Annotated in this window: 45 protein-coding genes (1 of these 45 running past the window's edge); 21 read left to right on the forward strand and 24 right to left on the reverse strand. The window is 72.7% G+C overall.

Features of this window, described 5'->3' with window-relative positions:
- Positions 1 to 130 precede the first annotated feature (130 nt).
- Positions 131 to 1066: a tyrosine-type recombinase/integrase gene (locus ACH4E8_RS19200; protein ID WP_398449653.1), complete on the forward strand. Its 936-nt coding sequence runs from the start codon at positions 131 to 133 to the stop codon at positions 1064 to 1066.
- 147 nt (positions 1067 to 1213) lie between these two features.
- Here ACH4E8_RS19200 and ACH4E8_RS19205 read toward each other — a convergent pair whose 3' ends face one another.
- Positions 1214 to 2551: a class I SAM-dependent RNA methyltransferase gene (locus ACH4E8_RS19205; protein WP_398449655.1), complete on the reverse strand. Its 1338-nt coding sequence runs from the start codon at positions 2549 to 2551 to the stop codon at positions 1214 to 1216.
- Between the two features lie 70 nt (positions 2552 to 2621).
- Positions 2622 to 4670, reverse strand: a complete 2049-nt coding sequence (locus tag ACH4E8_RS19210) for an APC family permease (RefSeq protein WP_398449657.1) — start codon at positions 4668 to 4670, stop codon at positions 2622 to 2624.
- 265 nt (positions 4671 to 4935) lie between these two features.
- Here ACH4E8_RS19210 and ACH4E8_RS19215 point away from each other — a divergent pair, with 265 nt between their 5' ends.
- Together ACH4E8_RS19215 and ACH4E8_RS19220 are read left to right on the forward strand one after the other, a co-directional pair.
- Positions 4936 to 5604 (forward strand): potassium channel family protein, encoded by a 669-nt coding sequence (locus ACH4E8_RS19215; RefSeq protein ID WP_398449659.1) that lies wholly within the window; start codon positions 4936 to 4938, stop codon positions 5602 to 5604.
- Positions 5604 to 6266, forward strand: a complete 663-nt coding sequence (locus ACH4E8_RS19220) for a potassium channel family protein (protein WP_398449661.1) — start codon at positions 5604 to 5606, stop codon at positions 6264 to 6266. The genes ACH4E8_RS19215 and ACH4E8_RS19220 overlap by 1 nt, the downstream gene beginning before the upstream one ends.
- A 92-nt stretch (positions 6267 to 6358) precedes the next feature.
- Here ACH4E8_RS19220 and ACH4E8_RS19225 read toward each other — a convergent pair whose 3' ends face one another.
- The 11 genes from ACH4E8_RS19225 to ACH4E8_RS19275 all read right to left on the reverse strand — a co-directional run bounded on the left by ACH4E8_RS19225 (position 6359) and on the right by ACH4E8_RS19275 (position 21400).
- Positions 6359 to 7408, reverse strand: a complete 1050-nt coding sequence (locus ACH4E8_RS19225) for an ABC transporter ATP-binding protein (protein WP_398449663.1) — start codon at positions 7406 to 7408, stop codon at positions 6359 to 6361.
- Entirely contained in the window at positions 7405 to 10230 is a 2826-nt protein-coding gene (locus ACH4E8_RS19230; protein WP_398449665.1) for an FtsX-like permease family protein, read from the reverse strand. The genes ACH4E8_RS19225 and ACH4E8_RS19230 overlap by 4 nt, the downstream gene beginning before the upstream one ends.
- A complete protein-coding gene (locus ACH4E8_RS19235) occupies positions 10223 to 13606 on the reverse strand; it encodes an FtsX-like permease family protein (RefSeq protein WP_398449667.1) in 3384 nt (1127 codons plus the stop codon). Before ACH4E8_RS19235 ends, ACH4E8_RS19230 begins: the two co-directional genes overlap by 8 nt.
- Positions 13607 to 13800: 194 nt before the next feature.
- A complete protein-coding gene (locus tag ACH4E8_RS19240) occupies positions 13801 to 14568 on the reverse strand; it encodes a DUF3159 domain-containing protein (protein ID WP_398449669.1) in 768 nt (255 codons plus the stop codon).
- A 3-nt stretch (positions 14569 to 14571) separates the two neighbouring features.
- A complete protein-coding gene (locus ACH4E8_RS19245) occupies positions 14572 to 14997 on the reverse strand; it encodes an OB-fold nucleic acid binding domain-containing protein (protein WP_398449670.1) in 426 nt (141 codons plus the stop codon).
- 136 nt (positions 14998 to 15133) lie between these two features.
- Positions 15134 to 15820 carry a response regulator gene (locus ACH4E8_RS19250; protein WP_361544310.1) on the reverse strand — a complete coding sequence of 229 codons (687 nt, stop codon included), beginning with the start codon at positions 15818 to 15820 and terminating at the stop codon, positions 15134 to 15136.
- A gap of 94 nt (positions 15821 to 15914) precedes the next feature.
- Complete coding sequence (locus ACH4E8_RS19255; protein WP_398449671.1) at positions 15915 to 18458, reverse strand: ATP-binding protein; 2544 nt, start codon at positions 18456 to 18458, stop codon at positions 15915 to 15917.
- 155 nt (positions 18459 to 18613) lie between these two features.
- Positions 18614 to 19351 (reverse strand): ABC transporter ATP-binding protein, encoded by a 738-nt coding sequence (locus ACH4E8_RS19260; protein ID WP_398449672.1) that lies wholly within the window; start codon positions 19349 to 19351, stop codon positions 18614 to 18616.
- Between the two features lie 159 nt (positions 19352 to 19510).
- Complete coding sequence (locus ACH4E8_RS19265; protein ID WP_398449673.1) at positions 19511 to 20293, reverse strand: DUF3710 domain-containing protein; 783 nt, start codon at positions 20291 to 20293, stop codon at positions 19511 to 19513.
- A 1-nt stretch (position 20294) separates the two neighbouring features.
- The gene (gene dut, locus ACH4E8_RS19270) at positions 20295 to 20837 is read right to left on the reverse strand and encodes a dUTP diphosphatase (RefSeq protein ID WP_398449674.1); all 543 of its coding nucleotides are present in this window, start codon (positions 20835 to 20837) and stop codon (positions 20295 to 20297) included.
- Positions 20837 to 21400 (reverse strand): PaaI family thioesterase, encoded by a 564-nt coding sequence (locus ACH4E8_RS19275; RefSeq protein ID WP_398449766.1) that lies wholly within the window; start codon positions 21398 to 21400, stop codon positions 20837 to 20839. The genes dut and ACH4E8_RS19275 overlap by 1 nt, the downstream gene beginning before the upstream one ends.
- 269 nt (positions 21401 to 21669) lie before the next feature.
- Between ACH4E8_RS19275 and ACH4E8_RS19280 the strand changes: the two genes are divergently transcribed.
- Complete coding sequence (locus ACH4E8_RS19280; protein ID WP_398449675.1) at positions 21670 to 22128, forward strand: DUF3093 domain-containing protein; 459 nt, start codon at positions 21670 to 21672, stop codon at positions 22126 to 22128.
- A gap of 325 nt (positions 22129 to 22453) precedes the next feature.
- Here ACH4E8_RS19280 and ACH4E8_RS19285 read toward each other — a convergent pair whose 3' ends face one another.
- The 4 genes from ACH4E8_RS19285 to ACH4E8_RS19300 all read right to left on the reverse strand — a co-directional run bounded on the left by ACH4E8_RS19285 (position 22454) and on the right by ACH4E8_RS19300 (position 26066).
- The gene (locus ACH4E8_RS19285; protein WP_398449676.1) at positions 22454 to 23404 is read right to left on the reverse strand and encodes a hypothetical protein; all 951 of its coding nucleotides are present in this window, start codon (positions 23402 to 23404) and stop codon (positions 22454 to 22456) included.
- 13 nt (positions 23405 to 23417) lie between these two features.
- Complete coding sequence (locus ACH4E8_RS19290; RefSeq protein ID WP_361544292.1) at positions 23418 to 23714, reverse strand: DUF4193 domain-containing protein; 297 nt, start codon at positions 23712 to 23714, stop codon at positions 23418 to 23420.
- Between the two features lie 461 nt (positions 23715 to 24175).
- Entirely contained in the window at positions 24176 to 25408 is a 1233-nt protein-coding gene (locus ACH4E8_RS19295; protein ID WP_398449678.1) for a sensor histidine kinase, read from the reverse strand.
- 4 nt (positions 25409 to 25412) lie between these two features.
- Entirely contained in the window at positions 25413 to 26066 is a 654-nt protein-coding gene (locus ACH4E8_RS19300) for a response regulator transcription factor (RefSeq protein ID WP_361544286.1), read from the reverse strand.
- 377 nt (positions 26067 to 26443) lie between these two features.
- Here ACH4E8_RS19300 and ACH4E8_RS19305 point away from each other — a divergent pair, with 377 nt between their 5' ends.
- Positions 26444 to 26611 carry a hypothetical protein gene (locus tag ACH4E8_RS19305; RefSeq protein ID WP_398449680.1) on the forward strand — a complete coding sequence of 56 codons (168 nt, stop codon included), beginning with the start codon at positions 26444 to 26446 and terminating at the stop codon, positions 26609 to 26611.
- A gap of 258 nt (positions 26612 to 26869) precedes the next feature.
- Here ACH4E8_RS19305 and ACH4E8_RS19310 read toward each other — a convergent pair whose 3' ends face one another.
- Positions 26870 to 27679: an inositol monophosphatase family protein gene (locus ACH4E8_RS19310; protein ID WP_398449682.1), complete on the reverse strand. Its 810-nt coding sequence runs from the start codon at positions 27677 to 27679 to the stop codon at positions 26870 to 26872.
- Between the two features lie 82 nt (positions 27680 to 27761).
- A complete protein-coding gene (locus tag ACH4E8_RS19315) occupies positions 27762 to 28889 on the reverse strand; it encodes a ferrochelatase (RefSeq protein ID WP_398449684.1) in 1128 nt (375 codons plus the stop codon).
- Between the two features lie 221 nt (positions 28890 to 29110).
- Between ACH4E8_RS19315 and ACH4E8_RS19320 the strand changes: the two genes are divergently transcribed.
- Positions 29111 to 30361 (forward strand): MFS transporter, encoded by a 1251-nt coding sequence (locus tag ACH4E8_RS19320; protein WP_398449686.1) that lies wholly within the window; start codon positions 29111 to 29113, stop codon positions 30359 to 30361.
- The gene (locus ACH4E8_RS19325) at positions 30315 to 31640 is read left to right on the forward strand and encodes a D-arabinono-1,4-lactone oxidase (RefSeq protein ID WP_398449688.1); all 1326 of its coding nucleotides are present in this window, start codon (positions 30315 to 30317) and stop codon (positions 31638 to 31640) included. The genes ACH4E8_RS19320 and ACH4E8_RS19325 overlap by 47 nt, the downstream gene beginning before the upstream one ends.
- Positions 31641 to 31774: 134 nt before the next feature.
- On the opposite strand, the gene ACH4E8_RS19330 is transcribed toward ACH4E8_RS19325, so the two are convergent.
- Positions 31775 to 32791, reverse strand: a complete 1017-nt coding sequence (locus ACH4E8_RS19330; protein WP_398449690.1) for a hypothetical protein — start codon at positions 32789 to 32791, stop codon at positions 31775 to 31777.
- Between the two features lie 454 nt (positions 32792 to 33245).
- On the opposite strand from ACH4E8_RS19330, the gene sepH reads away from it, so the two are divergent.
- A complete protein-coding gene (gene sepH / locus ACH4E8_RS19335; RefSeq protein WP_398449692.1) occupies positions 33246 to 34343 on the forward strand; it encodes a septation protein SepH in 1098 nt (365 codons plus the stop codon).
- A gap of 246 nt (positions 34344 to 34589) precedes the next feature.
- Here the strand turns inward: sepH and ACH4E8_RS19340 are convergent, their stop codons facing one another.
- The 3 genes from ACH4E8_RS19340 to ACH4E8_RS19350 form a co-directional block, all read right to left on the reverse strand.
- Complete coding sequence (locus ACH4E8_RS19340; protein ID WP_398449768.1) at positions 34590 to 35321, reverse strand: gamma-glutamyl-gamma-aminobutyrate hydrolase family protein; 732 nt, start codon at positions 35319 to 35321, stop codon at positions 34590 to 34592.
- 209 nt (positions 35322 to 35530) lie between these two features.
- Entirely contained in the window at positions 35531 to 36118 is a 588-nt protein-coding gene (locus ACH4E8_RS19345; protein ID WP_398449694.1) for a MarR family winged helix-turn-helix transcriptional regulator, read from the reverse strand.
- A gap of 364 nt (positions 36119 to 36482) precedes the next feature.
- A complete protein-coding gene (locus ACH4E8_RS19350) occupies positions 36483 to 37457 on the reverse strand; it encodes a ParB/RepB/Spo0J family partition protein (protein ID WP_398449696.1) in 975 nt (324 codons plus the stop codon).
- A 151-nt stretch (positions 37458 to 37608) separates the two neighbouring features.
- On the opposite strand from ACH4E8_RS19350, the gene ACH4E8_RS19355 reads away from it, so the two are divergent.
- From ACH4E8_RS19355 to ACH4E8_RS19415, 13 genes are all read left to right on the forward strand, one after another.
- A complete protein-coding gene (locus tag ACH4E8_RS19355; RefSeq protein ID WP_398449698.1) occupies positions 37609 to 41430 on the forward strand; it encodes an AfsR/SARP family transcriptional regulator in 3822 nt (1273 codons plus the stop codon).
- A 213-nt stretch (positions 41431 to 41643) separates the two neighbouring features.
- Positions 41644 to 42057 (forward strand): cell division protein SepF, encoded by a 414-nt coding sequence (locus tag ACH4E8_RS19360; RefSeq protein ID WP_398449700.1) that lies wholly within the window; start codon positions 41644 to 41646, stop codon positions 42055 to 42057.
- A 160-nt stretch (positions 42058 to 42217) separates the two neighbouring features.
- Positions 42218 to 43366 carry an AAA family ATPase gene (locus ACH4E8_RS19365; protein ID WP_398449702.1) on the forward strand — a complete coding sequence of 383 codons (1149 nt, stop codon included), beginning with the start codon at positions 42218 to 42220 and terminating at the stop codon, positions 43364 to 43366.
- Positions 43367 to 43536: 170 nt separating this feature from the next.
- The gene (locus ACH4E8_RS19370) at positions 43537 to 43851 is read left to right on the forward strand and encodes a nucleotide pyrophosphohydrolase (protein ID WP_398449770.1); all 315 of its coding nucleotides are present in this window, start codon (positions 43537 to 43539) and stop codon (positions 43849 to 43851) included.
- 204 nt (positions 43852 to 44055) lie between these two features.
- Positions 44056 to 44946 (forward strand): DUF6099 family protein, encoded by an 891-nt coding sequence (locus tag ACH4E8_RS19375; RefSeq protein WP_398449704.1) that lies wholly within the window; start codon positions 44056 to 44058, stop codon positions 44944 to 44946.
- A 234-nt stretch (positions 44947 to 45180) separates the two neighbouring features.
- Positions 45181 to 46104, forward strand: coding sequence for an LLM class F420-dependent oxidoreductase (locus ACH4E8_RS19380; protein WP_398449705.1), 924 nt, complete (start codon positions 45181 to 45183; stop codon positions 46102 to 46104).
- Positions 46105 to 46109: 5 nt separating this feature from the next.
- Positions 46110 to 47039, forward strand: a complete 930-nt coding sequence (mmuM, locus tag ACH4E8_RS19385) for a homocysteine S-methyltransferase (RefSeq protein ID WP_398449707.1) — start codon at positions 46110 to 46112, stop codon at positions 47037 to 47039.
- Positions 47040 to 47160: 121 nt separating this feature from the next.
- Positions 47161 to 48681 (forward strand): 3' terminal RNA ribose 2'-O-methyltransferase Hen1, encoded by a 1521-nt coding sequence (locus ACH4E8_RS19390; protein ID WP_398449709.1) that lies wholly within the window; start codon positions 47161 to 47163, stop codon positions 48679 to 48681.
- Positions 48682 to 48731: 50 nt separating this feature from the next.
- A complete protein-coding gene (locus ACH4E8_RS19395; protein WP_398449711.1) occupies positions 48732 to 51401 on the forward strand; it encodes a polynucleotide kinase-phosphatase in 2670 nt (889 codons plus the stop codon).
- Between the two features lie 224 nt (positions 51402 to 51625).
- Complete coding sequence (locus ACH4E8_RS19400) at positions 51626 to 52858, forward strand: arginine deiminase (protein ID WP_398449713.1); 1233 nt, start codon at positions 51626 to 51628, stop codon at positions 52856 to 52858.
- A gap of 232 nt (positions 52859 to 53090) precedes the next feature.
- Positions 53091 to 54140: an ornithine carbamoyltransferase gene (argF, locus tag ACH4E8_RS19405; protein WP_398449715.1), complete on the forward strand. Its 1050-nt coding sequence runs from the start codon at positions 53091 to 53093 to the stop codon at positions 54138 to 54140.
- 125 nt (positions 54141 to 54265) lie between these two features.
- The gene (locus tag ACH4E8_RS19410; protein WP_398449717.1) at positions 54266 to 55099 is read left to right on the forward strand and encodes an enoyl-CoA hydratase family protein; all 834 of its coding nucleotides are present in this window, start codon (positions 54266 to 54268) and stop codon (positions 55097 to 55099) included.
- 13 nt (positions 55100 to 55112) lie between these two features.
- On the forward strand, positions 55113 to 57443 hold the full coding sequence (locus ACH4E8_RS19415; RefSeq protein WP_398449719.1) for a bifunctional salicylyl-CoA 5-hydroxylase/oxidoreductase: 2331 nt from the start codon (positions 55113 to 55115) through the stop codon (positions 57441 to 57443).
- A gap of 6 nt (positions 57444 to 57449) precedes the next feature.
- On the opposite strand, the gene ACH4E8_RS19420 is transcribed toward ACH4E8_RS19415, so the two are convergent.
- Positions 57450 to 57671, reverse strand: partial view of a PaaX family transcriptional regulator C-terminal domain-containing protein gene (locus ACH4E8_RS19420; protein WP_398449721.1) — the 3' portion only. It continues 675 nt past the right edge of the window; only the last 222 of its 897 coding nucleotides appear in the window; its start codon lies beyond the right edge, outside the window; its stop codon occupies positions 57450 to 57452.

Genomic DNA, 57671 nt, shown 5'->3' on the forward strand with positions numbered 1-57671 from the left:
CACGGTCCGGAACACCGCGGGTGACCGATTCAGTGAATCGTTTCCCCTGAAAGAGAAGGCCCGCGCCTGGGGCCTTGAAATGGAAACCAAGCTCCGGCGCGGGGCGCTACGCGACCCTCGCGTCGGACGAATGAAGTTCGCCGAGTGGCACCAGAAGTGGTGGAACGCCCGAGTCGTCGAACCGCACACCCTGCGCGGCGACGCCTCCAGCATCAAGAACCACATCACGCCGCACTGGGCCGACTGGGAAATGCGGGCCATCGCCCGCATCGACGTCCAGGGCTGGATCCGCACCCTCGCCGAGAACGGCACAGGCGCCTCGGCGATACAGCGCTCCCACAACCTCATGTCCTCGATCATGCGCGCGGCCGTCGACGACGACATCATCGCGGTCAGCCCCTGCCGCAGCATCGACCTGCCCACCATCGCCACCAAACCCCCGCAGTGGTTCACCCTCGACCAGGCCCAGAGCGTCCTGGACGAACTCCCCGCCGCATGGCGCACCATGTGCCTGCTCGGCTTCTACACCGGCCTTCGCTGGGGCGAACTCACCGGACTCCACCACCACCGCATAGACCGCCGCCGCTCCCGCCTCTTCGTCGTCGAGGTCAACACCAAGAGCGGCATCAAGGAGTACCCCAAGACCTCCAAGAGCCGACGCGAAGTCCCCCTCCCACCCCACGTCCTGGACACCCTCGAACGACACATCCACCGCCTCGAACGCGACGCCGTGATCTTCACCACCATCACCAAAGGACGCGCCGGCCGACTCCTCGACGACGGCAACTGGCGAACCCAGACCTGGTGGCCCGCGGTCAACAACGCCCACCACTTCGACACCGACGGCGACCAACAACCCGTACCCCGCTACCCGCCCCACTCCATGCGCCACACCTGCGCCTCCTGGCTCGTCCCCAAAGGCGTCTCCCTCTACGAGGTCCAGCACCTCCTCGGCCATGAGAGCTTCCAGACGACCCAGCGCTACGCGCACCTCCAGCCCGACGCCCACAAGGCCGTTCTCGGAGCGTGGGAGCGGCTGGAAGCTCCCCTCACCCTCGCCGCCTAGAGCATGCGAACCGGCCCCTTCTTCCCACCCTGGCACGGGAATAAGGGGCCGGTTCGTTGTCCGCTCACTGATGCGGATGGTGCACGGAGAAGCTGTCTCCGAGCGTCATCAGCAACGCTCAGTAACGTATATCGGTAAAACCGCAGGTCAGGAGTGCTTTTCCGCCGGCTCCAGAATCGCCACGCACTCCACGTGGTGCGTCATCGGGAACAGGTCGAACGCCCGCAGCGTCCGCGTGCGGTAGCCCGCCTCCTGGAAGTACTTCAAGTCGCGGGCCAGCGCCGCCGGGTCGCAGGCCACGTAGGCGATGCGGCGGGCGGAGAGGGAGGCGAGGTGGCGGACGGTCTGCTTGCCCGCGCCGGCGCGTGGGGGGTCCAGGACGATCAGGTCGGTTTCGGTGATGCGGGAGCGGGTCAGGACCTGGTCGACCTTGCCGTGTTCGATGCGGACGCGCTCCAGGTCCTGGAGGTTGTGGCGGGCGTCCTCGACCGCGCGCTTGGCGGACTCGATGCCGAGCACCGCGCCCCGCTCGCCCACGCGTTCGGCGATCGCGCCGGCGAAGAGGCCGACGCCGCAGTACAGGTCGAGCGCCGTTTCGCCCTTGCGCGGCATCAGGCCCTGCATCACGGCCTTCACCAGGGTGTCCGCGGCCTCCGGGTGGACCTGCCAGAAGCCGCCGCCTCCGACGCGGTAGGTGCGGCCGTCCGCGCGTTCGCGGACGAAGGCGCGGCCGTGGACGCGGTGGACCGAGCCGTCGCGCTCGTCGACGCGCAGCACGGAGACCGGCTTGTCCAGCTCCACGAGGGGGAGCCGGCCGCCGGGGCGCGGGGTGAGGACCACCTGGCGGTCGTGCGAGCCGGTCGCCGCGATCGCCTCGACCGTCGCCAGCTGCGGCCATTCGCGCTTCTCGACGCCGAGCTCGCTGACGCCCGGCGCGGCGATCATGCAGTGGTCCACCCGCTCCACGTCGTGGGAGCGGTGCCGGCGCAGGCCCGCGTGGCCTTCGGCGTCGACGGCGTACTGCACCCGGGTGCGCCACGCGGGCACCTCGCCCGCCGGCAGCTTGTCGCCGGGTGCCGGGACGACGGTGCCGTCCCAGCCCGCCTCCTCGGGGGTCAGCCCCGCCAGCCGGTGCAGCTGCTCCGCGATCACCTCGCCCTTGAGGCGGCGCTGCGCGCCGGGCTTCACGTGCTGCCAGTCGCAGCCGCCGCACTTGCCGGGGCCGGAGAAGGGGCAAGGCGCCTCGATCCGGTCCTTGGCCGCCTCGACGATCCGTACGGCGTCCGCGCGCAGATAGCGGGAGTCCTCGTCGCCCTCGGTGACCTTGGCGATCACCTTCTCGCCGGGGAGGGTGTGGCGGACGAACAGGACCCGGCCCCCGTCGGTGCGGGCGATGCAGTGGCCGCCGTGGGCGACGGGTCCCACCTCGACCTCGTACTCCTCGCCGATCAGCGAGACGGGAGAGGCGTCGGACGCGTGCGGCATGACCAGTGGCTCCAGGGTGACGAGAGGGGGAAGGGGCGCAGCCCAACAGTCTACGCGCGACGCCGGCCCCTCACTCCCGGCCGCTGCGCTCCTGCGCCCGCTCGTCCACCGGGCCACGTCGTACCGCGCCCGGCGCGCTCCAGTTCTGCCGTCTGCGGGCGCGCTCCCGCGCCACCTCGGAGGACTCCAGTTGGTACGGGACCGAGGTCACCATCACCCCGGGGGTGAACAGCAGCCGTCCCTTGAGCCGCAGCGCGCTCTGGTTGTGCAGCAGGTGCTCGTACCAGTGGCCCACCACGTACTCGGGGATCACCACGCTCACCACGTCCCGCGGGCTCTCCCGGCGCAGCCCCTTCACGTACTCGACCACCGGGCGGGTGATCTCGCGGTACGGCGAGTCGAGGACCTTGAGCGGGATGTTGATGCCGCGGCGCTCCCACTCCTCGCGCAGCGCCCGGGTGTCCGGCGCGTCCACGTTGATGCTGACCGCCTCCAGCTTGTCGACCCGCATCAGCTTGGCGTACGCCAGGGCCCGCAGCGTGGGGCGGTGGACCTTGGAGACCAGCACGATCGCGTGCACCCGGGACGGCCGCACGCTGTCGTCGCTGGGTTCGTCCGCCGCGGCCAGTTCCCGCGACACCCGGTCGTAGTGGCGGCGGATCGCGCTCATGAGGGCGTAGAAGAACACCATGCCCAGCAGCGCCACCCAGGCCCCGTGGGTGAACTTGGTGGCCAGGACCACCACCAGCACCAGACCGGTGAAGAACGCGCCGAACGCGTTGATCGCCCGGGAGCGGATCATGTGGCGGCGCTTCGCCGGGTTCCGCTCGGTGCGCAGATGGCGGTTCCAGTGCCGGACCATGCCGGTCTGGCTGAGCGTGAAGGAGACGAACACGCCGACGATGTAGAGCTGGATGAGCTTCGTCGAGTCCGCCCCGTACACCCACACCAGCAGCGCGGCGGCGCCGGCGAGCAGCACGATGCCGTTGGAGAAGGCCAGCCGGTCGCCACGGGTGTGGAGCTGGCGCGGCAGATAGCGGTCCTGGGCGAGTATCGAGCCCAGCAGCGGGAATCCGTTGTACGCGGTGTTCGCGGCCAGGAACAGCACGAGCGCGGTCGCCGCGGCGAGCAGCACGAAGAAGAACGTGCCGTCGCCGAAGACCGCGGCGGCGACCTGCGAGATCACCGGGTTCTGGACGTAGTCGTCGCCGACCGGGACGCCGTTCCTGAGCAGGTCGTGCGCCGGGTTCTCGGACATCCGCACGTCGGACGCCATGGCCAGCCCGATGATTCCGCAGAACATCGTCACGGCCAGCACGCCCATCAGCGCAAGGGTCGTCGCGGCGTTCTTCGACTTCGGCTTGCGGAATGCCGGAACGCCATTGCTGATCGCCTCCACACCGGTCAGTGCGGCACAGCCGGAGGAGAAGGCCCGCAGCAGCAGAAAGACCATGGCGAATCCCGCGAGGCCGGCTTCCTCCGCCTTGATCTCAAGATCGGCGGTGGGCGCCTTCAAGGTGTCGTCGAGGACGACCCCGCGGTACGCGCCCCAAGCGATCATGAGGAACACGCCGGCGACGAAGACGTACGTCGGGATCGCGAAGAGCTTGCCCGATTCCCGTACGCCGCGCAGATTCATCAGCGTCAACAGGACGATGATCGCGATCGCGCACAGCACCTTGTTCTCGACGACGAAGGGGATCGCCGAGCCGAGGTTCTCCACCCCGGAGGAGATGGAGACCGCGACGGTCAGCACGTAGTCGACCAGCAGGGCGCTGGCGACCGTCAGACCCGCCTTGGGGCCCAGGTTGACGTTGGCGACCTCGTAGTCCCCGCCGCCGCTCGGGTACGCGTGCACGTTCTGTCGGTAGGAGGCGACCACCGTGAACATCAGCACCACGACCGCGAGCGCGATCCACGGGCTGAAGGCGTAGGCCGACACCCCCGCCACCGAGAGCACCAGCAGGACCTCGCCGGGCGCGTACGCGACCGAGGACAGCGGGTCGGAGGCGAAGACGGGCAGCGCGATGCGCTTGGGGAGGAGGGTTTCCCCGAGTCGGTCGCTGCGCAGGGCCCTGCCGATCAGGATGCGTTTGGGCAGGTCGGTCAGTTTGGACACGCTGAGGATCGTAAGCGTTCGATATGACCCCGGCCCACCCGCCGCCCGGGCCAGTAGCGGAATGTCCAACTCCGGCGGTGTCGTCGGGTACCTGGCCTCCCGGCGTCCGCCGTGCGTGTGTAGCTTTGGCCGCGGTCTGAGACCCTTTAATCCCCGGGACCTTTAAGTCTCGGTAAAAACTCGGAGGGCACTCCGGGGGATTGTGCTGCAAAGCACATAAAGTCCAAAAAACGAGTAAAGAATATGAACAGCCGGAAGGACGGTCGTGCACATCGTCATCATGGGTTGCGGGCGAGTGGGAGCCGCTCTCGCGCAGACCCTGGAGCAGCAGGGGCACACGGTCGCGGTCATCGACCGGGACCCCACGGCCTTCCGCCGCCTGGGCTCCGGTTTCGGCGGACGCCGGGTCACCGGCGTCGGGTTCGACCAGGACACCCTGCGTGAGGCGGGGATCGAGGAGGCGGGAGCCTTCGCCGCGGTCAGCAGCGGCGACAACTCCAACATCATCGCGGCCCGGGTCGCGCGCGAGATGTTCGCCATCGAGAACGTCGCGGCCCGCATCTACGACCCCCGGCGCGCCGAGGTGTACCAGCGCCTGGGCATCCCGACCGTGGCGACGGTCCGCTGGACGGCCGACCAGATGCTGCGCCGGCTGCTGCCCTCCGGCGCCGAGCCGCTGTGGCGCGACCCCAGCGGCGGCGTGCAACTCGCCGAGGTGCACACCTCCGCGGCGTGGATCGGTCACAAGATCAGCAGGCTCCAGGACGAGACGGGCGTGCGGGTGGCCTTCTTGACCCGGCTGGGAGAGGCCGTGCTGCCGAGTTCGCAGACCGTGCTGCAGGAGGGCGACCTCGTGCACGTGATGATGCGTACGGACGAGATCGAGAAGGTCGAGGCGGCCTTCGCGGAAGGCCCCGAGGAGGGCGGTCACTGATGCGGGTCGCTATCGCAGGCGCCGGCGCGGTGGGCCGTTCCATCGCCGGCGAGCTGTTGGAGAACGGGCACGAGGTCCTCCTCGTGGACAAGGCGCCCACCGCGATCTCGGTGGAGCGGGTGCCGCAGGCGGAGTGGCTGCTCGCGGACGCCTGCGAGATCACCTCGCTCGACGAGGCCGCGCTCCAGCGCTGCAACGTCGTCATCGCGGCCACCGGCGACGACAAGGTCAACCTCGTCGTCTCGCTGCTGGCGAAGACCGAGTACGGCGTGCCGCGCGTCGTCGCCCGGGTGAACAACCCGAAGAACGAGTGGCTGTTCAACGAGTCCTGGGGGGTGGACGTCGCCGTCTCCACCCCGCGGCTGATGTCGGCGCTGGTGGAGGAGGCGGTGAGCGTCGGCGACCTGGTGCGGCTGCTGCGCTTCAGCCACGGCGACGCGAACCTGGTCGAGCTCACCCTGCCGCCGGAGTCGGCCCTCGCCGGCACCCGGGTCGGGGACGTGGCCTGGCCGGAGGACACCTCGCTGGTCACCATCATCCGCGGCTCGCGGGTGCTGACCCCGAGCCAGGAGGAGACCTTGGAGGCCGGCGACGAGCTGCTGTTCGTCGCGGCGCAGGAGCGCGAGGAGCAGTTGGAGGACCTGCTCTCCGTACGCAACTGAGCCCGAAGCCGCAGACGTACGGGCGGGGCACCTCCAAGGAGCCCCGCCCGTCGTGCGTCAGGAGGTCCCTGCGCCCTGTTGTCCGTCGTACGTCAGCCGTCCTGCGCGCGCTTTCCGTCGTCGTCCGGCCAGATGCCGATGTGGTCCGGCTCCAGCTCCAGCACCACCCGGTCCTGCATGCCCAGCGCCTGCGTGTACTCCTTGGGGAGTTGGAGGCGTCCGGCGCGGTCGAGCATCGCGTACTCCCGCGCCACCACCGACTCCTGACCGGTCGCGCTGTCCACCTCGGTGCGGCGCAGGATCTCCGTGGACGTGCGGCCGTCCCGGATCGCAACGGTCCGCCGCACCTCGGAGGCGACCGCCTGGTCGTGCGTGACGATCACGACCGTGGTGCCCAACTCGTCGTTCGCCCGACGCAGCGCCGCGAAGACCTGCTCGGCCGTGTGGGAGTCCAACTCACCCGTCGGCTCGTCGGCGAGCAGTACCGACGGCTCGTTCGCGAGCGCCACCGCGATGGCGACCCGCTGCTGCTGCCCGCCGGACATCTGGTGGGGCCGCCGGTCGCGGCAGTCCGCCACCTCCAGCAGCGCGAGCAGGGTCTCGATCCGCTCCCGCTTCGCCGCCTGAGCGGACCGCGAGAACCGGCCGCCGCGGGCTTCGCCCCGGCCCCGCAGTTGCATCGGCAGCGCCACGTTCTGCGCCGCCGTCAGATACGGCAGCAGATTGCGCGCGGTCTGCTGCCACACGAAGCCGACCACCTCTCGCCGGTACCGCAGCCGCTCCCGCGCGCCCATCGCCAGCAGGTCGCGTCCGGCCACCGACGCCGCCCCGGCCGTGGGCTCGTCCAGCCCCGCGAGGATGTTCATCAACGTCGACTTGCCGCTGCCGGACGCGCCGACCAGCGCCATCAACTCGCCCTCGCGGACCAGCAGGTCGAGCCCCTGGAGGGCCTGCACCTCCACGCCGTCCGTGGAGAAGATGCGCACCAGCCGATCGCAGGTGATCAGCGCGTCATGGCCGAACCGCGGGCGGTCCCGACGGGCCGCCGCCCGCTCCTCCAACTCCTCCAGCGTCGCCGATTCCAGCGTCGCCGACTCCGGCGTCGCCGAGTCCGCCGCCGTACCCGTCGCGGGCCGTGTCATCGTGTGTCTCCCACTCTGAGTTCGGTCGTCGTCGTCCGTCGGGTGACCGCCCACGCCTGCGCCGCCGCGACGCCCGCGGCCACCAGGACCACCCCCAGCCCCGGCAGCAGCAAGCTGGCCGGGTCCGCGGCGAGTTCCACCCGTACGCCGGTGCTGAGCACCTCGCCCGAGGCGTGCGCCAACCTGGTCAGGTCGATGCCGGGGGAGAGGACCAGGACCACCGCCCAGCCCACCAACACCCCGCCCACCCCGGCGAGCAAGGTCCCCGGCAGGCTCTCCAACACCAGCAGCCGTCGACTCTGGCCCCTGGTCAGCCCCATGGTCCGCAGCCGGGCCAGCAGCGCCGTGCGCTCCGGGGCGGCCCGCAGCAGCGACAGCAGCAGGGCGAGTACGGCGTACCCCGCGGCCGCCGCCGCAGCCACCGCGTACACCCGCTCCGCACCGGTCTGGAGCGGGGAGTCGGCGTACGCCGTGTACTCCTCGGAGCGCAGCGCCACCCGGGCGTCGGTGCCGGCGGCGCGGACCGTGGCCCGCAGTGCGTCGCCCGCCACCGAACCGCCCGTGACCAGCAGCGTCGTCGGCTGCTTCGCCGCCGGCACGCCGGCCGCGTCGACCACGACGAAGTCGCCCAACGGCAGCGCGGGCGTCTCGTCGCGCACCGAAGCCACCGCGATCTGAAGCGGCGCGCTGGGCGGCCCCACGACGACCGGGTCATCGCCCAACCGCTCCGCGACGCCCGGCGAGACGATCGCGGGCAACGGCGCCGCGTCCGCCGACTCCTGGGCGTCCTCGCCGCCCTTCGCCCGTAGCGCACCGGCGTCGAAGGCGCCCACCCCGGTGGACCGGGCGAGCCGGGCGTACGCGTCCGGGTCCACCGCGAGCAGCGTGACCCCGCCCGCCGCGCCGGCCTCGGAACTGCCTTCCGCATGACCCAGATCGAGGTCCAACTCCCGGTACACGGCCACCACACCGCGCACCCCCGGCACCTTCCGCACCGAATCCGCGAGCCCCGCGGGCAGCGCGGTCGCCGCCTCGACCCGGGCGTCCGCGCCCACCGACCGCACCGCCGCCCGCTCCCGGGCACCGTCCACCCCGGCGAGCACCGAACCGCCGAAGGCCGTCGTCGTCAGCGCCAACAACAGCGCCACCAGCGGCAGCGCGGACGTCGCCGGCGCCCGCCCCGCCCGCGCCATTGCCAGGAAGCCGACCGCGCCCCGCCGCCGCGCCAGCGGCCGTGCCGCGATCCGCAGCGGCAGCGGTTGCAGCCGTACGAGCAACAGCGCGGCCACCGCGCCGAGCAGCAGCGGCGCCGCGCTGACCAGGTAGTCCACGCCCTGCGCCGCGCCGTCGTCGGTGCCGCGCCGGCGCAGCGCCACGACGGCGGCCACCGTCAGCGCCAGCAGGGTCAACTCCGCCACGGTCCGCCGACGGGAGGGCCGGGCACCCACGAGGTCGTCCCGGCCGCCGCGCGACCCGGGCCTGCGGTGCACCAGGGCGGCCCGCAGCGGCAGCGCCGCACAGGTGACCAGGGTGACGACGGCCGCCCCGACCACGGCGGGCACCAGCCGTCCCTCGGGCACCAGGAGCACCGCGAGCGCGCATCCCGCGGCCGCGGCCGGCACCACGGGCACCGCGACCTCCGCCAACAGCCGCCCGGCCATCCCGGGCACCGACCCGCCGCGCGAGCGCACCAACGCCAACTCGGCGTGCCGACGGGCCGCGGCCAGCCCGCCGGCCATCAGCAGGACCACCCCGACCACGCCGCCGACCCCGAACGCGGCGACCGCGACCACCGGGGCCACTGCGGAGCGCAACTCCTCGTACCGGGCGAGCAGCGCGTCCACCTCGGTGTCCGCCTCCACCTCCGGCGAGATCGCCTCCCGCAACTCGCTGAGCACCGGCCCGGACTCGACCGTGGAGACCGCTGCCTTCAGCGCCGCGAGGTCCGTCACCCGCAGCCCGCCCGGGTCGAGCGCGAAGCGCCAGTACGACTCGACGTCGGGGCTCACCGACAGCAGCGCGGGCGCCGCCTCGGGCGCGAGCAACAGCGCGCCGTGCCAGTACGGCTCCGGGGGCGGCCCGGGCGCGAACAGGGTCGCGGGCGTGCGCAACAGGGGCCGCACGGACCAGTACGGCTGGTCCGGCCGCAGCGGGTCGATCACGCCGGTGACCGTGACGGCGAGCGGGTCGAGGTCGCCGCGGGGCACCCGGATGACCGTGCCGACCGCGATGTTCAACTCCTTCGCCGTCGCCGCGGTCACCACGGCCTCCACCGCGGTGCTGCCCGGCGTCGCCACCGCCGCCTTCGGCAACCGACCGGAGCGCACCGTGGAGTGCTCGGCCACCCCCGCGCCGGCCGAGAGCGTGAACACCGGGAGCCCGCCGTCCAGTCGGGTCAGCCCCGGGGCGCTGCCCTCCACCGGCCGGCCGGTGAACACGCCGTACGAGGACTGGCCCCGGTCCACGCGCAACGGCTGCGGCAGCGCTGCGAGGATCTTCCGCTGCCGCTCCGCGATCTCCTTCGGGCCCAACCGGGACTGCACGGCCGGGTCCTCGGGGTCGAACGGCTGCACGAGCACATCGCTGACCTGAAGCCCGTTCTGGTCCGCCGGTGCCGCCCGCAGGGCCTGGCGCAGCCCGGAGCCCTCGTACGCGTCGACGGCGCGCGGGAACGACGCCGCGAGGAACGAACTGACCAGGGCGAGCAGCAGCAGCGCCACCGCCGCCCCGGGCGCGGCCCGCAGCCGCGTCCGCACCCAAGGAGCCGTCGCCCGCACCTTCGAACCCGCCCCGACCTCGCGCTCGCTTCCCACCTCAGGCACCCCCGTCACCCCCGCGCCCCCGAAGGGCCGCGCCGGTCGTCTTGTCGCGCCGCAGCGCCAGCGCCGCGACGATCGCCAACGGCACCGCCGCGACCCCCGCGACCACCAGCGCCACCTGCCCCGGCGGCAACTGCACCAGGATGTCCGGAACGGGCCGGGCGGCCTGTCCGGTCAATACGATCAACGGGACGACGGCCCGGGTGAGCACCGCCCCGAGCGCCACCCCCATCACCAGCCCCGCCCCGATCAACACGGACTGCTCGACGGCGAGCAGTCGGGTCAACTGGCGCCGGGGCGCGCCGAGTCCCCGCAGCACCGCGAACTCCACGGTGCGTTCGCGCAGCGCCCCCGCCGTCGCCACCGCGAAGCCGACCGCGGCGAGCAGCGCGGCGGCGACCGCCACCGCGGGCAGCGCCGACCGCGGGCCCGCGCCCACCGGATCGTCGTCCAGGGCCGCGACGACCTCGTCGCGCGACTCCACCATGGCGGGGTCGACCTCCGCGCGGTCCCGCAGCGCCGCCGCGACCTGCGCCGCCGCCCCGGGCTCGGTGAAGAGCCACCACTCCGCCGGCGGCAGAGCTGCGCCGGGCCGCTCGGCGAGCACCCGGTTGACCGCCCGCAGGTCGAGCAGGAGCGCGCCGCCGTCGGCGGGCGGCCGGGCCCCGGCATCCCCCGCGGCCGCGTCGGTCGCGCCCGCAGGGGCCGTGGTGGGCACCGCCCGCAGCACGCCCGTGATCCGCACCTTCACGTCACCGCCCTGCATCGGCACCTGCACGACCGAACCGACCTTCGCCGCACTGGCGTCGAGGAACGTCCGCGTCGCCAGCGCGGTCGGCACGGGGGCCGGCGGCCGCTTCGCGACGATGCGCAGGGTGACCGTGCGGGGCACGCCCCAGGCTTCGTGCTCGGCCGTGCCGGTGTGGTACGCGACGTCGATCGGGCCGGCGGGGGTGGAGCCGACGGAGGTGACGGCCGGCAGGGTGTCCCCGGGGGCCGGGGCGCTCGCGTTGAGCGCGGCCCGCGCCTGCCAGGTCAGCCCCGCGGGCACGGTCACCGGCCGCTCGTCGCCGCCCGCGACCACGGCCCGCATCGCCTTGACGGTCAGCCGCTTGGCCGCGACCCGGTCCGGCGCCCCGGGCTCGTCGACCTCCAGCGCCGTCAGCGCCAACGGACCGGCCGGCCGGCCCGCCGGGGCCTCCGCCGCCTTCGCGAAGTCGACGGTCACGGGGTGCGGTTCGCCGTCCACCGGCACGTCGCCGAGCGGGATCCGGTACGGCACCCCGAAGCGGTCCTCGACCGTCGCGGTGGCGAACAGGCCCCCGTCGCCGCCGTTGGCCTCGGCGAGCCCGGCCGTGCCGGTGGGGCCGTCGTCGGCGGCGCTGAGCGCCACGTCCAGGACCAGGCGTTCGGTGCCGTCGGGCAACGTCACCCCGGCCCGCGCCTCATCGCGCGGCGCCAGCGAGGCGACCAGCCGGCGCGGATCGCCGTCCGCGAGGTCGTCCCGCACCAAGAGGCCGGGCGCGGCGAGCCGGGCGTCGAGCGCCAGCGCCGTCGCCTGCCGGCCCCCGGTGATGCCGTACGTCTTGCGGGCCGCGGGCACCGCCGCGCTCACCCCGGGCACCTGCTCGTACGCCCCGCCGCGTCCGAACGGCTCCGCCGCACCGCCCAGGACCCGTACCGGCGCGCCCGCCCGGAAGTCCGCCTGGTCCTGCTGCGAGCGGTCCCACGAGGCGCCCTGGCCGATCGCCAACACCCCCATCGCCACCGCGAGCACCAGCAGCAACACCGGCCCGGCCCCGCGCATCGGTCGACGGCTGAGCTGCCAGCCCACCAGCGACGCGGTCAGCCCCCGGCCGCGCGCCGCCCGCCGCTCCGCCAACTTGGCCGCGAGCGGCAGCAGCCGCAGCGTGAGGACCGTACCGGCCAGCAGGGCCAGCGCCGGCGCCACCACCAGCAGCGGGTCCACGCCCAACTGCCCCGCCCGGTCGCCGGTGAGCGCACCGCTGCCCGAAGAACGGCGCTCCAACTGCCAGTACGCCACCCCCGCGACCGCGAGCAGCGCGAGGTCGGCACCGGCCCGCAGCGGACCGAGCAGCGCCTTGGCCCGTCCGCGCGGCCTGCGCACCCCGCCCGCCACGACCGGCGCCACCACGGCGGCCGCGCACGCCAGCGCCACCGCAAGACCGGTCAGCCAGGTGGAGAGGGTCGGCGCGGTGTCGAGCCGCAGCCCGATCCGCCCCGTCGCGCCCCGGTCCCCGAGGAAGGCGGTCAGCGGGCCGGCGAGCAGGGGTGCGCACGCCGCCGCCGGCAGCGCCAGCACCAGCGCCTCCAGCGCGGAGAGCCGGACCAGCTTGCCGCGGGACGCCCCGCGGGCCGCCAGGATCCGGCTCTCGGCCGCCCGGTCGGTGTGCAGCAACCGCGCCACCAGCAGCAGCGCGTAGCCGGCGAGCAGGACGAGTTGCAGGGAGACGATCCACACGGTGGCGCGGGACACCAGCAGGGCCCGTTCCAACTGCCCGAGCGCCTGCGGCAGCGCGGTCTTGGCCACCACCCCGGTCGCCAGCCCCGGTTCGGCGCCCACCCGCTCCTGGCTCTGCTCCGCGGCCGACCGCAGCGCGTCGACGTCGTCGGTGCGCAGGGTCGTGAAGTCGGCGGTGGCCAGCCAGGCCCGCGGGCCCGGCGCCACCCGGCCCGATGCGAGGACGCCGGGGTCGGCGAGCAGCGGACCGTACGTGGTGAACATCTCGGTGCGCACCCCGCGCCCGCCGAGTTCGTCCAGCCGCCAGTACGGGGCTTCGCGGTCCAACGGACGGTACGTCCCGGTGATCCGCACCTGGAGCGGCGGCCCGCTCAGCCGGCTGGCGAGGGTGAGCACCCGCGGGCCGGGCGCCAGCGCCAGCCGCTTCGCAGCGGCCTCGGGCAGCGCGACTTCGATCACGCCGCCCGCCGTGCCGCCGGGGGAGGGCCAGCCGCCCGCCACGAGCCGCACCCGGGTCCGCTCCACCGCGGCGAGCATCGTGAGGTCCGGCTTGTCCGAGCGGGCCGCGGGCTGCTGCAACTCGCGCGGCAGGGCGTACGGTGCCGAGCGCTCGAACCCCTCCAGCGCGACCGGCAGCCCGTCGAAGGCCCGCTCGGCGCCGCGGCGTACGCTCCGCTCCATGGCGGCGCGGTCCCCGGTGGCGTTGTCCGCGGTGACGACCAGCGCGGCGTCCGCGGCGTTCCTGGTGCGCAGGGAGTGCCGCAGCCCGGCGTCCTCCACGGCCCCCGCGAAGGCGACGAGCGCGGTCAGCACGGTCGTCGTCAACAGGACCGCGAGCAGGGCGGCGGCCAGCAGCAGCCGGTGCCCCCGCGCCCGGTGGAACACAAAGCCCGTCACCGGTCTCCCCCTCGTACCCGTCCGACCGTCCCCCGAAAGTCTTTTCGGTCACGGATGCTGTCAGACGGGACGAGGGTGAATGAACAGGTCAGCAGGGGACTTGATGAGATCGTGACCGAATTCCGGTGTGCGGACACCGAAATGCGAGCCGAAGGAGAGCAGGCGGTGAGGACGCCGGCAGCGCAGCCCCGGGGCTACTGGCTCTCGGCCGCCTTGGCCTTGCGCTCCTTCTCGGCCTGCTCCTCGGCCTCCATCTCCGCGAACACGTCGATCGGCGGCGGGGCCTTGGCGAGGAAGATCCACGTCAGATAGACCGCCAGCAGGAACGGCGGGATCTTCAGCGCCACCAGCACCCAGCCGAGTTCGGTGGTGTCCGCCCACCAGTACAGCGGGAAGAGGATCGCGCACTTGGCGAGCAGGATCAGGCCCCAGGCCCAACTGGCCTTTGTGTACGCCTTCTTGCGGCCGGGGTTGCGGGTGCGCCAGGAGAGGTTCTCCTTGAAGACCGGCCCCAGCATCAGCCCGATCAGCGGCACTCCGGCGATCGCGGTCGCGATGTACGCCACGGCGAGGCCGAGGGTGTAGAGCATGCCGGGCAGATAGAAGTCCTTGGCATTGCCCGTCATCATCGCGAAGACGACGCCGAAGGCGACCCCGAAGACCCCGCTGAACGCGTGCTTCACGGTGCCCTTGAGCACCAGCCGGGCCGCGACGAGCACCAGCGCGAGCGCGAGCGCGGCGATCGCGGACGCGTGCAGGTCCTTGTTGATCGTGTAGATCGTGACGAAGAGCAGGCCCGGCAGGACCGTCTCCACCATGCCGCGGATGCCGCCGAACGCGTCGAACAGCGCGGCCTCCGTCACCGCCCTGACGTCGGCGCTGTCGACCGCCGCGGCCTGCGCGTCGTGCTGCTGGTCCTGCGGCGTGGGTGGGGTGGTGGTCGGCTTGTCGAAGGACGTCACCGGCTACTCCTGTCCGAGCGGTCGGAGTTCGTATTTGGGGTTGAACAGCACACGTCGGCCGTGGCTCATGGAAATGCGACCGGAGGCTATGAGCCTGCGGCCGGGCTCGATGCCGGCGATCGACCGTCGGCCGAGCCAGACGACGTCCAGCGGCTCCGTACCGTCGAACAACTCCGCCTCCAACGCGGGCACCCCGGCCCGCGGGCGCAGGGTGACCGTCCGCAACGTACCAGTCACTCGGACGATCTGGCGATCGCCGCAGTCGGCGATGCGGGTGCACCCGGACAACTGTGCGTCCTCGCGCAACTCGGCGGACTCCTGGTCCTGCCGGGACGACGACAGCCGGTCGAACATGCGACGGAGCCGGCCCGCGGGTTTGTCCGCGCGGTCGGCCGGCTCCGAACCGCTGCCGGATTGGGGTGCACTCATGCAGCAAGCGTACCGGCCGCCGCCGACAGCGGACCGAGGCCCGTACGGGGTGCCCCGACGCGGCCGGAGGCCCCGCGACCAGCACCGGGCGACGGTGCGACGCCACCCGCGGCCGACACCGTCGGTGGCCGGTCGGCTACCGCTCGAACCGGTAGCCCATGCCCGGTTCGGTGACGAAGTGCTTGGGGTGCGAGGGGTTCGCCTCCAGCTTCCGCCGCAGCTGCGCCATGTACACCCGCAGGTAGTTCGTCTCGGTGCCGTACGACGGCCCCCACACCTCCTGGAGCAACTGCTTCTGGCTGACCAGCCGGCCCGTGTTGCGCACCAGCACCTCCAACAGGTGCCACTCGGTGGGCGTCAGCCGTACGTCACGGCCGTCCCGGTGCACCTTCTTGGCGGCCAGGTCGACGGTGAAGCCCTCCGCCTCCACGACCACGACGTCGTCGTCACCGCCGCCGACCGGCTCCGCCCGGCGCACCGCAGCCCGCAGCCGCGCCAGCAACTCGTCCATGCCGAACGGCTTGGTCACGTAGTCGTCCGCGCCGGCGTCCAGGGCCTCCACCTTCTCGTCGGAGGTGTGCCGGGCGGACAGCACCAGGATCGGCACCCGCGTCCAACCGCGCAGCCCCTTGATCACCTCCACGCCGTCCATGTCCGGCAGACCGAGGTCGAGCACGACGACGTCGGGATGGCGGGCGGCGGCCATCTGGAGCGCGGTCGCCCCGTCGGGAGCCGCGTCCACCTCGTACTTGCGCGCCTTCAGGTTGATCACGAGGGCGCGTACGATCTGCGGCTCGTCGTCGACCACCAGCACCCTGGTCATGCCGGGCCTGCCTTTCTGAACTTCGGTCGTCTCAGCACTTCGGTCCTCCCCGGGTCCCCACGGCCGTCCCCGCTCCGTCTTCGTCCGCGGCGGGTCACGAGGTGACCTGCGCGGGAAGGTCGGGGGCGACCGGCTCCACGCCCGGCGCCCCCTTCAGGGTCAGGACCATGGTCATGCCGCCGCCGGGGGTGTCCTCGGCGCTCAGCGTGCCGCCCATGGCCTCCACGAAGCCGCGGGCCACCGCGAGCCCCAGGCCGACGCCGGCGCCGCGCGGTGCGTCCCCGTACCGCTGGAACGGCTCGAAGATGCGCTCCTTCTCGTCGTCCGGGACCCCGGGGCCGCGGTCGGCGACCCGCAGTTCGACCCGGTCGCCCAGCGCGCTCGCGGCCACCGTCACCGGGGTCGCGTCGGGGCTGTACTTGACGGCGTTCTCCACGATGTTCGCCACCGCCCGCTCCAGCAGCCCGCGGTCCACCGTGACCATGGGGAGCGTCTCGGGGATGTCCAACTCGACGCTGTCGTCGGGGACGGAGACCAGCGCCATCGGCACCACCTCGTCCAGGTCGGTCACCCGCATCAACGGAGTGACCGTACCCGTCTGGAGCCGGGACATGTCCAGGAGGTTGCCCACGAGATGGTCAAGCCTGTCCGCGCCGTCCTCGATGCCGGCCAGCAACTCCGCCTCGTCCTCCGGCGACCAGGCGACGTCGTCCGAGCGCAGCGAGGTCACCGCGGCCTTGATCGCCGCCAGTGGTGTGCGCAGGTCGTGGCTGACGGCCGCGAGCAGCGCGGTGCGGATCCGGTTCCCCTCCGCCAGCCGACGGGCCTCCTCCGCCTCGCCGACCAGCCGCTGCCGGTCCAGGACCACGGCCGCCTGCGCGGCGAACGCGGCGAGCACCCGGCGGTCCTCCGCCGGCAGCACCCGCCCGGACAGCGCCAGCGCCATGTGGTCGCCGACCGGCATGTCCACGTCGGCGTCCTCCGGCCGCACCACCGAACGCGGCCCCACGCTGCCCGCCGTCGTCCACGGGTCGACGTCGCTCTTGCGCTCCAACAGCGCCACCGACTCCATGCCGAAGGTCTCCCGCACCCGCTGCAACAGCGCGTCCAGCGACGTCTCGCCGCGCAGCACGCTCCCCGCGAGGAAGGACAGGATCTCCGACTCGGCCCGCAGCCGCGCCGCCTGGTGGGTGCGGCGGGCCGCCAGGTCCACCACCGACGCCACCGCCACCGCCACCGCGAAGAAGATCACGATGGCGACGATGTTCTTCGGGTCGTACACCGTGAGCGTGTGCAGCGGCGGGGTGAAGTAGTAGTTCAACAGGATCGAGCCGACGGCGGCGGACGCGAGTGCCGGGAGCAGCCCGCCGAGCAGCGCCGCCATCACCGTGGCGAAGAGGAAGAGCAACACGTCGTTGGCGAGCCCCAAGGAGTCGTCCAGCGCGTTCAGCAGCAGCGAGAGCAGGATGGGCGCGGCCACGCCGACCAGCCAGCCGGCGATGATCCGCGAACGGCCCAGCCGCGCGCCGCGGGCCACCGGGAGCCCCCGGCCCTTGCCCGCCTCGTCGTGGGTGACGATGTGCACGTCGAGGTCGGGACCGGACTCGCGGGCGACGGTCGCGCCGACGCCCGGCCCGAAGATGTACTGCCACGTCTTGCGCCGGCTGGAGCCCAGCACGATCTGGGTGGCGTTCACCCCGCGCGCGAACTCCAACAAGGAGGAGGGGATGTCGTCCCCGATCACGTGGTGGAACGTCCCGCCGAGGTCCTCGACGAGGGTGCGTTGGACCGCCAGCTCCTTCGGCGAAGCCGACGTCAGCCCGTCGCTGCGGGCGATGTACACGGCGAGGATCTCGCTGCCGGAACCCTTGGCGGCCATCCGCGCCGCCCGTCGGATCAGGGTGCGGCCCTCCGGCCCGCCCGTCAGCCCGACGACGATCCGCTCGCGCGCCTGCCAGGTCGAGCGGATGTTGTGCTCGCCCCGGTACTGCTGCAAGTACTCGTCCACCCGGTCCGCCACCCACAGCAGCGCCAGCTCGCGCAGCGCGGTCAGGTTCCCCGGCCGGAAGTAGTTCGACAGGGCCGCGTCGACCTTGTCGGACTTGTAGATGTTGCCGTGGGCCATCCGACGGCGCAGCGCCTGCGGTGCCATGTCGACCAGCTCAAGCTGCTCGGCCCGGCGCACCACCTCGTCCGGCACGGTCTCCCGCTGCCGTACGCCGGTGATCGACTCCACGACGTCGCCCAGCGACTCGAAGTGCTGGATGTTCACCGTCGATATCACGTCGATGCCGGCGGCCAGCAGCTCCTCGACGTCCTGCCAGCGCTTGGCGTTGCGGGAGCCGGGCACGTTGGTGTGGGCGAGTTCGTCCACCAGGGCCACCGCGGGCCGGCGGGCGAGCACGGCGTCCACGTCCATCTCCGTGAAGGAGCCGCCGCGGTACTCCAGCTCCCTGCGCTGGACCTGCTCCAGGCCGTGCAGCATGACCTCGGTGCGGGGGCGGTCGTGGTGCTCCACGAAGGCCACGACGCAGTCCGTGCCGCGCTCCACCCGGCGGTGCGCCTCGGACAGCATGGCGTAGGTCTTGCCCACGCCCGGTGCAGCGCCGATGTAGATCCTTAGCTTGCCGCGTGCCATGGCCCCATTGTCATTCAGGAAGTCGTCCTCACGATGCGACGACCATACGGCGGGGGAACCGGGCAAATCGGGTGGGGGCCTGGTGGGACCGGTGGTATTGACACAATTCTGATGGGCGGCGCCCCGCAGCTCAGTGGTCTGCTCGACGGAGCACGTCAGCGCTCGACGATCTCCCCGTCGCTCAGCTCCAGGACCCGGTCGGCGAGATCGAGCAGCTGGGCGTCGTGGGTGGCGACGAAGGCGGTGACGCCCTCCGCGCGGACGATCGCCCGCAGCAGCTCCATCACCGAAAGGCCCGTCTCCGCGTCGAGCTGTCCCGTCGGCTCGTCGGCGATCAGCAGGGCCGGCCGGTTGGCCAGCGCCCGGGCGATGGCGACCCGCTGCTGCTGGCCGCCGGAGAGCTCGGTCGGCCGCTGGGCGGCGTGCTCGGCGAGGCCGACCAGCTCCAGCAGCAGCGCCACCCGCTCCTCGCGCTCCCGGGCCGGGGTCCTGCGCAGCCGCAGCGGTACGCCCACGTTCTCCGCAGCCGTGAGGATGGGGATCAGTCCGAAGGACTGGAAGATGAAGCCGACGCGGTCCCGGCGCAGCTCCAAAAGGCCGCTCTCGTCCAGCCCGCCGATGTCGGTGCCGTCGATGTCGATCCGGCCCCCGTCGGGCGCGTCCAGGCCGCCGACCAGGTTCAGCAGGGTCGTCTTGCCCGAGCCCGACCGGCCCTTGAGCGCCACGAGTTGGCCGCGCGGGACCTCGAAGGAGACGCCGCGCAGGGCGTGCACCGCGCCCGTCCCCGAGCCGTACGACCGGTGCAGGTCCACCGCCCGCACCATCGGCCCCCGCGCCCGGTCGTCGACGACCGCCGCACCGCCGGTGCCCGCTGCTGCCGTGCTGCCGCCCATGGCTGCCCCCTCGTTTCCCGTACGCCGTCCCCGCGTGCGCGTACGTGCGTACATGTGTGCGTGCGGGCACAGTACGGGGTGAAAGCCGTGGGCCGCACCACCCCTCGACGGAGCAGTACGGCCCACACGACGTCCACGGCGGCCTCGCGGGCCCTGCGGTCAGCGCACCTCGGTGATCTCGGGGCCGCGCGCGAGCCGCCCCATGTCGCCGGAGAAGCGGGAGCCCTGCTCCTCCTGCTGGACGCCCTCGGGCACCATCTGCGCGTCCTCGGGCAGCTTCAGCACGATCGGGTCGCGGGGCGCCATCGGGCCGTCACCGCGTACCACCACCGTGTCGCGGAAGATCTGCTCCAGCAGGCCCGCGGCCTCGGGCTGCACCGCGCCCTGCCCGGAGATCACGCCGCGCAGGAACCAGCGGGGCCCGTCGACGCCGATGAACCGCACGAGCTGCACCCCGCCCGTGCCGTCCGGCAGCTGCACGGGCACCTGCGCCCGCAGCTCCCAGCCCAGCGGGCCCTCGACCTCGTCGATCACGCCGCCCTGCTGGGTGATGCCGGAGGCGATCTCCTCGCGGACCTCGCCCCAGATGCCCTCCTTCTTGGGCGCCGCGAACGCCTGGAGCTGCACGGCGCTGTCCCGCAGGACCACGGTCGCGGCGACGATCGCGTCACCGGCGACCTCGACCCGCAGCTCCATGCCCTCGACACCGGGCACGAAGAGTCCGCCGAGGTCCACCCTGCCTTCGGCGGGATTGGAGACCTCGGAGGCGTCCCAGGGGCCGTCGGGCCGGGGCGCCGGAGGAAGGTTCACCCGCCCGCCGGGGCTCTCCTCGACGGCGTCGGACTCGGCCTCTGCCTCGTCGGGTACGTCGACGACCTGCTCGGTCCCGCGCGCTGCGTCCGCGTCCTTCGCGGAACCACTCTTCTTGCGACGTCCGAACACGTCACTGTCCTTCCCGGTCGGATACGACGGAAGCGTATCGATTCCCACCCGTTGAAACGTCCGTTGAGCCGTCCACCGCCGCATGACCGCCGGTGGACCCGAAGCCCCCCTCGGCCCGTGCCGAGCCGGGAAGCTCCGCCACCTCGTGGAAGCGCACCTTCTCGACCTTCTGGACGATGAGCTGGGCAATGCGGTCGAAGCGCTCGAACCGCACGCTCTCGCGCGGGTCGAGATTGACCACGATCACCTTGATTTCCCCACGGTACCCGGCATCAATCGTCCCCGGGGCATTCACGAAGGCTACTCCGCAGCGGGCCGCGAGGCCGGAGCGCGGATGCACGAAGGCGGCGTAGCCGTCCGGGAGGGCGATCGAGACGCCGGTCGGCAGGATCGCGCGCTCGCCGGGCGCCAGCTCGGCGGCCTCGCACGTCACGAGGTCGGCGCCGGCGTCCCCCGGGTGCGCGTACGAGGGCAGCGGCACCTCGGGGTCGACCCGGCGGATCAGCACGTCGAGCGGGTCGAAGGGGCTGGGCGTCGTGGACATCAGGGGTTCACCTCGAAAGCGCGGGCACGGCGGATCTGGTCGGGGTCGGCCATGGCTGCCTGGATCTCCTCGGCGCGGCCGTTGTCGATGAAGTGGTCGACCTTGACTTCGATGAAGAGCGCGTTGGCGCGGACGGCCAGCGGCCCGTCGGGGCCGCCTATCCGGCCCTCCGCCCGCGCGTATATCTTCCGGCCCGCGACCGCGGTCACCACGGCCTGGAGGTGGAGCACGGTGTCCACGGGCACGGGGCGGACGAAGTCGGTCTCCAGCCGGCCCGTGACGGCGATCGTCCGCAGCAGCCAGGTCAGCGAGCCCAGCGCCTCGTCGAGGGCGGTGGCCAGCACTCCGCCGTGGGCGAGGCCCGGGGCGCCCTGATGGACGGGGCGCACGGTGAACTCGGCGGTGATGCTCACGCCCTCGCCGGCGCGGGCCGCCAGGTGCAGCCCGTGGGGCTGTGCCGCGCCGCAGCCGAAGCAGTTCTCGTAGTGCGTGCCGAGCAGCTCACCGGGGGCGGGTGCCTCGGGGTGCCGGACCGGGGGGACGGCGTCGGCCGGCGGCGTCAACGCGGGCGGCCGGGCGGCGGTACGGTCCGGGGTCTCGGGGGTCGACCCCGGTGGATTTGCAGTGCTCACAGGCGCAGACCTTACCCGCGGTTCACCAGGAGGCTCACGTGAGGAGCGGGCGTGCGCCCGCGCGCGCTTGCGCGCCCGTACGCGCGTGCCGGTGCGCGCACGCCACCTGCTCGCGCGTGCCCGCGGCGCCTTTGTGGGGTGTGTACGAGTAGGCCACCCGACCCGATGCCCCGGTGGGGCAGCGTGCCAAGCTTGTCCGCATGCAACCCTCCGCACCGGCCCCGGCGCCGAGCTACGACGAACGCCTGACCGCCCCTCCGCTGTGGTGGGGCATCGCCGCCCTGCTGGGACTGTCGGGCGGACTGGTCACCCTGCCGCTCGGGGTGCTGCCGATGCTGGTCAGCGTGGTGGCGGTGGGCCTGCTCGCGGGCGGCCTCATCAGCTCGTACGGCTCCGCCCGGATCAGGGTGGTGGCGGGCTCCCTGGTGGCGGGAGAGGCGCGCATCCCGCTGACGGCCCTGGGGGAGCCCGAGGTCCTGGAGGCGGAGGAGGCGCGCGCCTGGCGCTCGTACAAGGCCGACCCACGGGCCTTCATGCTGCTGCGCTCGTACGTGCCCACCGCGGTGCGCATCGAGGTCACGGACCCCGAGGACCCCACGCCGTACGTGTACGTCTCCACTCGGGACCCGAAGGCCCTGGCAGCGGCCCTGACCGCCTAGCAGCGCCGGGCCGCCCCGTCGGCCCCGGAGCCGCCTCCGCGGGCCCTGACGGGCTCGGGAGCGGGCCGTGCGGGACTTCCTGGCTCGCTGGCCCCTTCCTGCCCCGGACGACGACGGACCCCCTCTGCGGCACGGACCGGGGGAGAGGTGATCCGAACCGTCGAGGGGGTCAGCGGGCCGTCGGGCCGATCGCGGAGACGGGCCCGCGGGAGTGCGGGAACGCCGATGGTGCAGGTGGCACCGATGGGACGGGGTTCGAAGGCCGGGGGGCCGCCTGGAGAGCGCTCCCGCGAGCGCTCTCGGCATCGGGGGGCGAGCCCCCTGCTCAGCCCTCCAGCTCGCGCGGCCGGTCGAACGGCCGCGGCGTTTCCAGGGGGTGTCTCGGCGCCTCCAGCGGAGGCAGCCCCTCCAGCGCGTCCCACTCCACCTGACGGGCCCGGAGGTCCTTGCGGATGCGGTTGGCGAGCTGTCGGGTGTCGCGGCGGTTGATGACGGCGCCCACGGCGGCGCCGACCATGAAGGGCAGCAGATTCGGGAGGTTCCGGATCATCCGCTTCATGATCTGCTGGCGCAGCTCGCGCTTGAGCCCGCCGCTCAGTGCCACGTTCTTGTACGTCGACGGCTTGGTCACGTCAATGCTGCGCTCTTCCGACCAGGTGGCCAGATAGATGGTGCTGCGCTCCTTGAGCGTGCCCGGCGGCCGAAGGCCGTAGACCTCGTACAGCTCGGCGATGAGCTTCAGCTCTATCGCCGCCACGCCCGAGATCTCCGCCGCCAGCTCGGCCGGCATGGCGGGGGGTGCGGGCAGCATCGCTGCGGCCCCGATGCCCGCGCCCACCGTGGCGGTGCCGTTGGCGGCGCCCGCGACCAGCTTGTCGGCAAGCTGCTCGGGGCTCAGACCGGGGAACTGTCTGCGAAGGGTCGCCAGATCCCGCACCGGGATGCGCGGTGCGTTCTCGATGATCCGGTCGGCGAGGTAGCCGATGGCCGCCTTGGCGTTCTCGCCGCTCTTGCGGACACCTTGGCGCACTCCTGCCAGCCGGCCGGCCCTGGCCGGAGCCGGGACCTCCGCCTGCTCGACGGGGAGGGCTTCGAGCGAGGCCGAGTGGCCCCGCTCAAGGTCTCCCGCACCACGGGGCAGGAGGGCGGCTGAGGGCTCCTGCGGAGGCACGCCGGCCTCCGACGGCTCCGAGCCGCCCCGATACGCCTCCTGATACGTCTCCGACGGCTTCTGCCACCCGAAACGTCGCTTCCTGGACGGTGTCCCGCCTGCCACGGCCGACCGGACCTTACTCGCAGTCGCGGCAGATCGGCTGGCCGTTCTTCTCGCGGGCCAGCTGGCTGCGGTGGTGCACGAGGAAGCAGCTCATGCAGGTGAACTCGTCCGCCTGCTTGGGCAGCACCCGGACGGCCAGCTCCTCATTGGAGAGGTCGGCGCCGGGCAGCTCCATGCCCTCTGCAGCCTCGAACTCGTCGACGTCGACGGTCGAGCTGGACTTGTCGTTCCGGCGGGCCTTCAGTTCCTCAAGGCTGTCCGAATCGACGTCGTCATCGGTCTTGCGTGGGGTGTCGTAATCCGTTGCCATGTCGCTCTCCCCCTCTGGGTGTGATTGCGGTGTCTCCAGCGCACGTAACGCGTGAGAGGCCGGACTTGTGCCCGACCTGAGGCGGAGATTTTGCCTCACATCAAGGTCTGTTACTCAATCGACACCCAACCGGATCCCCCAAGAGTGATCGGGTTGGATGGCGATGGGGACCGTACACGATGCGATCAGCGCAGCTCACGGGCGCCACCCCGGGTACTTCCCGTGATCTCGACCCCCGGAAACCCGGACTTTTCCCGGCTTTTCGGCGGCTGCATGATCACGCAGAGTGGATGGTCCAAAATTCGCCCCTGTGATCGATCACACAGGGCGGGGTGGAGTATACGCCGGAAAAATTCTGCCTAAAGCGAACAAAGTCGACTGCTCGCGAACATCTGTCCTGATCTTGTCCGGATCCCGCGCCGATCGCATCCCGCCTCGCCCTCCCTCGGCATCACGGCACTTCACAGCGGCAGCGTGACGCGCATCACGAGGCCGCCGCCCTCCCTGGGCTCGGCGACGATGCTGCCGCCGTGGGCCCGTGCCACCGAGCGGACGATGGAGAGGCCCAGACCGACGCCCTTGTCGCTGCCCGTGCGCTCCTGCCGCAGCCGCCGGAACGGCTCGAAGATGTTGTCGATCTCGTACGCCGGGACCACCGGGCCGGTGTTCGCCACGACCAGGACGGCGTGGCCGGGCTGGGTCTCCGTGGTCACTTCCACCCAGCCGTCCTCGGGGACGTTGTACCGCACCGCGTTCTGCACCAGATTGAGCGCGATGCGCTCCAAGAGGACCCCGTTGCCCTGGACGACCGCCGGCGCACGCTCCCCGCGGATCTCCACGCCCCGCTCGTCGGCCTCCGCGCGCGTCTGGTCCACCGCACGCGTCGCGACCTCGGCCAGGTCGACCGGTTTGCGCTCCACGATCTGGTTGTCGCTGCGGGCGAGCAGCAGGAGCCCCTCGACCAACTGTTCGCTGCGCTCGTTCGTGGACAGCAGCGTCTTGCCGAGCTGCTGGAGCTCCACCGGGGCGCCCGGGTCGGAGAGGTGGACCTCCAACAGCGTGCGGTTGATCGCCAGCGGCGTGCGCAGCTCGTGGGAGGCGTTGGCGACGAACCGCTGCTGGGCGCTGAACGCCCGCTCCAGCCGCGCCAGCATCTCGTCGAAGGTGTCCGCCAGCTCCTTCAGCTCGTCCTCCGGGCCGTCCAGCTGGATGCGCCGGGACAGGTCCGAGCTCGCCACCTGGCGGGCGGTGCGGGTGATCCGGCCCAGCGGGGACAGCACCCGGCCCGCCATCGCGTAACCGAAGGCGAAGGCGATGATGCTCAGCCCTAGGAGTGCGAAGAGCGAGCGGCGCAACAGGTCGTTCAGGGCCACCTCGCGCTGGTGCGCGAAGCACTGGGCGACCGCGTCGGTGAACTCCGAGCCCGTCCCCTGGCTCGGCAGCTGGCACCAACTGGTGGTCGCCTTCACCTGGCCGGAGACGAACTGGAACGGCAGGCCGTTGCCGTTGTGCAGGGCCTGGGCCGCGAGCAGGTAGATGATCGAAAGCAGCAGGATGCCCGCGATCAGGAACATCCCGCCGTACAGCAGCGTGAGCCGTATCCGGATCGTGGGGCGCAGCAGGGGACGCACCGGGGTGCGCGGGTCCCAGGAGGGCTTCGGCGGCACCTTGGGAGGTGCGGGGACGGTGCCCACCCGATCAGATCCGGTAGCCCGAGCCGGGCACGGTGACGATCACCGGGGGCTCGCCGAGCTTGCGGCGCAGGGTCATCACCGTCACCCGCACCACGTTCGTGAAGGGGTCGGTGTTCTCGTCCCAAGCCTTCTCCAGCAGTTGCTCGGCCGAGACCACCGCGCCCTCGCTGCGCATCAGCACCTCCAGCACCGCGAACTCCTTCGGGGCGAGCTGGATCTCCCGGCCGTCCCGGAACACCTCACGGCGGTTCGGGTCCAGCTTGATGCCGGCGCGCTCCAGCACCGGCGGCAGCGGCACGGTCGTGCGCCGCCCGAGGGCCCGGACGCGGGCCGTGAGCTCGGTGAAGGCGAACGGCTTGGGCAGATAGTCGTCCGCGCCCAGCTCCAGGCCCTCCACGCGGTCCGAGACGTCCCCGGACGCGGTCAGCATCAGCACCCGCGTCGGCACGCCGAGCTCCACGATCTTGCGGCACACGTCGTCGCCGTGCACCAGCGGCAGGTCGCGGTCGAGCACGACCACGTCGTAGTCGTTCACGCCGATGCGCTCCAGGGCGGCCGCGCCGTCGTACACCACGTCGACGGCCATGGCCTCCCGGCGCAGTCCGGTGGCCACCGCATCGGCGAGCAGCTGCTCGTCCTCGACGACGAGTACGCGCACGTCGCGATCCTTCCTCCGGCCCCGTCATCCGTGATCAGGGCATGTCCACGCACTGGCTGTGCGCATCCATCCTGCCCGTTACGCGCGTAAACCGGCTGTAAGGCGGGAACGGGCGGTGGCCGGCGGACGTGGAGGTCCCGTGGATGGTACGGGAATCAACGGGATTTATGGCGGAGTTGAGGTTTCTCTGAGCAAGAGCCGGGGGAGGACGAAAAGACATCCGAGATCACGCCCTGTAAGCGGTGCACCCGTCTGCGCCGCCGACCTGCCCGATCAGAAGGGCAGGGGTGATCATTCCGTCCCCTGGTGCGGCAGCCGTTGCGACAGCGGGACCCGAGGCACACCCCCGTGCCACCGAACGACGACGAGGGGCGCACATGGACGCATTCACCACTGGACTGTTGCAGCGCATAAAGGCCACGGAGAGCGACCTCACCCAGGCCCGCGAGTCGGGTGACCACTTCCTCGCCGACGTGGAGCAGGCGGAGCTGGACGACCTCCGTCGGCTCGCCGCGGAGCACGGCGTCGAACTCAACGCGGCCTGACTTCTGCCTTCGGCCGGTCGACGGACCGGCCCGTCGGGAGAGGTCCGGCGCCGTCCCGTGACGTTGGACCCTCCCCGCTTCCCAGCACCCGATCACCCGACTCGTTCACTTCACTCGCCATGAACGACTCGCCATGAACGACTCGCCATGAACGAAGTGCCGACCGTTCTCCGACCACTCTCCGAGCACGGATCTCCCTTGCCCTGACCGCGGCGCACCCGGCCCCGGAGCCGTCGTCGGGCCGTCGTCGGGAGCCGATCAGTCGTGCCAGGCCCCGAACTCCTCCAGCAGTTCCTGAAGGGGCTCGAAGACCCCGGGGCCGGCCGCCACCGCCAGCTCGCGGGTGGGTGCGCCACCGGGCCTACCGCCGGTGAGCGCGCCCGCCTCGCGGGCGATCAGATCGCCCGCCGCCAGGTCCCAGGGGTGCAGTCCGCGCTCGTAGTAGCCGTCGAGACGGCCGGCCGCCACGTCGCACAGGTCCACGGCGGCGGAGCCGCCGCGGCGGATGTCCCGCACCCGAGGGATCAGTCGCTGCGCGACGTCCGCCTGATGACTGCGCACGTCCGCCACGTAGTTGAACCCCGTGGACACGAGGGCCTGGTCCAACGGGGGCGCCGGGCGGCACCGGACCGGCCGGTCGTTCAGGAAGGCGCCGCCGCCGAGCACCGCACGGCTGGTCTCCCGGCGCATCGGGACCTCGACGACCCCGACGACGGTCGCGCCGTCGCGCTCGGCCGCGATGGAAACCGCCCACGTCGGCAGCCCGTAGAGGTAGTTCACCGTGCCGTCGAGGGGATCGACGATCCAGCGCACCCCGCTGCTGCCCGTGCTGGCGGCGCCCTCCTCGCCGAGGAAGCCGTCCCCCGGCCGGCGCTCCACGAGGAAGTCCCTGATCAGCTTCTCCGCCGCGAGGTCCATCTCGGTCACCACGTCGATCGGGCTCGACTTGGTCGCGGCGACGCCGAGGTCGTCCGGGCGGCCGTCGCGCAGCAGCCTGCCCGCGCGCTCGGCCGCCTCCAGGGCGAGGGCGAGCAGCTCGGACGGCAACGGGTCACTGGCGACGGTCACGGCGCCTCCTCACGTACACGGTGCTTCGGCACGTACACGGGTGCTTCCTCACGTCCGGGAACGGTTGCGGCCAGGGACGACGTCATGCGTACGGACTGTCCACGCCGGCCGCCGCGGGCTTCGGGCTGCGCGCCGGGCAGCACCCCACCGGACACAGGTCGTGCGACGGGCCGAGGGAGCCCAGGGCGCAGCGCGGCACGCTCAACCCGCGCTCGGTCGCCGCCCGCTCCAGCACCAGCTCGCGGACGGCCCCGGCGAACCGGGGATCGGCTCCCACGGTGGCCGAGCGGCGCACCGGGAGCCCCAGCTCCGCCGCCTTCGCCGTCGCCTCGGTGTCCAGGTCGTACAGCACCTCCATGTGGTCCGACACGAAGCCGATGGGCACCATCACCACCGCCGGGGCACCGGAGCCGTGCAGCTCCTCCAGGTGGTCGCAGATGTCGGGCTCCAGCCAGGGGATGTGCGGGGCGCCGCTGCGGGACTGGTAGACGAGCTCCCAGGGGCGTTCCACCCCGGTCTCCTCGCGCACCGCGTCCGCGATCAGCCGGGCCACGTCCAGGTGCTGGCGCACGTACGCCCCGCCGTCGCCGTGGTCCGCCACCGGGCCGGAGGTGTCGGCGGCGGCGGTGGGGATGGAGTGGGTCGTGAACGCGAGGTGCGCCCCCGCCCGTACGTCCTCGGGCAGGTCGGCCAGCGACGCCAGTACGCCGTCGATCATGGGGCGGACGAACCCGGGGTGGTTGAAGAAGTGCCGCAGCTTGTCCACGCGGGGCGGCTCAAGGCCCTCCGCGGCCAGCGAGGCGAGCGCGTCCGCCAGGTTCTCCCGGTACTGCCGGCAGCCCGAGTACGACGCGTAGGCGCTGGTGGCGAGGGTCAGGATCCGGCGGTGGCCGTCCCGGACCATCTCGCGCAGGGTGTCGAGGAGGTACGGCGACCAGTTCCGATTGCCCCAGTAGACCGGGAGGTCCAGCGCGTGGTCGGCGAAGTCCTTGCGCAGGGCGTCCAACAGGGCGCGGTTCTGGTCGTTGATCGGGCTGACCCCGTCGAACAGGAAGTAGTGCTGCCCGACCTCCTTCAGGCGCTCCTTGGGGATGCCGCGGCCGCGCGTCACGTTCTCCAGGAACGGGACGACGTCGTCCGGGCCCTCGGGGCCGCCGAAGGAGAGCAGCAGCAGGGCGTCGTAAGGGGCGGGGTCGCGCTCGTCGGACATGACACCGATCCTGCCACCCGGCACTGACAATGCCGCACCGACCCGTCACGCCGTTCCGTCGGACCATCGGGGAGCCGGTCCCGGCGGCCGCCCGCCCCTCGGAAAACCGGAGGTCGCGGGTGGGGAACGGGTCGCCGTGAGTGTGGGGAATACCCCAGTGCGCCGCACGGATCCGGGTCGTAATCTGTCAACGCCATCCATACGCCTTACCGGAGCCCGTGTTGCCCAGTCCCTACCGCGCCATCTTCGCTGCCCCCGGCAGCAAGGCGTTCTCCGCCGCCGGCTTCGTCGGTCGCATGCCGTTGTCGATGATGGGCATCGGCATCGTGACGATGATCTCCCAACTCACCGGCCGCTACGGCCTTGCCGGGGCGCTCTCCGCGACGCTGGCGATGGCGGCGGCCGTCGTCGGCCCCCAGATCTCGCGCCTGGTGGACCGGCACGGCCAGACGAAGGTGCTCCGACCGGCGACCCTGGTCGCGGTGGCCGCGGCGACGGGCCTGATCGTCTGCGCCATGGCGGGCGCGCCGGACTGGACCCTGTTCGTCTTCGCCGCGGGCGCCGGCTGCGTCCCCAGCGTCGGGTCGATGGTGCGCGCCCGCTGGGCCGCGATCTACCGGGGCTCCCGGCGCGACCTGCACACGGCGTACGCCTGGGAGTCCATCGTCGACGAGACGTGCTTCATCTTCGGCCCCATCGTCGCGATCGGACTGTCCACCGCCTGGTTCCCCGCCGCGGGCCCCGTGCTCGCCGGAGCCTTCCTGCTCGTCGGCGTCTTCTGGCTGACCAGCCAGCACGCCACCGAGCCCGTGCCCGCGGCGCGCGAGCACCACACCCCCGGCTCGGCGATGGCGTCCCCCGGCCTCCAGGTGCTGGTGGTCACCTTCGTCGCGACGGGCGCGATCTTCGGATCCGTGGACGTCGTCAGCGTCGCCTTCGCCGAGGAGCAGGGCCACAAGGCGGCGGCGAGCCTGGTGCTCGCGGTCTACGCGCTCGGCTCGTGCGTCGCCGGCCTCGTCTTCGGGCTGCTCCACCTCAAGGGGGCGCCCGAGCGCCGCTGGCTGCTGGGCGTGTGCGCGATGGCCGTGAGTATGATCCCGCTCCAACTGGTGGGGAACCTATGGCTGCTGTCCGCGGCCCTCTTCGTCGCCGGCCTGGCCATCGCCCCCACGATGGTCACCACGATGGCGCTGGTCGAGTCGCACGTCCCGAGCACCAAGCTGACCGAGGGCATGACTTGGGTCAGCACCGGACTCGCGGTCGGCGTCGCGCTCGGCTCGGCCGCCGCGGGCGGCGCGGTCGACGCGTGGGGTGCCGAGCGGGCCTACGGCGTCGCGGGGGTTGCCGGAGCGATGGCGGCCGTGGTGGCGTTCCTCGGGTACCGCCGGCTGCGGCAGCCGGCACCGACGCGGGAGGGGCAGCGGGTTGACGAGCGCGATCAGCACAGCGAGCGCGACGCGAACATGGCGTAACTGGGCGGGGAACGTCAGCGCCCGCCCGACGCGGGAGGCCGTGCCCGCGTCCGCCTCCGAGGTGGCGGAAGCGGTGCGACGGGCCGCCGAGGACGGCCTCACCGTCAAGACGGTCGGCTCGGGACACTCCTTCACCGCGGTCGCGGCCACCGACGGCCTATTGATCCGTCCCGACCTGCTCACCGGGATCCGTCGGATCGACCGGACGGCGATGACCGTGACCGTCGAGTCCGGCACGCCGCTCAAGCGGTTGAACGCGGCCCTCGCGCGCGAGGGGCTCTCGCTCACGAACATGGGCGACATCACCGAACAGACCGTCGCCGGGGCGGTGAGCACCGGCACCCACGGCACGGGCCGGGACTCCGGCTCCATCGCCGCCCAGATCACCGCGCTGGAGCTGGTCACCGCCGACGGTTCGCTGATCACCTGCGACGCAGAGCGGAACGCGGACGTCTTCGCCGCCGCCCGGATCGGCCTGGGCGCCCTCGGCGTGATCACCGCGATCACCTTCGCCGTCGAGCCCCTCTTCCTGCTGGCCGCGCGCGAGGAACCGATGTCCTTCGCCAGGGTCACGCACGACTTCGACGAACTGCACGCGGAGAACGAGCACTTCGAGTTCTACTGGTTCCCCCACACGGGCAACTGCAACACCAAGCGCAACAACCGTACTGCGGGCCCGCTCGCCCCGCCCGGCGCCGTCAGCGGCTGGATCGACGACGAACTGCTCTCCAACCGACTGTTCCAGGTCGTCAATTCGCTGGGCCGGGCCGTGCCCGCCACCATCCCGACGATCGCCAAGATCACCAGCCGCGCCCTGTCCGCGCGCACCTACACCGACATCCCCCACAAGGTCTTCACGACTCCGCGCCGGGTCCGCTTCCTGGAGATGGAGTACGCCGTGCCGCGCGAGGCGTGCGTGGCGGCGCTGCGCGAGGTGAAGGCGATGGTCGAGCGCTCCCCACTGAAGATCAGCTTCCCGGTGGAGGTGCGGACGGCGCCGGCCGACGACATCGCGCTCTCCACCGCCTCCGGCCGCGACAGCGCGTACATCGCCGTCCACGTGTACCGGGGGGCGCCCCACCGGGGGTACTTCACCGCGGTGGAGCGGATCATGACCGCGCACGGCGGTCGGCCGCACTGGGGCAAGCTGCACACCCGCGACGCGGACTACTTCGCCCGGACGTATCCGCGGTTCGACGAGTTCCTGGCGCTGCGGGACCGGCTGGATCCGCAGCGGTTGTTCGGCAACGACCACCTGCGGCGGGTGCTCGGCGCGTAGCGGCGCCCCCGTACGAGTCCTTCGACACGGGTCCCTGCACCCGGGTCCCTCCGGGACGAGCGCCTCCGTGCGGGCGCCTTCCGAACGATCCTCGAAGCTCGTCCTGCCCTTGGGGCCGTCTTACGGATCAGGCTCTAGGAGCCGCCGGTGCCGGCTCCCGGGGAAGCGCCGGACGTTTTGGCGCCGCCCTCCGTGCCGGGCCTGCCGTCCACGGGCGGGGAGGGCTGTGCCGGTGGTGACGCGGGCTGCGAGGGGTCGGCGGGGTCGGCCGGGTCGGGGTCGGTCGAAGGACCGGTCGACTCCTTGGGGTCTGGCGCCGGCTTCGTGGGCTCGTCCTGCTGGGGCCGGTCCGGGTCGGGAGCCTGCTCCTCCTGCTGCCGTTCCCGGTCTTCCGTCCGCTGCTGGTCGCGTTCGTCGGCCGGCGGGGTGGAGGGCGCGTCCTTCGGCGGCGAGCCGCCGTCCTGGTCGCCCCGGACGACCGAGCCGACCGTGGTGCCGTTGCCACCGTCGAGGCCGGAGCCGGAGAGCACTTCGTACCCGGTGATCCCGGTCATGGCGACGCCGAAGACCACGGCCGCGGCCACGAGGGGGCGCTTCCAGCGCCGCCCGCGGGTGCCGTGGGTGGTGGGAGCACCGAACTCGCCGCCGCTCTTCCCGTCCCGTACGGCCGTTCCGTCGAAGCCCTGGGCGCCGGGTGCGGCACGGGGCCACACGGCCGTCGCGTCCGGCGGTTCGGCCGTGGCGTACGGGCCGTCGGGCAACGGCGAAAGGGTGTGCCGGGCCGCTTCCCCGGGACGACGGAGGCGACGCGGTCGGGTGGTGGCCCCGCGTATCTGGTCACCCGTACGGCTGAAGAGGTGCTGGAAGACCGAGCCGCCGCAGGTGGCGACGACGCTGACCACGCCGGCGCCGATGATCGTGCCGTAAACGCCGAGCCTGGAGGCGAGCACGGCCGCCGCGACGGCCGCGAGGGCGCTGCCGGCCACCTGGGGGACGCTCAGATCCAGCCGTCGTCCGGTGCGCTCGTCGTGCGCCGCGTCCCGGTCGCCGTGCTCGTCGAGCGGGTCCCTCCGGTTCCGAAGTTCCCGGGTGTCCTGCTGGTTTTCCTCCCGGTCGTACCGGTGTGCACCGGTATCCGGCCTCTGATGCATCTTCAGCCCCTACTCGCCTTTCTTCCAAACCTGTACGCAAGAGGGACAGATGAGCGAAGTGATTAGTTCCCTTTGGGAAGATTCTGTGAACCAGAACACGCGTCTTCCGCGCTCCGTCGTCGAACTGTGGCGAGCGTCGCGAACTTCGGTGGCGCGGCAGTCCACCCCCATGGCCCGAATGGAGTACTGTGGCGAGCCCTGGGCCCGAGCTCCCTCATGGGTGTCCGGACCTCGGAAAAGGGGGCCGAAAGCGGCGCTCGAACCGGCAGCGCCGTGAAACCGCACGGAAATCTGCACGCAGAGTGACGCTCCAGTCACGCTGAGTGGCCAACAGGTAACCGTGCCATAACGGCGATCACGGGTATGTGCCCGACACGCCGGTGCAACTCGACAAGGTTGTGGCAGGCTGCACCCGGGCAGGCCACACTCGACTAGCGGAAGCAGCGACGCACAGGTGACGTCGGCAGGCACCACCCGGGAGGTCCCCATGCCCGAACTGCGTGTCGTGGCCGTCTCCAACGACGGCACACGACTGGTGCTCAAGGCTGCGGACAGCACGGAGTACACCCTTCCGATCGACGAGCGGCTGCGCGCGGCCGTGCGCAACGACCGCGCCCGGCTCGGTCAGATCGAGATCGAGGTGGAGAGCCACCTCCGTCCCCGTGACATCCAGGCGCGGATACGTGCCGGTGCCTCGGCCGAAGAGGTGGCCCAAATGGCCGGCATTCCGGTCGAGAGGGTGCGTCGCTTCGAGGGTCCGGTGCTGGCGGAGCGCGCCTTCATGGCGGAGCGCGCCCGCAAGACCCCCGTACGCCGTCCCGGCGAGAACTCCGGGCCGCAACTCGGCGAGGCCGTGCAGGAGCGGCTGGTGCTGCGCGGTGCGGACAAGGACACCGTCCTGTGGGACTCCTGGCGCCGCGACGACGGCACCTGGGAAGTGCTGCTGGTCTACCGGGTCGCCGGCGAGACGCACTCGGCCACGTGGACGTACGACCCGCCGCGCAGGCTGGTGCAGGCCGTCGACGACGAGGCGCGGGCGCTGATCGGCGAGACGGACGACACGATCGCGGCGCACGAGCCGAGCCTTCCGTTCGTGCCGCGCATCGCCCGGCTGCCCAGGGACCGGCCGCTGGACCGGACCGGGGACCGCCCGTCGGACCGCGACCGTACGAACGGGAGCGGCACGCACGGCCCTTCGTCGGGCGAGGACGGTAGCGGTGAGCGGGACTCCCTGACGAGCCTCTTGGAGGCCGTGCCGAGCTTCCGCGGCGACCTGGTCGTGCCGGAACGGGTCACTCCGGCCGAGTCGACCGTCGAGCCCGAGCAGGAGCCCGAGGCGGCGGAGGAGCCGGTCGCGCCAGCGGCGTCGGCGGGCGCCGGATCCGCGTACGCCGACGTGCTGATGCCCCGTTCGGTGGCCGGCCACCGGGACCGGCTGGTCGGCACGACGGACCGTCAGGCCGAGGCGGACGGCGTGCGCCCGGGCCGTCGGGCCGCGGTGCCGAGCTGGGACGAGATCGTCTTCGGCACGCGCCGCAAGAAGCAGGACTGAGGACCGCACGGGTCCTGATGGCGAGCGGGGCCCGGTTGCCGGGCCCCGCTCTTCGTCGTCCGGTGGGGAGCGCCCACGGCGCCACCGCGCGCGCCAACTCCTCCAGGCGGGCGGGCAACCGCTCCACGTACCGCTCCGACTCCGGTTTCATCAGCACGCTGCGCAGTGCGCGTGCGCCGTCATCGTCCGCGACCACTTTCGGGTGACGGGCCGTGAAGGCGGGCGCGTGCGCAGCGGTCGTGTCCGTCAGTGCGGGGCGTCGCCCGCGGCCGCGCGGACGAAGGCGTCGAAGACGCGTTGCTGTGCGGGGTCGTCCTGGGCGGTGTCCTCGGGGTGCCACTGGACCGCCGTCAGCCAGCCCTTCGCGCCGACCAGTTCCAGCGCTTCGGGGGTGCCGTCCGCCGCGCGTGCGGTGATGCGCAGGCCGTCGCCGAGCCGGTCGACCCGCTGGTGGTGGTAGCAGGAGACTTCGACCTTCTCGCCGCCGACGATCCGGGCGATCCGCGAGCCCGGGCGCAGGGTCACCGGGTGGACCACGTGCCGGTGTTCACGGGCGGGCCCGCCCATGTCCTGCTGGAGCGTGCCGCCGAGCACGGTGTTGACGACCTGGAGGCCCCGGCACACCGCGAGCGTCGGCAGACCGGTGCGGAGCGCCTGACGGGCCGCTTCGAGGTCGAAGCCGTCCTGCTCGGCGTGGACGTCGTACAGCCGCTCGTGGGGCTCGCCCTCCTCGCCGTAGCGGTGCGGTGCGATGTCGCCGCCGCCGGGCAGCAGGACGCCGTCGAAGCGGGTGAGGCGGGCGGCCACGTCGGGTGCGTAGGCGGAGCCGCCCGGGGCGTACGGATGGACGGTGACGGGTTCGCCGCCGGCCCGCCACACCGCTTCGACGAGCGCACGGGAGCTGACTTCGGCGGCGTACCGCAGCGCGGAGGCGGACGCGGAGAAACGGGCGGGGATCGCGATCAGCGGTCGCGGCATGGGCACGGCGGATCCAAGGGGGGTGTTCGCCCGACCGTCGCCGACGGAGGGACGCAAGCGCACGAGGGGGGTGGGCGGCGGCGGGTGCGCACGTGGTCGTCAAGAGGGAAGCACACGCGCCGTCGAGCGGATCGTATGGCGCCAAACGAACTGTCGGCAAGAGCCGGGTGCGGTGCGGGCGGCGGGTTGGACGGGTCCGCCGCGGCGGATCAGGTGCGCGGGGTGCCCTTGGCGCGCCGTCGACCGCTGCGGCGCGGCACCGGCGCCTCGCCGCCGAGGAGTTGCCGTCGGCGCTCCTCGCCGTGCGTCTCGATCTGCACCACCACGCGCCGCAGGGCGTCCGCCGTCTGTCGGCTCTCCTCGTCGCTGAGTTGCGCGGCGACGAAGACCTCCTCCTCGTTGAATTCCGGGAAGAGGCTCTGCATCAGCTCCTCGCCCTCGTCGGTGAGGGCGAGCAGCACGCGCCGGCCGTCGGAGGGGTGCTCGCTGCGGCGCACCAGCCCCCGCGACTCCAAGGTGCGGGCCACTCCCGTCAAGGTGCCCTTGGAGATGCCGGCCTCCGCGGCCACCAGCCGGGTCTCCATCTGGCCCCAGATCCACACGACCCACAGCACGACGAAGCCGGTCCACGTCAGATCGGAGCCGCGCAGCACGGAGTTCTCCACGTGCTGGCGCACCGCCGCGGCGGCGCGGTGGATGTTGCCCACCATGGCCATTTGGTCGTGGTGGACGGGCGCTCCGCCCAGTTTGGCCCGGATCTTTCGCTCGGTCTCGGCGATGGGTCGCTGACCAGGCACGGACCCTCCTCTGGCTGATGGCTGAGCTGATGACCGACCACGGTCGACCGGGTGCGCGGGGTGTCCGACGGTCCGGCTGTCCGGGTCAGATCATAGGTGCCTGGCCGAGGAGGGAGCCGGGCGCCGCCCTCCCCGGGGGAGCGGACGAAAGCCGGCCGCGGTTCGGTCGCGACCGGCCGATTCCCTAGGAGGCAGCCCTGAAGGGGCGTACGGCTTGCTCAGGGGCGTACGCGGTGCTCGGCAGCGTACGTGGTGCTCCCTCCGCGCCGTGGTCGCAGCGCGGAGGTGACGAACGGGCCCGACCGCTGCGCACGGCGGGCCGCTCGCGACGGTCAGGGCACTCGACGGCGCGTGCAGGGCTCGCTCACGCGCGTCGCGGGGACGCCATCCTTGCCGCCCGGGCCTCCTTCTCCGCTTCTTGCCACAGCCGCCGCAGCATCCGGGCCCGTTCGGCCGGACGCATCCGGGAGATCGCGATCTCCGCGCACGCGACGCCGTCCGCCCACGGCATCGTCACCACTCCGCGCTGCCGCGGAATGCTCGTCACCCCGGCCTGGTGCGGCAGCCGGTGCGGCTGGCGCAGGTCCGCGCCCCGGGCACCCACCCCCCGCCCCTCCGCGCCGCGCGACTCGGAGGCCGCGGCGCGGGCGTCCGCCCGCTGCTTCTGCTGTTGCGGACTGAGCCGGGAGAGGTTGCGCACGTGCACCACCTTGCGCCGGCCCGCGAGCAGGTCGGCCTGGAGCTCCGGGCCGAGTTCCAGGACGGATAGCTTGGAGGAGATCGTGGACTGCGCGATCCCGAGGCGCTTGGCCGCCTTGTTCTGGGACCCGTAGAACTCCACGAGCTTCTTCAACGCGTACGCCTGCTCCAGGGGGTTCATGTCGTCGCGGTGGACGTTGGCCACGAAGGCCGCTTCGAGCAGCGAGCGGTCGGTCGACACGAGGGCGTCGTCGACGCTGACGCGGACGGTGGTCAATCCGGCCGCGCGCGCCGCCTCCAGCCGACGGTGACCGTCGACCACGATGTAGCGGGCGTCCTGGTCGAGCTCCGCGGCACGGGCGGGCCGCTCGCGTATGTACGCCTCCACGGACGCGACCGTGATGGCGTTGACGAGGCCGATCTCGCGGATGCTGGTCGTCAGCGGCTGGAGGTCCCGCAGCGCCTCGCGAGGATTGTCGGGATTGCGGCCGATCAAGCTCAGCAGCAACTCCGACGGTTGGTTGGTGTCCTGGTCCGCGAGGGGATTGCCGTCCGCGGCAGATTCCGGGTGGGAGTGGATTTTGGTTTCGGATCGTGACTGGTCGGTCCTGTCGGTCTCGATGAACATATCGGAAGACATGCTGGTGAGCCCTTTCGTCTTGCCTGCCGCCCGAGTTCCCCGTGTTCTAGCCCGAGCTTGGACGAATCTTCCAGAGCCCTCCGGCCAGAGCCTGGCCAAGTGGTTGCCAAGCGCTTGCCACGGAGCCGGCTGATTGCGGAGGATTCACGACATGACCGATGGGGGAATGCGGTTCCGGATCCTGGGCGGCTTGGAGTGGCTCGCCCAAGGCGCCTCGCTCAGGATCGGGCGGCGGCGCGAACGGCTGCTGCTCGGCTTGCTGCTGTTGGAGTTCGGACGCGTGGTGCCGGCGAACCGGCTGATCAATCTGCTCTGGGACGAGGGGCCGAAGCCGTCGAGCGTGCGCGGCAGCCTCCAGGTCCACGTCTCCCGGCTCCGCGGCCGGTTCACCGCCGAGGACGCGGAACACTACGGCTTCGCCCTGGTCAAGTCCGGTGACGGCTATCTGATCGAGGGCGACCCGAGCGCCGTCGACCTGCACCGCTTCCGCTACTCGCTGCAACGCGCGGAGCGGGCCGAGAACCTCGTCGAACGGCTCCGACTGCTCGACCGGGCCCTCGCCGACTGGGGCGGCCCGGTGCTGGCGGGCACCGCGCCGGACGGCCTGGTCCGCCGGCTCGGCGCCGGCTTCGAAGAGTCGTACATCTCCGCGGTCACCCAGCGCGCCGAGGTGCGACTGCTGTTGGGCCGGCGGGAACTCGTCCTGGAGGAGTTGGCGCGGGCCACCGCCGAACACCCGCACCACGAACGCCTCGCCATGCTGCGGATGATCGCCCTCTACCGGGCCGACCACCGCGGCGAGGCGCTTGAGGTCTACAACGAGACCAGGACCCGGCTCGCCGAGGACCTGGGGCTCGACCCCGGCGCCGACCTCCAGCACGTGCAGCGCATGATCCTGCACGCCGACCCGATGCTGATGGACGACGAGGTCATCCCGCGGACCGAACGCGGACGCATCGACCCGGGCGGCCGGGTGGGGTGGTTCCTCTACGGAGCGCCCGAGCCGAAGGGCCGCGGCGAGCAGCCCGGCCCGAGCGCACGGCGACAACTGCCGGGCGGCGGCGGGAGCGGCAGGTCCGACGGACGGCAAGACCCGGCCGCGCCGTCCCTTCCGCCCCCGAACGGCCCCCGCGGCCCGAGCCGCGACGACGCCCAGGGCTACTGGAGCGCCGAAGAGCCCGCCGAAGTCGACGGCACCCCGTACGAGCGTCAGGAGCCCCACGACGGCGGCCGGGCCCCGGGGCGGCGCCATGACGAGGGACACGGCCACGGTCACGGCCCCGGCCACCACCAGGGCCATCCGCTGGAACAGCGCCGTCGAACCGCGCCCGGCGACGGATACGAGCAGGGGCGCGGCCATGGCCCCGGCGCCCGCCCCCAGACCCCGGCGAGCCCCGCAACCCCCGCGCATCCGCAAGAGCCCGCACGCGCCCAAGAGCCCGTACGCGCCCCCGTACCGCCTCCGGCGCACGACCACGCCCACGCCCGCCCCCAGGACCACGCCCGCGCCTACGACCAGACCGCCGACGAACCCGTACGCCCCGAGGCCGAATTCGTCCAGAGCCACTCCAGGACGGGCGCCTTCATCGGCCGCGCCAAGGAACTGGCCCAACTCGGCCGGCTCGTCGACGACGCCCGCGGCGGCTCGGGCGTGCTGATGATCGTCGGGCCCGCGGGCAGCGGCAAGACCGCACTCGCGCTCCAGTGGTGCCGCGGCTCCCGCGACGCCTTCCCCGACGGCCAACTCTTCCTCGACCTGCGCGGCCACAGCGACGAGAGCCCCATGGGCCCCAAGGAAGCCTTCTCCGGGCTGCTGCGGGCCCTCGGCACCCCGTACCAGGAAATCCCGCACGACCTCGCGGAGATGGCGGAGCTGTACCAGCGCACCCTGTGCGACCGACGGGTCCTCATCGTGCTCGACAACGCCGAGTCGGCCGCCCAGGTGCGGCAACTGCTCCCGTACGACACCGGCTGCCTCGCGCTGGTCACCAGCCGCAACCGGCTGGGCTCCCTGATCGTCACCCACGGCGCGTCGATGCTGCCGCTGCGCCCGCTGGCCGCCGACGACGCCAAGGAACTCGTCCGCAGCGTCGTGGGCCGGCGCCGGTCCGCCGCCGAGCCCGACGCGCTCGCCGAACTCGTCGCCATGTGCGGACGGAGCCCGCTCGCGCTGCGCATCGCCGCCGCCAACCTCGCGCTGCACCCGGAAGGGCTGATCGCCCAGCACGTGCGCGAGCTGCGCTCCGGCAACCCGTTGGAGACCCTGGCCGTCGCCGGCGACCCCGACTCCGCCGTGCGCAGGGCCTTCGAACTGTCGTACCGCCGACTCGACGCGGAGGCGCGGGACGCCTTCAGGACGCTCGGCATCCTGCCCGGGCCCGCGACGACCGTGCCCGCGGTCGCCGCCCTCCTCGGCCGCACCGTCGCCGCCACGGTGGCCATCCTCGACCGCCTCTTCGCCGAGCACCTGGTCGAACTCGTCGGCCGCGACCGGCTGCGGCTGCACGACCTGATCTGGTGGTACGCCCGGCTGCTGGTCGACGCCGAGGACCCGGTGCACGCCCAGCGGAAGGCCCGCCGCCGGCTGCTGCGGTGGTACGTGGCCTCCGCGGACTCGGCGGCCCGCTGCCTGTACCCGCAGATGCTGCGCCTGGAGGTGGCGCCGGTGGGCCCGGAGGCCCGGGCCGCGACGTTCGACGACCCCCAGCGGGCGGCCGACTGGTTCGACGCCGAACACGCCGAACTGGTGCGGCTGATCGAGGCGGAGGCGGCGGCCGGCGCGAGCCCGACGGGCGGCGGCGCGGCGGCCCCGCCCGACGCGAGCGTGTGGATCCTCGCGGACATCCTGCGCGGCTACTTCTGGCTCCGTCGACACACCGACTCCTGGATCACCGTGGCCTCCCTCGCACTTGCCACCGCGCACGAGGGCGACGACTTCCGCGGTCAGGCCGCGGCCCAACAGAGCCTCGGCCTCGCCCGGTTCACCATGGGCGACCTGGAGCGCAGCAAGCACCACTTCGAACTCGCCATCGACTTGGCCAGGCGCGCCGGCTGGGGCGTGGGCGAGTCGGTCGCCCTGTCGAACCTCGCCGGAGTCTCCGGCGACCTCGGGCTGCTCAGCCAGGCGGCGGAGTACTACGGCCAGTCCATCGCCATCGACCGCAAGTTGCGCCGCAGCCCCTCCCAACCCCTCCTCGGACTGGGCGAGGTGCTGCACGGCATGGGGCGGCTGCGGGAGGCGGAACGGCTGTGCCGTCGCGCCCTCGCGCTCTCCCACAAGATCGGTGCGCCCGACAGCGTCTCGCGGATCAGTTGCAGCCTGGCGACGATCTCGCTGGACCTCGGGCTCCTGGTCACCGCCCAGGAGTTGGCGGTGACCTCGCAGCGCGGCTTCCAAGCCATCGGCAACCTCCCCGGCGAAGCGGAGGTGCTCAGCGTCCTCGCGATGATCGGCGCGGAGGCGGGCGACGGGCAGGGCGCGCTGCGGGCGGCGCTCACCGCCTGCCGGCTCAGCAGGCGCTCCGGACGGCCGCGGCTGCGCATGGACGCCATGATCGCCATGGGGCACGCCCGCTACCAACTCGGCCAGTACGAGCGCGCCTTCGAACACTTCCGCATCGCCCACCGGACCGCCGAGGGCATCGGCTATCTGAAGGGCCGCACGATGGCCCTCCTCGGGCTCGGCGTCTGCGTGGCCCGACTGCGGCGTCCGCTGGAGGCGTTGGGGTACGCGGCCTCCGCGCTCACCCTCGCCAAGGAGTCGCAACTGAGGCTCCTGGAGGGGCAGGCGCAGGCCGTCATCGCGCTCTCCCAGGGGGCCTGCGGGGACACCGACTCGGCCGCGCGCGCCGGTCGGCTCGCCCTGGACATCTACACCAGCACGGGCTACCGCCCGCTCCACTCGCCCTTCGGCCGGCCCATGGAGGGCATCCACCCGGAGGACGGGTTCGCGGAGATGTTCCTGCGCTGCTGAGGCGCGCGACGGGGGCGCGGACCGCCGTGCGCCCGTGATCGGAGTCACGCGCGCGCGTGCGCCGGCGCCCGGCGTGCGTGCGGGCGTTGTCAGTGGCGCCCGATACGGTGCAGGGAGTCGAGTGTTGACCCCGCGCACGTGCAGGACGAAAGGTGCGCCACCCACTCGTGTCGCTGTTGGGCCGAACGGGTGAGGGGCGGGAGGATGGACCCCATGAGCAGGTACGAGAGGTACGACGTCACGGACGAGCAGTGGGAGGGTTTGGCGCAGGTCGTCCCCTTGCGGGGGCGGGACGAATGGCCGTCGCGGGTCGACCACCGCACCGTTCCGCAGGAGTACGCGGTCGAGCAGCGGCGCTTCATCGTGCTGCGGGTGCAGGTCTTCGCGGACGCCCGCGAGGTGGCCGAGTATCTGATCGCGCAGATCCCGGTGTTGCTGGACCTCACGAGCGCCGACCCCGACGTGGCGAAGCGGATCCTCGACTTCAGCAGCGGGGTCGTCTTCGGCCTCGGCAGCGGAATGCACCGGGTGGACCGGAACGTCTTCTTGTTGGCCCCGGCCGGGACCGAGGTCGACGGCATCGCGGAGGCGACGGGCACCTTCTCCACCGCCGCGATCCGCCGCTGACCCGCTGCTCCGCCGACTCGCTGACCGACGCGTCGGTCGGCCCGTGGACCGGCCGGCCCCTTCCGGGGAGTCGGTCGCCCGTCGGCCGGGTCGCCCGTTCGTAGGAAGGTGCCGCAGGCGTAACGGTTCGGCGATTCGGCCGCTGCGTACCGTCCGGCCCATGGACCAGCACGCTCCGTTCGCTCCCGCGCACACCCCCCGCCCCGCCGTCACCGAGCTGCGGTTGTCCGCCTTCCGCTCGCACCGCGGCGCGACGTTCCGACTGACCCCGCTGACCTTGTTCAGCGGCGCCAGCGGAGCGGGCAAGTCGAGCGTCTTACAGGCGTACGAAGCCTTGGCGGCCCTGGCCGCGGGCGACGCGCTGGAGGACGTCTTCCCCGACCCCGCGGCCTGCGTCCCCGAATGGGCCGGCGCGGACGCCGAAGGCCGCCGGGGGTTCCGCATCGGCTGTACGGCCGAGGGCCCCGCCGGCGCCGTACGCCTCGACCTCGCCGTCCAGGCCGAACCGGCCCTGCGGATCGTCGGCGAGCGGCTGACGTGCGGCGGGCAGACCCTGCTCACCACCGCCCTGCGCGACCCCGAGCGGTCCTCGGTGCAGGCGGCCTGGCTGACGGCGGGCTCGGTGCCGGTGACCCGCGCTCCGCTGCCCGACGACCGGCTCGGCACGTCCCTGCTGCCGCTGCGCGTGGCGGGGAAGACGGCGGGTCAGCAACTGGTGCTCGCGGCGGCGGAGCAGATGGTGGTGGCGCTGCGCTCGGCCTTCGCCTGCGATCCGCAGCCGCGCGGGATGCGCCGGCCGGTGGCGGTGGGCGACGGCAGGCTGCGCCGCGGCTGCGACAACCTCGCCGAAGTGCTGCACCGCACGCGGAGCGAGTGCACGAGGCGGCACGCCCGACTGACGGCGGCTGCGCGGCGCGGGTGCGCCGGCGAGGTGGCGGAGCTCGCCGTCGAGGAGACGGCCGACGGGCTGCTGAGGGCGCTGCTGCACCGCGGCGAGGGGCGCACGGCGACGCCGGTGGAGCGGCTCGGTGAGGGGGAGTTGCGGTATCTGGGGTTGGCGCTGGTGCTGTTGACGGGGCCGGGGGTGCTGGCGATGGACCAGGCCGCGGAGGTCCCGTCGGCCTACCAGTCGATGACCGTGCTCGCGGACGGCTTCGACCGCTGCCTCGATCCCGGTCAGGCGCGGGAACTGGTGGCGCTGGCGGTGGAGATGGCGGCCCGGGGGCACGTCCGGCTGGTGGGGGCGGTCTCCGATGCGTCCTTCGCCCGCGGGGTGGAAGGCGTGACGGTGGTAGACCTGGTGCCGTGACCAAGGAAGACAGCGGGGCCAGTGAGTCGAGTGAAGTGCGTGCGACGGAAGAGGCGCAGCGCGTGGGGAAGGCTGCGGGACCGGAGCGACGTGCGGGGGAGCCGGCGCCGGCGTCGACCGGACGCGCGGATGGTGCAGACGGTGCGGACGGTCGGGAGCGGGCGGACGGGCTGTCGGTCGCCGTCCTCCAGCGGCGGTTGGCGGAGTTCGCTCGGGCGCGGGACTGGGGGCCGTACCACACCCCGAAGAACCTGGCCGCGGCGCTCAGCGTCGAGGCGGGCGAACTGGTCGAGATCTTCCAGTGGTTGACGCCGGAGGAGTCGGCGCGGGTGATGGCGGACGAGGGTACGGCGCACCGGGTGCGGGACGAGGTCGCGGACGTGTTCGCGTATCTGCTCCAGCTCTGCGAGGTCCTGGGGGTCGACGCATTGGCGGCGCTCTCCGACAAGATCGACCGCAATGAGACCCGATTTCCGGCTCCTTGAGCTGACGGTCCGCCAACTCGGGGCGCCCGGCCCGTCGGAGGGGCTTGGTGATCATGGAATTGTCACTCTCCGGAGTTATGGAGTTGTCCACAGTCGGCTTCCTGTCCACAGATTTCCCTTTTCCTCTAGCGTTTTGACTCAAAGCCCTTCACGCTGGGTAATGAACCTGTTGGGCAGACAGTCGTACGATCGGGGGCGGCGTACATGGACGCGGAGCGACTCATCGACATGAGCCGACTGGCCCTGGCGCGAACCAGGGTGGTTTCTGAGGTGGTGATCGAAGCATGGCAGGCTCAATTGCTCACGCAGGCGATCGGCGGACAGCTCGCGGCATCCGGGCCGCCCGAGCTGGGCCGTGACGCACTGGGGCTCGGAGAGATCGACGGTCCCGGCGCGGGAAGCGCGGAGCACTTAGGCGTCCTGCGCGGGCGGACCAGGGCGGCCGGTCTCACGGGGGTCGAGGATCCCCGTGAGACCCTGCTCGCCCTCGGGGCGCTCTTGGTGGACGTCGGGGTCGCCCTGATCTCGGTGGCCTGCGCCACCGATGAGGACGGGCTGTACTGGCACTGCATCCGGGCGATGGATGCGGCCGACGAGTCCGCCGACCGGGTGCGCTCCATGCTGCACAGGCTCTCGGCCAAGGATCTCGCCGGCCGTGACCTGCGCAGACCACCGGGCGACGTCCGAGCGCGGGCCGGGCCGCCCGTGGGGTCGAACGGCCGGGCCGCTGATCGCCCCGGGGCGGGGCGCGGTGCGGCGGCGCGGACGTCCCAGCCCCCTGCGAGCGAGTGCGGCTCGGCGCGGGACGGCCACGGAGGCGCGCCGCGCAGCGGTCGGCCGGCGATCGGCGGCCGGTCCGATCAGGACAGGGCGGACCGGACCGACGGGCCCGTGACGTCGCACGTCCCCCTGCCGCCGCGGCCGGCGACCCGTGGCGGCGCGCCCGCCGCCCGCCCGCGCACCTCTGGTGGCACCGGTGGGGCCGGTGGCGCCGGTGGTTCCTCGGGCGGTGCGGCCCGGGCCGAGGAGGCGAAGGGCCCGCGGGGGCCGGGCGGCATACCGGACCCGGTGGACTCGGCGGCGAGCGCGTGGTGAACGGGAGCGCGGTCGCCGCGCCCACCCGGCGCCCCGGCCGCCGAACCGTCGGCGGTCCTCGCCCCCTCGGCCGTCGTGCCCGGCCGTCCCGCCCGGCTGCCGGTCCGAGCCGCCGGGTCGGGGCGCCGGTCCGGGGCGCGGCGACGGCGGCCCCGGTGCGTCACCCGACGGTGACCGTGGGGCTCAGGGGGCGGCGAGGCCGTTGACCGCGGTCGGACGGTGCAGGATGGACGCATGGATCTGCGCATCTTCACCGAACCCCAGCAGGGCGCCAGCTACGACACCCTGCTGACCGTCGCCAAGGCCACCGAGGACCTCGGGTTCGACGCCTTCTTCCGCTCCGACCACTACCTCGCCATGGGCTCCGCCGACGGGCTCCCCGGACCCACGGACGCCTGGATCACCCTCGCCGGGCTGGCGCGCGAGACGAGCAGGATCCGTCTCGGCACCCTGATGACCGCGGGCACCTTCCGGCTCCCGGGCGTGCTCGCCATCCAGGTCGCCCAGGTGGATCAGATGTCCGGCGGCCGGGTCGAGCTGGGGTTGGGCGCCGGGTGGTTCGAGGAGGAGCACCGGGCGTACGGCATCCCGTTCCCGAAGGAGAAGTTCGCCCGGCTTGAGGAGCAGTTGGCGATCGTCACCGGCCTGTGGGCCACCGAGGCCGGCGCGACGTACTCCTACGACGGCACGCACTACCAGCTCAGCGACTCGCCCGCACTGCCCAAGCCCGTGAACGGACGGGTGCCGGTGCTGATCGGCGGGCACGGGGCCACCCGCACCCCGCGCCTGGCCGCCCAGTACGCCGACGAGTTCAACATCCCCTTCGCTTCCATCGAGGACAGCGAGCGCCAGTTCGGACGGGTCAAGGCAGCCGCCGAGGCCGCCGGACGCGCCCCCGGCGACCTGGTGTACTCGAACGCGCTGGTGGTGTGCGTGGGGCGGGACGACGCCGAGGTGGCCCGCCGCGCCGCAGCCATCGGACGGGAGGTCGACGAGCTCAAGCAGAACGGTCTGGCGGGCTCCCCCGCGGAGGTGGTCGACAAGATCGGTCGGTACGCTGCCGTCGGCTCGTCCCGGATCTACCTCCAGGTGCTCGACCTGCACGACCTGGACCACCTGGAACTGGTCTCCGCCCAGGTCCAGTCCCAGTTGGGCTGACGACCGTGCGCCCCGCCCGTACGCTCGCCCGGGCCCTCGCCGAAGGACCCCTGGTCCTCGACGGAGGTCTGTCCAACCAACTGGAGGCGCAAGGGTGCGAGTTGTCCGACGAGCTGTGGTCGGCGCGTCTCCTCGCGGACGGGCCGGGGCAGATCGAAGCCGCCCACCGGGCGTACGTGCGGGCGGGCGCCCGGGTGCTGATCACCGCCAGCTATCAGGCGAGCTTCGAAGGGTTCGCCCGCCGGGGCGTCGGGCGGGCGGAGGCCGCCGGGCTGTTCGCCCGTAGCGTCGCGCTGGCCCGGGCCGCCGCCGGGGCGAGCGCGGACGAGGTGTGGGTGGCGGCCTCGGTGGGGCCGTACGGCGCGGTGCTCGCGGACGGCGGGGAGTACCGGGGGCGCTACGGCCTGACGGTCCGCGAGTTGGAGCGCTTCCACCGGCCCAGGATCGACGCGCTGGTGGCCGCGGAGCCGGACGTGCTCGCACTGGAGACCGTGCCCGACGCGGACGAGGCGGAGGCGCTGCTGCGGGCGGTGGAGGGCTGCGGGGTGCCCGTCTGGCTCTCGTACACCGTCAGCGGTGGGCTGACCCGGGCCGGTCAGGACCTGGCCGCCGCGTTCGCACCGGCCGCGGGGCGCGACGACGTCGTTGCCGTGGGCGTCAACTGCTGCGCCCCCGGCGAGGTGGACGATGCCGTTGCCATCGCCGCGACGACGACCGGCAAGCCCGTCGTCGTCTACCCGAACAGCGGTGAGACCTGGGTCGCGCAGGCGCGGGAGTGGCGCGACGGCGGCGCCGGGAGCGGCATCGACCCGGTGCGCGTCCGCGGCTGGCTTGCGTCCGGCGCCCGGCTGATCGGCGGCTGCTGCCGGGTCGGCCCGGACGTCATCGCCGATGTCGCCTCCGCCTTGGCCCCGAGCCGTGGCGACACCGGCTGAACTGCCGTCACGATCGCCGTCACCATCACCGGCGCGCTCGTGCCGAGCAGACCGGCGCCCGAAGGGGCCCGGCGGAGAAAATACGGGCACGAGTCCGTGCAACACCGCCATAATCGGTCAGGTGTTCTTGACGATCCGAACGACCGGCACCCCGCAACGACCAGCGACCGACCTCGGGTTCCTGCTGCACAAGCATCCCGACAAGGCGCAGTCGTTCTCCACCTCCCACGGCAGGGCCCACGTCTTCTACCCCGAGGCGACGCCCGAGCAGTGCACCGCCGCGCTGCTGCTGGAGGTGGATCCGGTGGCGCTGGTGCGGCGCGGCAAGGGCAAGGGGCGCGGCGGAGCACCCGACTCCGCCCTCGCCCAGTACGTCAACGACCGGCCGTACGCCGCCTCGTCCCTGCTGGCCGTGGCGCTGAGCACGGTCTTCAGGAGCGCCCTGCGGGGCGTGTGCAACGCCCTGCCCGAGCGGGCCGAAGCACCGCTCCCGCTGCGGATCGAGATACCGGCCCTGCCCGCCCGCGGCGGTGCCGAACTGGTCGAGAAGCTCTTCGGCCCCCTCGGCTGGACCACCGTCACCGCCCGGCCGGTCGCGCTCGACGAGCAGTTCTCCGAGTGGGGCGAGTCCCGCTACGTCCGACTCGTCCTGGAGGGCGAGCTGCGACTGGCCGACGCGCTGCGGCAGCTCTACGTCCTGCTGCCGGTGCTCGACGACGCCAAGCACTACTGGGTCGCGCCCGACGAGGTCGACAAGTTGCTGCGCGCCGGGGACGGCTGGCTCGCGAGCCACCCCGAGCACCGGCTGATCACCAGCCGCTACCTCTCCCGGCGCTGGCGGCTGACCCGGCAGGCGGAAGAGCGCCTGGAACTGGTCCGACTGGCCGAGACGGACGACCTGGACGTGGAGGACGTGGACAACGCCGTCGACGAGACCCGGGACACCGAGGAGCGCCCGGTGCCCCTCGCCGAGCAGCGCCGGGACGCGATCCTGACGGCGCTGCGCGCGGCCGGCGCCCAGCGCGTGCTGGACCTCGGCTGCGGCCAGGGCCAGTTGGTGCAGGCGCTGCTCAAGGACGTCCGGTTCACCGAGGTCGTCGGCGTGGACGTGTCCGTACGGGCCCTGACCATCGCCGCGCGCCGGCTGAAGCTGGACCGCATGGGCGAGCGGCAGGCCGCCCGCGTCCAACTGTTCCAGGGCTCCTTGACGTACACCGACAAGAGACTGGCCGGGTACGACGCGGCGGTGCTCAGCGAGGTCATCGAGCACCTCGACCTGCCGCGGCTGCCCGCGCTGGAGTACGCGGTGTTCCAGTCGGCCCGGCCCAGGACCGTCATCGTGACCACGCCCAACGTGGAGTACAACGTCCGCTGGGAGAGCCTGCCGGCCGGCCACGTGCGCCACGGCGACCACCGGTTCGAGTGGAGCCGCGCGGAGTTCCGCACCTGGGCGGAGGCCGTGGCCGCGCGCGACGGGTACGCGGTCGAGTACCTCCCCGTGGGCCCGGACGACCCCGAAGTCGGCCCGCCGACCCAGATGGCGGTGTTCACCCGGGGCGACTCCGACGGCCCGGACCGCACCGCGGACGACACCCGCACCGAGAACGTCGACCGCACCGCGAAGGAGGCGAAGGCGGCATGACCCACCCGAACACACCTGAAGACACAGCGAGCGCAGAGAGCACGGAACCGATGGAAACCGCCCCCGCCGCCCCCGCCGCCCCCGACGGCTCGGCCGACGCCCCCGACGCCCGGCCGACGCAGCGACGGCTCCCGATCACCGACCTGTCCCTCGTCGTCCTCATCGGCGCCAGCGGCTCCGGCAAGTCGACCTTCGCCCGCCGCCACTTCAAGCCCACCGAGGTCATCTCCTCCGACTTCTGCCGCGGCCTGGTGTCCGACGACGAGAACGACCAGGCGGCCACCGGCGACGCCTTCGACGTCCTGCACTACGTCGCCGGCAAACGCCTCGCCGCAGGCCGGCTCACCGTCATCGACGCCACCAACGTCCAGGTCGAGGCCCGCCGCCAACTGGTGCGGCTGGCCCGCGAGCACGACGTCCTGCCCATCGCCGTCGTCCTCGACCTCCCCGAGGAGGTCTGCGCCGAGCGCAACGCCACCCGCCCCGACCGCGCCGACATGCCCCGCCGCGTCATCAAGCGGCACCGCGGCGAACTCCGCCGCTCCCTGCGCGGCCTGGAGCGCGAGGGCTTCCGCAAGGTGCACGTCCTGCGCAGCGTCGCCGAGGTGGACTCCGCCGAAGTCGTCCTGGAGCGCCGCTACAACGACCTGCGCCACCTCACCGGCCCCTTCGACCTCATCGGCGACATCCACGGATGCAGCTCCGAACTGGAGACCCTGCTCACCAAGCTCGGCTACCGGGACGGGGCGCACCCCGAAGGCCGCACCGCCGTCTTCGTCGGCGACCTCGTCGACCGCGGCCCGGACAGCCCCGGCGTGCTGCGCCGCGTGATGTCCATGGTCCAGGCCGGTAACGCGCTGTGCGTCCCGGGGAACCACGAGAACAAGCTCGGCCGTTACCTCAAGGGCAGGAACGTCCAGCACACCCACGGACTCGCCGAGACCATCGAGCAGTTGGAGAAGGAGGACGCCAAGGACCCGGAGTTCCGCCAGCGCGTCGCCGAGTTCATCGACGGGCTCGTCAGCCACTACGTCCTGGACGGCGGCGACCTCGTCGTCTGCCACGCCGGCCTGCCCGAGAAGTACCACGGCCGCACCTCCGGCCGGGTGCGCTCGCACGCCCTGTACGGCGACACGACCGGCGAGACCGACGAGTTCGGCCTCCCCGTGCGCTACCCCTGGGCCGAGGAGTACCGCGGCCGGGCCGCCGTCGTCTACGGCCACACCCCCGTGCCCGACACCTCCTGGGTCAACAACACCATCTGCCTCGACACCGGAGTCGTCTTCGGCGGCCGGATGACCGCCCTGCGCTGGCCCGAGCGCGAGCTCGTCGACGTACCCGCCGAGCAGGTCTGGTACGAGCCGGTCAAGCCGCTGCGCGCGCCCGCCCCGGGCGCCAGCGAAGGACGGCCGCTCGACCTCGGCGACGTCCAGGGCCGACGGATCGTGGAGACCCGCCATCTGGGCCGCGTCGGCGTGCGCGAGGAGAACGCGGCGGCGGCGCTGGAGGTCATGAGCCGCTTCGCGATCGACCCGCGGCTGCTCGTCTACTTGCCGCCGACGATGGCGCCCACCGCCACCTCCACCGTCGAAGGCCACCTGGAGCACCCCGCCGAAGCGTTCGCGCAGTACCGCGCCGACGGCGTCCAGAAGGTGGTCTGCGAGGAGAAGCACATGGGCTCCCGCGCGGTCGCACTCGTCTGCCGCGATGCCGAAGCCGCCCGCAAGCGCTTCGGCCTCACCCCGGCGACCGGCACCGGCACCGGCACCGGCACCGGCACGGGAACGGGCACCGACACCGACACCGAAGCCGTACCCACCGGCGCCCTCTACACCCGCACCGGACGGCCCTTCCTCAGCGACGACTCGCTCACCGAGGCGCTCCTCGACCGGCTGCGCACCGCCGTCACCGCCGCCGGACTCTGGGACGAGCTGGGGACGGACTGGCTGCTGCTGGACGCCGAGCTGATGCCCTGGTCCCTCAAGGCGTCGGGGCTGCTGCGCTCGCAGTACGCGGCCGTCGGCGCCGCGGCCGGCGCCGTACTCCCCGACGCCACCACGGCCCTCGAAGCCGCCGCGGCGCGCGGCGTCGACGTCCACGACCTCCTGCACGCCCAGCGGGAGCGGACCGAAGACGCCGCCGCCTTCACGGAGGCGTACCGCCGCTACTGCTGGCCCACGGAGGGCCTGGACGGCGTACGGCTCGCGCCCTTCCAGGTCCTCGCCGCCGAAGGGCGCTCGCTCGCCGGCGTGCCGCACGACGAACAGCTCGCGTGGCTGGACCGGCTCGTCGAGCACGACCCCACCGGACTGCTCCGGAGCACCCGGCGCCTGGTGGTCGACACCGGCGACGAGGAATCGGTGCGGGCCGGCACGGAGTGGTGGCTGGAGATGACGGCCGACGGCGGCGAGGGCATGGTCGTCAAACCGCTCCGGCCGCTGGTGCGCACCGAGAAGGGCGCCCTGGTCCAACCCGGGATCAAGGTCCGGGGCCGGGAGTACCTGCGGATCATCTACGGTCCCGAGTACACCCGCCCGGCCAATCTGGACCGGCTGCGCAACCGCCACCTCGGCCACAAGCGCTCGCTGGCCCTGCGCGAGTACGCGCTCGGCATCGAAGCCCTCGACCGGCTCGGGGACGGGGAGCCGCTGTGGCGGATCCACGAAGCCGTGTTCGCGGTCCTGGCCCTGGAGTCCGAGCCGGTGGACCCCCGCCTCTGAGCGGCCCGTACCGCCCTGGGCGGCGCGCCCCGACGCGGGGCGCGCCACTCAGCGGCGGCCCACCGGCCCCGGACGGTGCACCGACCCGCCCGGGCGAGGCAGTCTGGGCCCCTGGACCGATTCCGCGACGCACCCACGATGCGGGCGGCGGGCCGTCGGCGCTCGGTGGCCGACCGTGGCACGGCCACCGAGTGAAAGGCCCGCCGCGCGGTGAGGATGGGCATATGGGATTCCACGTCGACTCCGAGACCGGGCGGCTGCGCCGGGTCATACTGCACCGCCCCGACCTCGAACTGAAACGTCTGACGCCGACCAACAAGGACGCCCTGCTCTTCGACGACGTCCTCTGGGTGCGCCGGGCCCGCGCCGAGCACGACGGCTTCGCCGACGTGCTGCGCGACCGCGGAGTGGAGGTGCACCTCTTCGGCGACCTGCTCTGCGAGTCGCTGGAGGTCCCCGAGGCCAGGAAGCTGGTCCTGGACCGCGCCTTCGACGAGAAGGAGTACGGCCCGCTCGCCGCCGACCACCTCAGAGCGGCCTTCGACGCCCTGCCGTCCGCGGAGCTGGCGGAGGCCCTGATCGGCGGGATGACGAAGCGGGAGTACCTGGCGGGGCACCCGGAGCCGACGTCGGTGCGGTTCCACGTGATGAACCTGGACGACTTCCTGCTCGACCCCCTCCCGAACCACATCTTCACCCGCGACACCTCCGCCTGGATCTACGACGGGGTGTCCATCAACGCGATGCGCTGGCCGGCCCGACAGCGCGAGACCGTCCACTTCGAGGCGATCTACGCGCACCATCCGCTCTTCGCCGGCCCGCAAGCCGGCTCCTTCCACCACTGGTCACAGGGGCAGAGCGACTACCCGTCCACGATCGAGGGCGGCGACGTGCTGGTGATCGGCAACGGCGCCGTGCTGATCGGGATGAGCGAGCGGACCACGCCGCAGGCGGTGGAGATGCTGGCCCAAGGGCTCTTCGCGGCCGGCTCGGCGCGCACCATCGTGGCCCTGGACATGCCGAAGCGGCGGGCGTTCATGCACCTGGACACCGTGATGACGATGGTCGACCGGGACACCTTCACCCAGTACGCCGGCCTCGGGATGCTCCGTTCGTACACCATCGAGCCGGCCGGGGGCCCGCAGGGGCTCAAGGTCAGCGACCACCCGCCCGAGGAGATGCACAGCGCGATCGCCGCCGCGCTCGGCCTGACGGAGGTCCGGGTGCTCACCGCCACCCAGGACGTGCATGCGGCGGAGCGGGAGCAGTGGGACGACGGGTGCAACGTGCTGGCCGTCGAGCCCGGCGTGGTCGTGGCCTACGAGCGCAATGTGACCACCAACACCCACCTGCGCAAACAGGGCATCGAAGTGATCGAGATCCCCGGCAGCGAGCTGGGGCGGGGGAGGGGCGGACCGCGCTGCATGAGCTGCCCCGTCGAGCGGGACGCGGTCTGACGGCACGAAAGGGCCCGGCGTGGTGGACCCTGGTTGCACGGACCTGAATCGTTCGACCCGAATCGAGGGGTTCCAGGTCTTGTATAGCAATGCAGGGCATCGTATATACTTCCATCGTCATCGGTCGTGAAGGCCGGTCGTGCAGGCCCCAGCCCGGGTCCGTCCCCCTTCGCGCCTCCTCTCACCTCCCTTCCCCACACACCGCGACTCACGCAGCGACCAGGAGCAGCCCATGGCGATACACCTCGAAGGCCGCCACTTCCTCAAGGAGCTGGACTTCACCGCCGAGGAGTTCCGCGGTCTCGTCGCGCTGGCCGCCGATTTGAAGGCGGCCAAGCGGGCCGGCGCCGAGGAGCAGCGGCTGCGCGGGAAGCACATCGCGCTGATCTTCGAGAAGTCCTCCACCCGGACGCGCTGCGCCTTCGAGGTCGCCGCGGCTGACCAGGGCGCCGCGACGACGTACATCGGTCCGGCCGGATCCCACATCGGCAGCAAGGAGTCCACGAAGGACACCGCGCGCGTGCTCGGCCGGATGTTCGACGCCATCGAGTTCCGCGGGGACGCCCAGGCCAAGGTCGAGGAGCTGGCGGCGCACGCCGCCGTGCCGGTCTACAACGGCCTCACCGACGACTGGCACCCCACCCAGATGCTCGCCGACGTGCTCACCATGGTCGAGCACTCGCCCAAGCCGCTGGAGCAGATGTCCTTCGCCTACCTCGGGGACGCGCGCTTCAACATGGGCAACTCCTACCTGATCACCGGCGCCCTGCTCGGCATGGACGTGCGCATCGTGGCCCCCCGGGCGTACTGGCCGGTGGAGGAGGTCCAGGCCAGGGCCCGGGCGATGGCCGAGGTCAGCGGTGCCCGGATCACCCTCACCGAGTCGGTCGCCGACGGTGTCCTGGGTGCGGACTTCGTCGCCACCGACGTGTGGGTGTCGATGGGCGAGGCCAAGGAGGTCTGGGACGAGCGGATCAAGGTCCTGGGTCCGTACGCCGTGACGATGGACGTGCTGCGGGCCACGGGCAATCCGGACGTGAAGTTCCTGCACTGCCTGCCCGCCTTCCACGACCTGGGTACGACCGTGGCGCGGGAGATCTACGAGACGCACGGCCTCACCGAGCTGGAGGTCAGCGACGAGGTCTTCGAATCGGCCCACTCGGTCGTCTTCGACGAGGCGGAGAACCGACTGCACACGATCAAGGCCGTCATGGTGGCGACGCTCGCACCGGCCCCGTGGGGAGCGGAGATCCCGGAAGTCCCCGTCGCCCGGGAAGCCTGAGAGGTCGTATCGAACGGGGGGGCGAGCGTTATCGCGTGCCCGTGACGGAAGTCACGGGCGGGTGATAGCTTCGTGAGAGGCAGCGGCGGTCCGGCGCCGCCCGCCCTCGAAGGAGGCCGCCTCTCATGAGCCCCTTTACCGGATCCGCGCGCCGCACCGACACCGAGGAATGGCGCCACCTACGTCTCGTCGTCGCCGACGGCGTCGCGACCGTGACCCTCGCCCGCCCGCAGAAGCTGAACGCCCTCACCTTCGGCGCCTACGCCGACCTGCGCGATCTGCTCGCCCAGCTCTCCCGCGAACGCTCCGTCCGGGCGCTGGTGCTGGGCGGTGAAGGGCGCGGCTTCTGCTCCGGCGGCGACGTCGACGAGATCATCGGCGCCACCCTCGCCATGGACACCGCCCAACTCCTGGACTTCAACCGGATGACGGGGCAGACCGTACGGGCCGTCCGCGAATGCCCCTTCCCGGTGATCGCGGCGGTGCACGGCGTCGCCGCGGGCGCCGGCGCCGTCCTCGCCCTCGCCGCGGACTTCAGGATCGCCGACCCCAGCGCACGCTTCGCCTTCCTCTTCACCAAGGTCGGACTGTCCGGCGGCGACATGGGGGCGGCCTATCTGCTGCCCAGGGTCGTCGGCCTCGGGCACGCCACCCGACTGCTGATGCTCGGTGAGCCCGTCGGCGCCGCCGAAGCCGAGCGGATCGGCCTCCTCAGCGAACTCACCCCCGAAGGCGGCGCCGACGCTCGCGCCGCCGAGCTGGCCCGACGCCTCGCCGACGGGCCCGCGCTCGCCCACGCCCAGACCAAGGCGCTGCTGACGGCCGAACTGGACATGCCGCTCGCCGCGGCCGTGGAGTTGGACGCCGCCACCCAGGTCCTGCTGATGAACGGCGCGGACTACGCGGAGTTCCACGCGGCGTTCACCGAAAAACGGGCGCCGCAGTGGCGGGGGCGATGAGAGGACGGGGGCGATGAGCAGGAACGTCCCCCTGCGCGTCGCCGTCATCGGCGGCGGCCCCGGGGGCCTGTACGCCGCGGCCCTGCTCAAGCGACTCGACCCCCGACGGGAGATCACCGTCTGGGAACGTCGGGCCCCCGACGACACCTTCGGCTTCGGCGTGGTGCTCTCCGACGAGACCCTGGGTGGCATCGAGCACGCCGACCCGGCGGTCCACCGCGCCCTCAGCGAAGAGTTCGTCCGCTGGGACGACATCGACATCGTCCACCGGGGCCGTACGTTCACCTCCTCGGGGCACGGCTTCGCCGCGCTGGGCCGCCGCACGCTGCTGCGGATACTGCACCGCCGCTGCGAGGAACTGGGCATAAGGATCCGGTTCCGCACCGCCGCACCCCCCGTCGACGACCTCACCGCCTCCCACGACCTGGTGATCGCGGCGGACGGCGCCGGCAGCACCACCAGGGGGGCCGACCCCGCCGCGTACGGGCCGCGCGTCACGACCCACCGCTGCCGCTACGTCTGGCTCGCCGCACCCGTCGCCTTCGACTCGTTCCGCTTCCAGATCGCGGAGACCGAGCACGGGGTGATGCAGCTCCACGGCTACCCGTACGCCGCCGACGCGTCCACCGTCGTCGTCGAGATGCGCGAGGAGGTCTGGCGGGCCGCCGGCTTCGACACGGACATCCCCGGTGCGCCGGCCGCCCCGGGAACCAGGTCCGTCGACCGCTGCGCCGAGATCTTCGCCGAAGCCCTGGGCGGCCGACCCCTGTACGGCAGGGACTCCACCTGGACCGCGTTCCGCACGGTCGTCAACGAGCGCTGGTCCCACGGCCGTACGGTCCTCATCGGCGACGCCGCCCACACGGCCCACTTCTCCATCGGCTCCGGCACCAAACTGGCCGTCGAGGACGCCGTGGCGCTGGCGGCGTGCGTGGCGGAACAGCCCGCACTGGACGACGCCCTCGCCGCGTACGAGGCCGAGCGCCGCCCCGTCGTCGAGTCGACGCAGCGGGCGGCGACCGCCAGCCTGCGCTGGTTCGAGGAGTTGGGGACGTACGTGGACCAGCCGCCCCGGCAGTTCGCGTTCAACCTGCTCACCCGCAGCCGCCGGGTCACCCACGACAACCTCCGGCTGCGCGACCGCGCCTTCACGGACGCGGTGGAGCGGGACTTCGCCTGCCCGCCCGGCACGCCCCCGATGTTCACCCCCTTCCGGCTGCGCGGACTGACCCTGCGCAACCGGGTGGTGGTCTCCCCGATGGACGTGTACGAGGCCAAGGACGGCGTCCCGGACGACTTCCACCTCGTCCACCTGGGCGCGCGGGCGCTCGGCGGCGCCGGCCTGGTGATGACGGAGATGGTCTGCGTCAGCGCCCGGGGCCGGATCACCCCCGGCTGCACCGGCCTCTACACCCCCGAGCAGACCGGCGCGTGGCGGCGGATCACGGACTTCGTGCACGCCCGGGCCCCGGGCACCGCCATCGGGGTCCAGCTCGGCCACTCCGGCCGCAAGGGTTCCACCCGGCGCATGTGGGAGGGCATGGACGACCCGCTGCCGGCGGACAACTGGCCGCTGGTGGCCGCCTCCCCGCTGCCGTACCGGCCGGGCGTCAGCCAGGTGCCGCGGCAGTTGGACCGTGCCGGGCTCGACTCCGTGCGGACCCAGTTCGTCGACGCGGCGCGGCGGGCCGCGGACGCCGGCTTCGACCTGCTGGAACTGCACTGCGCCCACGGCTACCTCCTCTCCGGATTCCTGTCCCCGCTGACCAACCGGCGGAGCGACGCCTACGGCGGCACCCTGAAGAACCGGCTCCGCTTTCCGCTGGAGGTCTTCGACGCGGTGCGTGCCGAGTGGCCCGGGGACCGGCCGATGACGGTGCGGATCTCCGCCACCGACTGGGCGCCCGGCGGGACGACGGACGAGGACGCCGTGGCCATCGCGCGCGCCTTCGTCGAACACGGCGTGGACGCGATCGACGTGTCCACGGGCCAGGTCGTGCCGGGCGAGTGGCCCGAGTACGGCCGCTCGTACCAGACCCCGTACGCCGACCGGATCCGCAACGCGCTGGGGGTGCCGGTGATCGCGGTGGGGGCGATCTCGTCGTGGGACGACGTGAACTCCCTGGTCCTGGCGGGGCGTGCCGATCTGTGCGCGTTGGCCCGGCCGCACCTGTACGACCCGCAGTGGACGCTGCACGCTGCGGCCGAGCAGGGGTACGCGGGGCCGGGGGCGCCCTGGCCCGCCCCGTACCGCGCGGGCAGTCGGACGCCGCCGACGGGTCGCACGGACGCGCCCCGGCCCCGGCTCGGGCTCACGGGGCAGCCGGGTCCCGCAGGCACATGACGGCGGTCAGGAGGCGGTGACGGGCGACGCGTCCTCGCCCCCTTCCTGATCGTCCGCCCCGTCCCGGCCGTCCTGCCCGCCCCGCTCGCCCTCGTCGGCGCCGTGCACGAACAGCGCACCCGCGTCCCGCAGCAGCTCGTGCAGCCGGCCGAAGACCTCCGCCGAGCGGGACCCGGGCCAGCCCACCGGGAGGAGTTCCAGCGGGAGCCCCGGGTCGGCATAGGGGAG

The organism is Streptomyces sp. NPDC017979, from assembly GCF_044328175.1.
Taxonomy (GTDB): domain Bacteria; phylum Actinomycetota; class Actinomycetes; order Streptomycetales; family Streptomycetaceae; genus Streptomyces.

Excerpts from the sequence above, each read along its gene's own strand:
- ACH4E8_RS19200 (WP_398449653.1), top strand. The coding sequence starts at position 131 with ATGAAGTTCGCCGAGTGGCACCAGAAGTGGTGGAACGCCCGAGTCGTC.
- ACH4E8_RS19205 (WP_398449655.1), bottom strand. The coding sequence starts at position 2,551 with ATGCCGCACGCGTCCGACGCCTCTCCCGTCTCGCTGATCGGCGAGGAG.
- ACH4E8_RS19220 (WP_398449661.1), top strand. The coding sequence starts at position 5,604 with ATGCGGGTCGCTATCGCAGGCGCCGGCGCGGTGGGCCGTTCCATCGCC.
- ACH4E8_RS19225 (WP_398449663.1), bottom strand. The coding sequence starts at position 7,408 with ATGACACGGCCCGCGACGGGTACGGCGGCGGACTCGGCGACGCCGGAG.
- ACH4E8_RS19245 (WP_398449670.1), bottom strand. The coding sequence starts at position 14,997 with ATGAGTGCACCCCAATCCGGCAGCGGTTCGGAGCCGGCCGACCGCGCG.
- ACH4E8_RS19250 (WP_361544310.1), bottom strand. The coding sequence starts at position 15,820 with ATGACCAGGGTGCTGGTGGTCGACGACGAGCCGCAGATCGTACGCGCC.
- ACH4E8_RS19255 (WP_398449671.1), bottom strand. The coding sequence starts at position 18,458 with ATGGCACGCGGCAAGCTAAGGATCTACATCGGCGCTGCACCGGGCGTG.
- ACH4E8_RS19260 (WP_398449672.1), bottom strand. The coding sequence starts at position 19,351 with ATGGGCGGCAGCACGGCAGCAGCGGGCACCGGCGGTGCGGCGGTCGTC.
- dut (WP_398449674.1), bottom strand. The coding sequence starts at position 20,837 with ATGTCCACGACGCCCAGCCCCTTCGACCCGCTCGACGTGCTGATCCGC.
- ACH4E8_RS19280 (WP_398449675.1), top strand. The coding sequence starts at position 21,670 with ATGCAACCCTCCGCACCGGCCCCGGCGCCGAGCTACGACGAACGCCTG.
- ACH4E8_RS19290 (WP_361544292.1), bottom strand. The coding sequence starts at position 23,714 with ATGGCAACGGATTACGACACCCCACGCAAGACCGATGACGACGTCGAT.
- ACH4E8_RS19305 (WP_398449680.1), top strand. The coding sequence starts at position 26,444 with ATGGACGCATTCACCACTGGACTGTTGCAGCGCATAAAGGCCACGGAG.
- ACH4E8_RS19315 (WP_398449684.1), bottom strand. The coding sequence starts at position 28,889 with ATGTCCGACGAGCGCGACCCCGCCCCTTACGACGCCCTGCTGCTGCTC.
- ACH4E8_RS19330 (WP_398449690.1), bottom strand. The coding sequence starts at position 32,791 with ATGCATCAGAGGCCGGATACCGGTGCACACCGGTACGACCGGGAGGAA.
- ACH4E8_RS19340 (WP_398449768.1), bottom strand. The coding sequence starts at position 35,321 with ATGCCGCGACCGCTGATCGCGATCCCCGCCCGTTTCTCCGCGTCCGCC.
- ACH4E8_RS19350 (WP_398449696.1), bottom strand. The coding sequence starts at position 37,457 with ATGTCTTCCGATATGTTCATCGAGACCGACAGGACCGACCAGTCACGA.
- ACH4E8_RS19355 (WP_398449698.1), top strand. The coding sequence starts at position 37,609 with ATGACCGATGGGGGAATGCGGTTCCGGATCCTGGGCGGCTTGGAGTGG.
- ACH4E8_RS19360 (WP_398449700.1), top strand. The coding sequence starts at position 41,644 with ATGAGCAGGTACGAGAGGTACGACGTCACGGACGAGCAGTGGGAGGGT.
- ACH4E8_RS19365 (WP_398449702.1), top strand. The coding sequence starts at position 42,218 with ATGGACCAGCACGCTCCGTTCGCTCCCGCGCACACCCCCCGCCCCGCC.
- ACH4E8_RS19375 (WP_398449704.1), top strand. The coding sequence starts at position 44,056 with ATGGACGCGGAGCGACTCATCGACATGAGCCGACTGGCCCTGGCGCGA.
- ACH4E8_RS19380 (WP_398449705.1), top strand. The coding sequence starts at position 45,181 with ATGGATCTGCGCATCTTCACCGAACCCCAGCAGGGCGCCAGCTACGAC.
- ACH4E8_RS19395 (WP_398449711.1), top strand. The coding sequence starts at position 48,732 with ATGGAAACCGCCCCCGCCGCCCCCGCCGCCCCCGACGGCTCGGCCGAC.
- ACH4E8_RS19400 (WP_398449713.1), top strand. The coding sequence starts at position 51,626 with ATGGGATTCCACGTCGACTCCGAGACCGGGCGGCTGCGCCGGGTCATA.
- argF (WP_398449715.1), top strand. The coding sequence starts at position 53,091 with ATGGCGATACACCTCGAAGGCCGCCACTTCCTCAAGGAGCTGGACTTC.
- ACH4E8_RS19410 (WP_398449717.1), top strand. The coding sequence starts at position 54,266 with ATGAGCCCCTTTACCGGATCCGCGCGCCGCACCGACACCGAGGAATGG.
- ACH4E8_RS19415 (WP_398449719.1), top strand. The coding sequence starts at position 55,113 with ATGAGCAGGAACGTCCCCCTGCGCGTCGCCGTCATCGGCGGCGGCCCC.